This window comes from Ornithinibacillus caprae (assembly GCF_009728145.1).
GTDB lineage: Bacteria > Bacillota > Bacilli > Bacillales > Amphibacillaceae > Ornithinibacillus > Ornithinibacillus caprae.
Window position 1 is genome coordinate 57672 of sequence record NZ_WOCA01000016.1, and the last position, 40931, is coordinate 98602.

The 40931-nt window shown below is 35.9% G+C and carries 39 protein-coding genes, 1 pseudogene and 1 riboswitch (1 of these 41 only partly in view); of the genes and pseudogenes, 24 read left to right on the forward strand and 16 right to left on the reverse strand.

The genetic code is table 11. The features are described from left to right. From GMD78_RS16825 to GMD78_RS16835, 3 genes are all read left to right on the forward strand, one after another. A protein-coding gene (locus tag GMD78_RS16825; protein WP_155670402.1) for a YuzD family protein crosses the window boundary here: on the forward strand, positions 1-138 show its final stretch. 195 nt of this gene lie to the left of the window's left edge; only the last 138 of its 333 coding nucleotides appear in the window; the start codon falls outside the window, past its left edge; it ends in the stop codon at positions 136-138. A 16-nt stretch (positions 139-154) separates the two neighbouring features. Beyond that, on the forward strand, positions 155-1009 hold the full coding sequence (gene dapF / locus GMD78_RS16830; RefSeq protein WP_155670404.1) for a diaminopimelate epimerase: 855 nt from the start codon (positions 155-157) through the stop codon (positions 1007-1009). A gap of 80 nt (positions 1010-1089) precedes the next feature. Then, a complete protein-coding gene (locus GMD78_RS16835; protein WP_155670406.1) occupies positions 1090-1446 on the forward strand; it encodes a HesB/IscA family protein in 357 nt (118 codons plus the stop codon). Positions 1447-1506: 60 nt separating this feature from the next. Here GMD78_RS16835 and GMD78_RS16840 read toward each other — a convergent pair whose 3' ends face one another. After that, positions 1507-2490: an NAD(P)/FAD-dependent oxidoreductase gene (locus GMD78_RS16840; protein ID WP_155670408.1), complete on the reverse strand. Its 984-nt coding sequence runs from the start codon at positions 2488-2490 to the stop codon at positions 1507-1509. 292 nt (positions 2491-2782) lie between these two features. On the opposite strand from GMD78_RS16840, the gene GMD78_RS16845 reads away from it, so the two are divergent. The 3 genes from GMD78_RS16845 to GMD78_RS16855 all read left to right on the forward strand — a co-directional run bounded on the left by GMD78_RS16845 (position 2783) and on the right by GMD78_RS16855 (position 5252). Then, positions 2783-4003 carry an NAD(P)/FAD-dependent oxidoreductase gene (locus GMD78_RS16845; RefSeq protein ID WP_343042413.1) on the forward strand — a complete coding sequence of 407 codons (1221 nt, stop codon included), beginning with the start codon at positions 2783-2785 and terminating at the stop codon, positions 4001-4003. A gap of 137 nt (positions 4004-4140) precedes the next feature. Beyond that, on the forward strand, positions 4141-4452 hold the full coding sequence (locus tag GMD78_RS16850) for a YuiB family protein (protein ID WP_155670410.1): 312 nt from the start codon (positions 4141-4143) through the stop codon (positions 4450-4452). Between the two features lie 98 nt (positions 4453-4550). Next, positions 4551-5252 carry a 3D domain-containing protein gene (locus tag GMD78_RS16855; protein ID WP_281349718.1) on the forward strand — a complete coding sequence of 234 codons (702 nt, stop codon included), beginning with the start codon at positions 4551-4553 and terminating at the stop codon, positions 5250-5252. 28 nt (positions 5253-5280) lie between these two features. Here GMD78_RS16855 and GMD78_RS16860 read toward each other — a convergent pair whose 3' ends face one another. The 3 genes from GMD78_RS16860 to deoD form a co-directional block, all read right to left on the reverse strand. Continuing rightward, positions 5281-5754 carry a divergent PAP2 family protein gene (locus tag GMD78_RS16860; protein WP_155670412.1) on the reverse strand — a complete coding sequence of 158 codons (474 nt, stop codon included), beginning with the start codon at positions 5752-5754 and terminating at the stop codon, positions 5281-5283. Positions 5755-6725: 971 nt separating this feature from the next. Continuing rightward, positions 6726-7313 (reverse strand): biotin transporter BioY, encoded by a 588-nt coding sequence (locus GMD78_RS16865; RefSeq protein WP_155670414.1) that lies wholly within the window; start codon positions 7311-7313, stop codon positions 6726-6728. Between the two features lie 129 nt (positions 7314-7442). Further along, positions 7443-8150 carry a purine-nucleoside phosphorylase gene (gene deoD / locus GMD78_RS16870; protein WP_155670416.1) on the reverse strand — a complete coding sequence of 236 codons (708 nt, stop codon included), beginning with the start codon at positions 8148-8150 and terminating at the stop codon, positions 7443-7445. A 223-nt stretch (positions 8151-8373) separates the two neighbouring features. Here deoD and GMD78_RS16875 point away from each other — a divergent pair, with 223 nt between their 5' ends. Beyond that, positions 8374-8637, forward strand: coding sequence for a phosphocarrier protein HPr (locus GMD78_RS16875; protein WP_155670418.1), 264 nt, complete (start codon positions 8374-8376; stop codon positions 8635-8637). Positions 8638-8677: 40 nt separating this feature from the next. On the opposite strand, the gene kapB is transcribed toward GMD78_RS16875, so the two are convergent. Further along, the gene (gene kapB, locus GMD78_RS16880) at positions 8678-9073 is read right to left on the reverse strand and encodes a kinase-associated lipoprotein KapB (protein ID WP_155670420.1); all 396 of its coding nucleotides are present in this window, start codon (positions 9071-9073) and stop codon (positions 8678-8680) included. A 123-nt stretch (positions 9074-9196) separates the two neighbouring features. Here kapB and GMD78_RS16885 point away from each other — a divergent pair, with 123 nt between their 5' ends. Then, positions 9197-9376 carry a hypothetical protein gene (locus GMD78_RS16885; RefSeq protein ID WP_155670422.1) on the forward strand — a complete coding sequence of 60 codons (180 nt, stop codon included), beginning with the start codon at positions 9197-9199 and terminating at the stop codon, positions 9374-9376. Between the two features lie 153 nt (positions 9377-9529). After that, on the forward strand, positions 9530-10102 hold the full coding sequence (locus tag GMD78_RS16890; RefSeq protein WP_155670424.1) for a superoxide dismutase family protein: 573 nt from the start codon (positions 9530-9532) through the stop codon (positions 10100-10102). A 152-nt stretch (positions 10103-10254) separates the two neighbouring features. Here GMD78_RS16890 and GMD78_RS16895 read toward each other — a convergent pair whose 3' ends face one another. Beyond that, the gene (locus tag GMD78_RS16895) at positions 10255-11418 is read right to left on the reverse strand and encodes a MalY/PatB family protein (protein ID WP_155670426.1); all 1164 of its coding nucleotides are present in this window, start codon (positions 11416-11418) and stop codon (positions 10255-10257) included. A gap of 267 nt (positions 11419-11685) precedes the next feature. Between GMD78_RS16895 and GMD78_RS16900 the strand changes: the two genes are divergently transcribed. Further along, positions 11686-12237, forward strand: a complete 552-nt coding sequence (locus GMD78_RS16900; protein ID WP_196493851.1) for an RNA polymerase sigma factor — start codon at positions 11686-11688, stop codon at positions 12235-12237. After that, positions 12230-13912 (forward strand): hypothetical protein, encoded by a 1683-nt coding sequence (locus GMD78_RS16905; protein ID WP_155670430.1) that lies wholly within the window; start codon positions 12230-12232, stop codon positions 13910-13912. Before GMD78_RS16900 ends, GMD78_RS16905 begins: the two co-directional genes overlap by 8 nt. A gap of 50 nt (positions 13913-13962) precedes the next feature. Here GMD78_RS16905 and GMD78_RS16910 read toward each other — a convergent pair whose 3' ends face one another. The 4 genes from GMD78_RS16910 to GMD78_RS16925 all read right to left on the reverse strand — a co-directional run bounded on the left by GMD78_RS16910 (position 13963) and on the right by GMD78_RS16925 (position 17755). Continuing rightward, on the reverse strand, positions 13963-15312 hold the full coding sequence (locus tag GMD78_RS16910) for a glucose-6-phosphate isomerase (protein ID WP_155670432.1): 1350 nt from the start codon (positions 15310-15312) through the stop codon (positions 13963-13965). 322 nt (positions 15313-15634) lie between these two features. Beyond that, on the reverse strand, positions 15635-16024 hold the full coding sequence (yugI, locus tag GMD78_RS16915) for a S1 domain-containing post-transcriptional regulator GSP13 (RefSeq protein ID WP_155670434.1): 390 nt from the start codon (positions 16022-16024) through the stop codon (positions 15635-15637). Between the two features lie 87 nt (positions 16025-16111). Beyond that, on the reverse strand, positions 16112-17107 hold the full coding sequence (locus GMD78_RS16920; protein ID WP_155670436.1) for a potassium channel family protein: 996 nt from the start codon (positions 17105-17107) through the stop codon (positions 16112-16114). Positions 17108-17203: 96 nt separating this feature from the next. Then, positions 17204-17755, reverse strand: a complete 552-nt coding sequence (locus GMD78_RS16925; protein WP_343042414.1) for a thioredoxin family protein — start codon at positions 17753-17755, stop codon at positions 17204-17206. Between the two features lie 148 nt (positions 17756-17903). Between GMD78_RS16925 and GMD78_RS16930 the strand changes: the two genes are divergently transcribed. From GMD78_RS16930 to GMD78_RS16940, 3 genes are all read left to right on the forward strand, one after another. Continuing rightward, positions 17904-18962, forward strand: coding sequence for a M20/M25/M40 family metallo-hydrolase (locus GMD78_RS16930; protein ID WP_155670438.1), 1059 nt, complete (start codon positions 17904-17906; stop codon positions 18960-18962). 588 nt (positions 18963-19550) lie between these two features. Further along, the gene (locus tag GMD78_RS16935) at positions 19551-23927 is read left to right on the forward strand and encodes a S8 family serine peptidase (RefSeq protein WP_155670440.1); all 4377 of its coding nucleotides are present in this window, start codon (positions 19551-19553) and stop codon (positions 23925-23927) included. A 122-nt stretch (positions 23928-24049) separates the two neighbouring features. Beyond that, a riboswitch (FMN riboswitch) is annotated at positions 24050-24195 on the forward strand. Positions 24196-24354: 159 nt separating this feature from the next. Then, positions 24355-24939, forward strand: a complete 585-nt coding sequence (locus GMD78_RS16940) for an ECF transporter S component (protein WP_196493852.1) — start codon at positions 24355-24357, stop codon at positions 24937-24939. 38 nt (positions 24940-24977) lie between these two features. On the opposite strand, the gene GMD78_RS16945 is transcribed toward GMD78_RS16940, so the two are convergent. Then, positions 24978-25364, reverse strand: coding sequence for a hotdog fold thioesterase (locus tag GMD78_RS16945; RefSeq protein WP_155670442.1), 387 nt, complete (start codon positions 25362-25364; stop codon positions 24978-24980). 18 nt (positions 25365-25382) lie between these two features. Further along, a complete protein-coding gene (locus GMD78_RS16950) occupies positions 25383-26318 on the reverse strand; it encodes a 1,4-dihydroxy-2-naphthoate polyprenyltransferase (RefSeq protein WP_155670444.1) in 936 nt (311 codons plus the stop codon). A 211-nt stretch (positions 26319-26529) separates the two neighbouring features. Between GMD78_RS16950 and GMD78_RS16955 the strand changes: the two genes are divergently transcribed. The 5 genes from GMD78_RS16955 (at position 26530) to GMD78_RS16975 (ending at position 32928) form a co-directional block, all read left to right on the forward strand. After that, positions 26530-27915 (forward strand): isochorismate synthase, encoded by a 1386-nt coding sequence (locus GMD78_RS16955; protein WP_155670446.1) that lies wholly within the window; start codon positions 26530-26532, stop codon positions 27913-27915. Next, positions 27915-29657: a 2-succinyl-5-enolpyruvyl-6-hydroxy-3-cyclohexene-1-carboxylic-acid synthase gene (gene menD, locus GMD78_RS16960; RefSeq protein ID WP_155670448.1), complete on the forward strand. Its 1743-nt coding sequence runs from the start codon at positions 27915-27917 to the stop codon at positions 29655-29657. Before GMD78_RS16955 ends, menD begins: the two co-directional genes overlap by 1 nt. Continuing rightward, a complete protein-coding gene (gene menH / locus GMD78_RS16965) occupies positions 29654-30460 on the forward strand; it encodes a 2-succinyl-6-hydroxy-2,4-cyclohexadiene-1-carboxylate synthase (RefSeq protein ID WP_155670450.1) in 807 nt (268 codons plus the stop codon). Before menD ends, menH begins: the two co-directional genes overlap by 4 nt. 39 nt (positions 30461-30499) lie before the next feature. Next, positions 30500-31318: a 1,4-dihydroxy-2-naphthoyl-CoA synthase gene (gene menB / locus GMD78_RS16970; RefSeq protein WP_155670452.1), complete on the forward strand. Its 819-nt coding sequence runs from the start codon at positions 30500-30502 to the stop codon at positions 31316-31318. A gap of 155 nt (positions 31319-31473) precedes the next feature. After that, positions 31474-32928, forward strand: coding sequence for an o-succinylbenzoate--CoA ligase (locus GMD78_RS16975; protein ID WP_155670454.1), 1455 nt, complete (start codon positions 31474-31476; stop codon positions 32926-32928). Between the two features lie 601 nt (positions 32929-33529). Here the strand turns inward: GMD78_RS16975 and GMD78_RS16980 are convergent. The 3 genes from GMD78_RS16980 to GMD78_RS16990 are packed head-to-tail and all read right to left on the reverse strand — an operon-like array spanning position 33530 to position 36589. Continuing rightward, complete coding sequence (locus GMD78_RS16980) at positions 33530-34543, reverse strand: NAD(P)/FAD-dependent oxidoreductase (RefSeq protein WP_155670456.1); 1014 nt, start codon at positions 34541-34543, stop codon at positions 33530-33532. 19 nt (positions 34544-34562) lie between these two features. Then, positions 34563-35585, reverse strand: coding sequence for a FecCD family ABC transporter permease (locus GMD78_RS16985; RefSeq protein ID WP_155670458.1), 1023 nt, complete (start codon positions 35583-35585; stop codon positions 34563-34565). Continuing rightward, complete coding sequence (locus GMD78_RS16990; RefSeq protein ID WP_155670460.1) at positions 35585-36589, reverse strand: FecCD family ABC transporter permease; 1005 nt, start codon at positions 36587-36589, stop codon at positions 35585-35587. Before GMD78_RS16990 ends, GMD78_RS16985 begins: the two co-directional genes overlap by 1 nt. A gap of 99 nt (positions 36590-36688) precedes the next feature. Here GMD78_RS16990 and GMD78_RS16995 point away from each other — a divergent pair, with 99 nt between their 5' ends. The 5 genes from GMD78_RS16995 to ytkD all read left to right on the forward strand — a co-directional run bounded on the left by GMD78_RS16995 (position 36689) and on the right by ytkD (position 40493). Continuing rightward, the gene (locus GMD78_RS16995) at positions 36689-37648 is read left to right on the forward strand and encodes an ABC transporter substrate-binding protein (protein WP_155670462.1); all 960 of its coding nucleotides are present in this window, start codon (positions 36689-36691) and stop codon (positions 37646-37648) included. A gap of 145 nt (positions 37649-37793) precedes the next feature. Further along, a complete protein-coding gene (locus GMD78_RS17000; protein ID WP_155670464.1) occupies positions 37794-38600 on the forward strand; it encodes an ABC transporter ATP-binding protein in 807 nt (268 codons plus the stop codon). 248 nt (positions 38601-38848) lie between these two features. Then, the gene (locus GMD78_RS17005) at positions 38849-39169 is read left to right on the forward strand and encodes a hydrolase (RefSeq protein WP_155670466.1); all 321 of its coding nucleotides are present in this window, start codon (positions 38849-38851) and stop codon (positions 39167-39169) included. Between the two features lie 217 nt (positions 39170-39386). Then, complete coding sequence (locus GMD78_RS17010; protein ID WP_155670468.1) at positions 39387-39965, forward strand: hypothetical protein; 579 nt, start codon at positions 39387-39389, stop codon at positions 39963-39965. 33 nt (positions 39966-39998) lie between these two features. Next, on the forward strand, positions 39999-40493 hold the full coding sequence (gene ytkD, locus GMD78_RS17015) for an RNA deprotection pyrophosphohydrolase (RefSeq protein ID WP_155670470.1): 495 nt from the start codon (positions 39999-40001) through the stop codon (positions 40491-40493). Between the two features lie 263 nt (positions 40494-40756). Here the strand turns inward: ytkD and GMD78_RS17020 are convergent. Continuing rightward, a pseudogene (locus GMD78_RS17020) lies at positions 40757-40931 on the reverse strand (IS256 family transposase); the annotation flags it as partial.

Here is a 40931-nt window from a genome sequence, read left to right on the forward strand (position 1 = left end):
GTAGAACAGATTTTCGAAGAGGATTTATTTTATCCCATTGTTTTTGTAAATGATGAAATCGTTGCTGAAGGAATACCTCGCTTAAAAGACATATATCAAGTACTAGATAAACATGATATAGTGTTAAGAGCAGAATAGATGTGGGGGTTTTTATATGGAGATACCGTTTATTAAGATGCATGGTCTAGGTAATAATTATATTTATCTAGATTTATTTCAATTTGATATACAAGAGGAGCTACTTCCGAAATTGGCCCAACAGGTATCGAATGTAAATACAGGTATTGGTTCTGATGGGTTAATATTAATTCATCCTAGTAAAATTGCTGATGTGGGTATGCGCATATTTAATAAGGATGGATCAGAGGGTATGAGTTGTGGGAATGGCTTGCGTTGTACAGCAAAATATGCCTATGAATATGGAATTGTTGACCATAAGAACTTCCGAATTGAAGCAAAAGCTGGTGTAGTAGAAGCAGAGGTCTCCGTAAATGAAACAAATAAAGTTGGAGATATCACTATTAATATGGGAGCTCCTATTTTAAATCGTACAGCTATCCCAATGGTCGGAGAAAATGATGAAATAGTTATTAATGAACCTTTTAAGGTTCAAGATGTAGAATTAAATGTAACTGCTGTATCCATGGGAAATCCACATGCTGTTTTCTTTGTTGAGCGTATTGAGGATGCTCCATTATATGAACAAGGTCCTGTGATCGAAAAAGATAAGAGATTTCCAGAAGGCGTAAATGTTGAGTTTGTTGAGGTTGTTTCACCAAATGAACTAAACTTTCGTGTATGGGAGCGTGGATCTGGTGTAACACAGGCTTGTGGTACAGGCGCTTGTGCAGCAGTTGTTGCAGCAACATTAAATGAGCATGTAAGAAAAAATGAAACAATTACCGTGCATTTACAAGGCGGTGACTTAAAGATAAGGTGGGATCAGGATGGTCAGGTTTGGATGACTGGTGGAGCTGAAATTGTAGCGACTGGAAGTTATCACTTTTAGTGAATAATCCAGATAGTTGAATCGTCCAATTTCACTTAGTATACTAGAAATAAGGTATTTATAAAGGGAGGTAATGAGATATGTCAATCACAATTACCGATAATGCTCGTCATCAAATAAAGGACATGATGAAGGAAGAATCCGAAAATGTTCGCCTTCGATTTGGAATAAAAGGTGGCGGTTGTAGTGGATTATCTTATTCATTAGGGTTTGAATATGATATCAATGAAGAATTGGATTTTGTTGATGAGATAAATGGAATTCCTATCGTTATTTTTAAACAGGATATTCCGATCATTGAAGGTACAACGATTGATTTCAAACAAAATATGATGGGTGGCGGATTTAGTATTGATAATCCGAATGCCATTGTATCTTGTGGATGTGGATCTTCTTTCAAAGCGAAGGATTATGAAGGTACACCAGAGAAATGCTAAAAAAAGCTAGAACACGTGAATGTGTTCTAGCTTTTTTTGCTAGGTAAGAAAGCATAAAACTTAAAACTTACTAGTTGAATGCTTTGGTTGTACGCGTGCTTTAGGGTCAATGTATGCCTTCGCATTATTAATTGCGGTTGGACCTTCACCAAAGCCAGTTGCAATTAGTTTGACTTTACCAGGATATGTACATATATCTCCGGCTGCATAGATACCAGGTATATTTGTTTCCATTTTGGAGTTAACAACTATACTATTTTTTTCAATTTCCAAGCCCCAGTCTTTTATTGGACCTAAGGTAGAAACGAAACCATAATTACAAATTAGAGAGTCAATCTCAAGCTCCAATTTTTGTTCGCCTTTCACTTCTTCTAATAGGATCTTTTCTATTTTATCCTGTGCAACGATGTCAGATGGGGCATATGGTGTTAATACTTCAACGGTTGAATTCATTAACTGCTCCACACTATGTTCGTGGGCGCGGAATTTATCACGTCGGTGTACTAATGTTACTTTTTCAGCAATCGGCTCTAGCATTAATGCCCAGTCAACAGCAGAGTCCCCACCACCTAATAGTACTACTTTTTGATCTTTAAATTGATTCATATCTTTTACATAATAGTGTAAGTTAATTCCTTCATAGTCTTCTGAAGCACCAACATTTAATCGGCGCGGTTGAAAAGCACCGTTTCCAGCCGTTATAATAATGGTTCTTGTGTAATGTACCTCTTCATTAGAAGTAAGCTTAAAGGTTTGGTCCTCTAAACGTTCTACTTTTTCAATAGATTGACCCAGTACAATCGTTGGATCAAATAAATTAGCTTGTTCCTCCAAATTATCTACAAGCTCCTGAGCACGAACCTTTGGAAAACCAGCAATATCATATATATATTTCTCTGGATATAAAGCAGATAACTGCCCACCAGTATGTGGTAAACTTTCAATGATTTTCACACTTGCTTGACGCATCCCACCATAAAAAGCGGTAAATAAGCCAGCTGGACCTGCGCCAATAATTGTAACATCATATATTTTTTCGGACATTAAAATACCCCCATTTTGTGAACTACTAGGCAATTAACATAGTATCATAAATAGAATTATATTGTATAATTAAAAACATAGTTATTTAATCTGAATAGTAAAAAAACACTATTATGGGTTGAAAATTACAGATAAAAGAGCTAATATTATCAGTGGACAATATATTACGATTTTGTGACAAGTACTTAATAATATAATTATTTATCGTTTTATACGTGAAAAATGTCACATATACAAAATCTGTAATATGCAATAATAGATTTATAAATACTATAAATGGAAGTGATCGAGAGTGAAGAATCCGAACGTAGTAATTCTAGGTGCAGGTTATGGGGGCTTAATGACTACAGTAAAACTTCAGAAGTCATTAGGGGTAAATGAAGCAAATATTACTTTAGTTAACAAAAATGACTACCATTATCAATCCACTTGGTTACATGAAACTGCAGCAGGAACAATACATCATGATCAAACACGTATTCCAATTAAAGATGTTGTGAACATGAGTAAGGTAAACTTTGTGCAAGACACAGTAGTTGAAATTAAACCAGAAGAGAAAAAGGTAAAACTTGAAAATAGTGAGCTAGACTATGATATCTTAGTTATTGGTCTTGGTTTTGAACCAGCTACATTTGGCATTCCTGGATTAGAAGAAAATGCCTTTATGATTAATGATATCAATAGTTCTCGCCTAATTAGAGAGCATTTAGAACATAACTTTGCAATGTACCACAATGAAGAAGAGAAAAATCCAGCACGCTTAAACATCGTTGTTGGTGGTGGTGGATTCACTGGTATTGAATTTGTTGGTGAATTAGCAAATCGTATCCCAGAATTATGTGAGGAATATGATATTGATAAAGCACAAGTACGTATTATCAATGTTGAGGGAGCGCCGACTGTATTACCAGGATTTGATCCAGAATTAGTGGAATATGCTATGAATTCTTTAGAGTCACGTGGTGTTGAATTCATTACTGGTGCATTGTTAAAAGAAGCGAAGCCAGATAGTATTGTCTATGAAAAAGACGGAAAGCAAGTAGAAATTCCTACCATGACAACAGTATGGGCAGCTGGTGTACGAGCTAACTCAATTGTTGAAAAATCTGGTTTTAAACATAATCGTGGAAAAATTGAAGTACGTAAGGATATGCGTGCTCCAGAGTATGATGATGTATTTGTAGTAGGAGATTGTGCATTAATTTGGAATCCTGAAGGAGATCGTCCATATCCTCCAACTGCGCAAATTGCTATTCAACAATCAGATACCGTTGCACATAATGTAAAAGCATTAGTTCAAGGTCATTCAGAATTAGAGCACTTTGAGTTTAATTCACTTGGTACATTAGCTTCACTTGGCCATAATGACGCTGTAGGTATTATTATGAATAACCGTAAAATATTTGGCTGGAAAGCTACCTTTATGAAGAAAATGAGTGATAATCGTTACCTACTTAAGTTAGGTGGAATTGGATTAATGCTGAAAAAAGGTAAATTTAATTTCTTTTATTAATTGACAAATTTTTGAACAGAATATTAGTTTTTTAGAGTACAAAAAGCAAAGGCAGCTAATTGTCTTTGCTTTTTTTATCATTTATTTATAGAATGTAACTTGTATGATTAACTTCGATTGATAAAGGGGAATATGCGTTGATACAGCTTATCGTTTCTATTTTATTATTTTTTGTTATCTTTTTTGGGATAGCCTTTATCTTAAATATGTTATTAAGAAGAACTTGGTTAATGGCTTTTATATATCCAATTATTATCATTATTATTGTGGATAATATTGCAACTACGGATTACTTCACGCAACCAGGTGAAGCATTTCGGGCAGCTTTTACGAAAATAGCTAGTTTGACACCAGTTGATTATACGATCTTACTTGCAGGATTTGCAGGTACAATCGTTTCTGGTTTTGTCATTAAATACTTACGTAAAAATGGTTACCAAATGTTTTAAGGATCATTGCTATTTGAATCTGGAATTTAAAGTTATGAATTTAACATGAATAAAATCTTACTAGATTGGAAATGATGACATCCAGAGAGGTGTTATTATTGAAAATCAGTAAAATAGTAAAAAGAGCAGGGATGACAATCTTGTTTTTGGCTGCATTTTTAACTACATTATCAAGTATTTCCAATGTAAGCTTTGCAGATGTTCATGTCATGCTTGAAGCAGATACAGTTAGTAACTCTAGATCTACTTTAGAAATAAAAAAAGCTGCCAATAGAAAAGTAGCCTTAGAGGAAAAATCCTTAAATTATCTTCAAGAGAAAAAAACATATATATCCAGTGAGGAAATTGAAGGACCAAAAACACTGGAAGAAGCGGTAAACTACGAACAATACCCTAGTGCAACTGTGGTTGCAACAGGATATACGGCAGGAATAGAATCTACTGGAAAAACACCTGATCATCCGCAATATGGAATTACGTATTCAGGTGTAAAGGTTAAACGTGATCTTTATTCTACCATTGCTGCTGATCTTTCCATCTATCCAATAGGTACAATCCTATTTATACCTGGATATGGTTATGGAGTTGTCGCGGATAAAGGTGGAGCAATTAATGGTAATAAAATTGACCTTTACTATGATACTGTCGAGGATGTATATTCTGAATGGGGTAAAAAAGAAGTAGATGTTTATATTATTGAAATGGGTGACGGAAACCTATCAGAAGAGACGCTAGTCGAATTAAATGAAAATGAAGCATTACAGGTATTTAGAGAACAATTCAATAAGAGCAAAAATTAAGGACTTCCCAGAGGGGAGTCCTTAATTTTTAGAAAAGCGGATGGACTAAAAAGGCGATTAATACTCCGAATAGGCCACCAAAAAAAACCTCAATTGGTTGATGTCCTAATAATTCTTTTAGTTCCTTACGCTTTTCATATTCTTCTTTTCTGTTCCAGTCCTTAGCTTCTTCTACAAAATAATGAAAGTCTTTAATAAGCTTATTAAGGACCACCGCTTGCTCTCCCGCTTGTCTACGAACTCCGGTTGCATCAAACATAATAATTACACTAAAAATACATGCGATAGCAAACATAGACGAAGTGACTCCTTCTACAATTCCAATACTAGTTGATAGAGCAGTAACAGCAGCAGAATGACTACTAGGCATACCACCGGTACTAAATGCTAGGCTTGGTTTAAATTCCTTTGTTGCTAAGAGGGTAATAGGAATTTTAATTACTTGAGCTAATATAATTGCTGTAAACGCTGCCCATAAAGGGAAATTTAAAAAAATATCCATGATGTGATTAGCTTCCTCTCTTTCTATGACAGTATTGGCCCTGAGTAAGATTAATTCATGATAAATAATAATGTAATTTTATCATAACCAATGCACAAAATCATATTAGGAAACTAGATAATCAGTTAAAAAGAGACTGTGACAAAACTTACTCCCCCATTATAAAGACGAATGATCAAGGAAAAGGGACGTTATTATCTAGAAAACACTCTGGGGGAAGGCCAATTATTAATAACGTAATTTCCGCTGCGGAAAGTCGCTTTCACAGTGTCTACTTTGCCGCGGGCACGGCTTCAACCAGAGGGAACATCTTGAATATGCTTCTTTGCTCTTGCGCCGTAGAACTATGCTTTGAAGCAATGCTAGAAGACGCAGGCGCATCAGTGTGGGGGCTTCAGACACGTGCTGGTGCTGTTCCCGCAGGAGTCAACTGCCCATAACGGAAATCACTAGACTAAAAAAGAGCGTACTATGTTATCAAAAAGTAAAGATATAATCTGAATTGGAGAGCTCAATACCAACGGAGCGGGGAAAATACTCATTGTCGTTATGAGAGCCCAAAAGCTGATCGGAAAATGTAAAACGGTAACTCATAGGAGTTATGAGAGCCCAAAAGCTGATCGGAAAATGTAAAACGGTAACTCATAGGAGTTATGAGAGCCCAAAAGCTGATTGGAAAATGCAAAACGGTAACTCATTGTCGTTATGAGTGCTCAAAAGCTGATCGGAAAATCCAAAATGTCCTCTTACTAAAGGCTTGTTCAAAGCCGAAAGGAACTGTGAACGTAAAAGTACTTTAGAATCCCATTGCTTCAGCTTTTGAAATATTAAGTCTCATTATTTACACCTAATTAGCAACAATGTTTACAAAATAAACTCAAAAGAAAAATTCTTCAATTAGAAATCTAACTGAAGAATTTTGAATATTAGTTTGGATTTTTCTGAAATTAATTAAACCTTGTCCCAGCTTCCTAGGCAGCTGCTTTCCATTTAAAGGATACTCTTTTTGCAAGATTAACCATAAATAATGCCGCTAAACAAGCAAAGGCACCATCCTTGATAATAAAGGGAATCATTCCTTTCCAAGCTAAAGAATAGGAGATATTTAATTCTAACCACGTATTCATAGCTATGTACATGTATGTAACTCCAATTACATAATTAACAAGAAGCCCAATAAGTGCGGCAAACGTGTAAAGCGGTATAGTATTTTTTTTGTTTCTTTCAGCGATCAATCCAACAAAAAAAGCAATAAAAATAAATGAAATAATAAATCCGCCTGTAGGACTAACAATTGCGGCAGGTCCGGCTGACATTTGTGCAAATACTGGTACACCAGCAACACCTACAAATAGATAAGTCAGCATAGAAATACTGCCTAGTTTTTTACCAAGCATTAAACCAGCTAAGATCGCAAAAAATGTTTGTAATGATAGTGGGACAGATGCTCCCCCAATAGGAACGGCAAGCATCGGAAACCATACTGTAATATTAGCTCCAATTGCCATTAAACATACGAACATCGCTCCAACAGTTAAATCAATCGGTCGTAGTTTCATTTCATTTCTCTCCTCTCATAATTGATCATAGCTTTGTATATCTTTATTGTCAACCTCTGTTTTTTAGGGTTAACAATAATGTGATAAAAAAACAGTTTTTCGTATTTATTGAAAAACTGTTTTTTAGTTTTATTTAATTGCTGCGTCTAAGGCAATCTCCATCATTTCATTGAATGTTGTTTGACGTTCCTTAGCGGATGTTTCTTCTCCAGTTAAAATATGATCAGAAACGGTTAAAATAGATAATGCTTGGCGATCAAATTTGGCTGCTAATGTATATAAAGCAGTTGTTTCCATTTCAATTGCTAATACCTTATATTTCGCAAGTAATTCATTCACTTCTTTTGCATTATCTCGGTAGAATGTATCACTTGTAAATACGTTTCCTACACGGAGATTCATACCTTTTTCAATCCCAACATCGTAAGCATTTTTCAATAATTCAAAATCAGCTAATGGAGCATAATCGATTCCGTTAAAAATCATTCGATTCATTTGCGAGTCAGTTGTTGCTCCCTGTGCTAATATCACATCACGAACGTTAACATCTTTTTGAATCGCTCCGCAAGTTCCTACACGAATAAGCTTTTTCACATCATAGCTTTGAATTAGTTCATTTACATAAATCGAAATGGACGGTACGCCCATCCCTGTACCTTGTACAGATACTCGCTCTCCTTTATATGTACCTGTGAAACCATACATACCGCGAACTTGATTATATTGGGAAACATCCTCTAAAAAGGTATCAGCTATAAATTTAGCGCGAAGAGGATCGCCGGGTAATAAGATTTTATCAGCAATTTCACCTTGTTTTGCTCCTATATGTACACTCATGATTAATTCCTCCTAAAGTATGTTTTTCAGAAATAACATTAGCATAATGTAAAATTAAAAACAAACGATTTCAAATTCATTCAAATTAGTTTTCATGAAGCTCAAAATTGTATATAATAAACTTAGTTCAGTTATTCACGAATTATTTTTGTGAAGGAATTGCTACAAGGTACATAATAAAAATTGTACAGGCAAACAATATGATTGGAAGGATGAAGTTATTATGAAAGAAAAAACATTTACTATTACAGCAGATACTGGAGTACATGCGCGTCCAGCTACATTGTTAGTTAATAAAGCAGGTCAATATCAATCAGAAGTAGAACTTTCTTATAACGATAAAACTGTAAACCTTAAGTCTATTATGGGTGTTATGTCGTTAGGTATTCCTAAAGGTGCTGAAATTAAAGTTACTGCTAATGGTAGTGATGAAGAAGAAGCTATCGCTGGAGTAGAAGAAGTTATTAAAGAAAACCTAGGTGAGTAAGAAAACGAAGTCTAGAGAGCAGTTGCCTCTCTAGACTTTTTTACTGATAATAACTCTTTCCATAATATCGTTCGACAATACCTTCTAACGTTTCAAGAGCTTTTTGGTTATATGCTGTATCTTTCATAGTTAAATTTTCCTTGAGTTTTTCTACAGCTTGTGAAAGTGATTCCCTATAATTTGGAATGTCTCCGTCATATGGGAATACAGCCTCTTTTAGAACGTTCATTTTTTCGTTTTTAGCTAGAGCTTTACGTTCATGAAAGAATACCCCTTCAACCTGTTTGGGGTGATGTAGGTCACCTTGCATGGGATGTTTTTCTACTGCTAATACTTTCACTAAGAAGTTTTTGTCTCGATCTTCGATAATTTCTCCTATGTAAACTCCAGATTTATAACTGGCACGTATATATTCTCTAACGTTAAACTTTGTCATTTCTATTCACACTCCTTCTAGTATTCATTGTGCCAAATTAATAACAATTTAGCGAACAATTGCTTTTGCAATTTAGTAGAATGCTTTTTTATGATAGTATAATGTTTGAAGGAAGTGATTAACATGATGGAATTTCTATATTTTCCAGAAGATAAATCAGAATACATCCCAGCAATTATTACATTGGTTATCTTTATGATTGGTGCAGTGTTTGCTATGTACTTTTTATACAAGAAGTCAAAAAATGAAGAGAAGAAAATTGACGAGGAATACAAACAAATGAACAATGAAAATAAAGAATAGTAAAAGAATAGGGGACACTAATTATCGTGGTGAACTCCTATTTTTTTTTGTTTACATCTTTTACTTGGACTGCGCAGTTTTGCACTTTACGTGTTTACTCTTTTGTTTTTTAGGAATACTAAGTGGAGAAGTTATTGTAAAGGGGTAATAAACATGCGGTATGTATTAGTCATCCTTTTGTTTCTACTAGTTTCTTGTCAAAGTAATGAAGTTACTTCTAAAACAATTGATATGTATAATGCTGATGGTGATATGGTTGGCACTGCTGAATTGTTAGAGCAACCGGATGGCGTTCAAGTAAAAATAAAATTGGAAGGACTAGAGCCCGGTTTTCACGGAGCACATGTGCATGAATTTCCAAAATGTGATGCACCTGACTTTGAATCAGCAGGAAATCATTTTGATCCAGAGGGAAATGAGCATGGTTTAATGCATCCTGAAGGTGCACATCTAGGGGACTTACCTAATGTAGAAGCGGATGATGGTGGTCTGGTAGATGCGGAATTAATGCTTGCGGGGGCAACCTTAACAGATGGTAAAAATTCAATTTTAACTGGTGAAGGGACATCGTTAATTATAACAGATGGACAAGACGATGGAGTAAGTCAGCCTGGCGGTGATTCTGGCGCTCGCATTATTTGTGGAGAGATAAAATCTGGTGATCAAGGGGAGTCAACGGAATCACCTACAGATCCAACAGAACTAAATGAAGAGCAAGAGGAATAATAACGGCAGGTTTCTTTAAATGACGGGTAGCGGATTAACTAGAGAATCGATCCAAGCATAGATAAAGAGACAACTTGTTTGAATAGTGAAAAGAGGATCCAGTAAATCAGTAGACTGGATCCTCTTTCGTTAACCCCACATCAATAGCAGGATTATCTATTTACTGCCTCAATAATCCTTTTAACACCTTCTTTTAATAAAGGTTTCGGACAAGCAATATTCATACGCATAAATCCTGAACCTTCCTCACCATATTCAATCCCTGTATTTAAACCTACTTTAGCTTTTTCAATCATGAATTTTTTTAATTCTTTATCATTTAAACCTAGTGCACTACAATCAATCCAAAGTAGATAGGTTCCGTCAGAATCAACTACGTTAAGATTGGTATACTTCTGAAGTTGTTCTGAAACATAATTGCGATTTTCTAAAAGAACATGTTTTAACTCTTCTAGCCATTCTTCACCATGTTCATAGGCTGCTTCCATGGCAGTAGTTGCCATTGTATTTAGCATGTGATGACCTTGTTTGCCAAGGTGGTCATTTAAGTTATTACGTTTGGATTTATTTGATGTTATGACATAAGAAGCTTGGAGTCCAGCAAGATTAAATGTTTTTGAAGGTGCCATACAAGTAATTGTTTTATCTGCAATTTCCTCTGATAAAGATGCAATAGGAATATGGTGCTGATTTGGATAAGTTAGATCCGCATGTATTTCATCAGAAAAAATCATAACGTCGTATTGTAAGCAGAGCCGAGCCATTTCTAATAATTCTTCTTTTGTCCAAACTCTTCCAACCGGGTTATGAGGAGAGCATAATATAAATGCTTTTACACCTTGTTTAAGTTTTTCTTCAAAGTCTTCGAAATCAATATGATAGTAATTATCTTTTCGAACTAATGGGTTTTTGATAACCTGTCGATCATGCTTCTCAATCACACTGTAAAAAGGCGTATACACTGGTGTCTGAATTAATATTTTATCATTTGTTGCTGTAAAAGCTTGTACGGCCATATGTAAACTGGTAACCACTCCTGGACTAAATGAAAGCCATTCTTTGTTGATACTCCAATCATGATGGTTATAAATCCAATTTGCAATCGCATCCTTAACTAGGTCATCAATAACGGTATATCCATAAATGCCATGCTTTGCTCGATTAATTATCGCATCATTAACAGCCTCGGGTGCTTTAAAATCCATATCGGCTACCCACATTGGTAATACATCTTTTGATTGAAACACAGCATCAAGCATATCCCATTTAACAGACCGGGTATTTTCTCGTTTATAAACTGTATCAAATATTCCCATTTTAGAAACCTCCCATCACTCGTTATCGTAATTATAACGAACCAGCCACAAAATTCCCATAATTTAACTTGGCTAATTTTGGCCAAAAAAAAAGCAAAGCGTTTAACGCCTTGCTTACAGGGGGAATACGAGAAAGTCTTACGGTAATAGTTATTCCCTGTTACAATATATTTAAACATGTTTTTTAAAATTTTTTTCTGCCAATGAAACTTTTCCTCTAGTGTATTACGTTATATAGGTAGAAAGGCTGGACAAGGGGGCATTATGTTGAATGAAGAACAACTAATAAAGATGGTTGAAGAAAGAGATGAATCAGCTTTTAAAATTCTTCTAGATCAATACAAACGAGTAGTAGAACGATTTGCATTTCAATTAGGTGTACGTCCTGAATATATTCCTAATATCGTTCAAGAAACATTTATTACACTATACAGAAAAATAAATTTATACCGATCTGGGAAATTATCTATGTGGATTTATCGAATTACCTTAAAGGTTACAAAGGAACATGTTAGAAAACTCAAGAAAGAACAAAAAATAGAAGGTAAAGCAATACATATAAGACATAGTGAACAAGGGTATGGTTACTATTTCGAAAAAGAGGAGCATGCACTAATTCATGATTGTTTACAGAAGATGGACCAAAAGTACAGTTTACCCTTAATCCTATCTTATTTTCATGATCAATCCTATGAGGATATAGGGACGGTTCTGAAACTAAAAACATCTATTGTGGAAACAAGGTTACACCGCGCGAAGAAGCTTTTAATGAAAGAATATGAGAATAAAGATGTGCGGGAGGTGTTTTTACATGGATGAGCAAAAGTTTGATGAGCTACTACATGAGATGCAAGAAAGCTATGAACGATTTCCAGAGTTTGCTGAAAATCAATCCATTATGGAACAAATGAAGAACGAAAAAAGACAACCAAACTGGAAAAAATCATTCCCAACATTGGTAGCGGTTGCGGGATTAATCGTATTTGTCATTATGGCATTGAATTTTATGGATACAGATGCTACTATAGCTGGTAATTCTAACTCAGATAATGAAAAGGAAGTAATTGAGGAAGAAAAAGGCAAACAATCGGAGTTAGATAATAGAGCAGAAGACTTAGAAACAATTAAATTTAAAGCTGAAGTGGAGGAATACCTAGAGGAGGCTAAAGAAGAGTTTCGAAAAAACCTTGGAGTTGAAAATGTAGACAATTTTCAGCTGGTTAAGCATGCAGAAGGAATCGTGCAAGATATCTTTCAAAATAATAATGAGCTGAACCATCGTTGGTCTGATGTCAAAAATATGATTGATCACTACTTTATAACGCCTCAAATGCAAGTGGAAAAATTGGATAATAGGAATGGTAACTATGTAAATTATGAATTATTAGAGATTTATTATTCATTAACATCTTTTCTTTATTCATTACAGACTACTTTTGTAGAACTACTTAATGAATATCAACTAGATGAATCGATGCAAGAAGATATAGTGAGATTACAAGAACAACCAGAAAATTTTAATGGACCACAAGAAATAGCTGAAATTATGCATGTAGTCAAGGAGCAAGGATATTTACTTGAGAAAGATGAAAACCAAGAACTTATAATAGTTATAGACTTTAATAGACTACAAAACTATTTGAAAGAATGGGATGTAAGTGAAGCATATATTAGTTATTTTGAGGTCATAAAAACTGTAGAAAAGCATGTAACTGGAATGCGCGATCCTTTACATGATAATTGGAGAGAATTAGATTCTGTTCTTTTAGAGTTAGAAGAACTATATTTTACTTATATAGATGAGATAGATCAACCTTTAAAAGAAGAAATAATTAACAATTCAGAGTACTATTTACAAGTCTATTTAAATGGCGGGTTTGGAGGTGGAGACCCTATCGATGAAGCAGAGCAAGAATATAGATCGTTTCTAGAAAACCATACAGATTCAATCTATTGGAGTTTTGTAAATAAGGCGGTTGAGGAGTATGAAGAAAACGATTGGAGATTGAGTGGAAATTCAATGGACCCTTATGGTTCATTACGTATCCTACTTAGTGATAGGTTTAAAAACAGTGAGTTGGACGATATTATCTCGTTAAACCGTTGGCCACTTCATAATAATACAAATTCAACCTATAGTCAGTATAAAAAAGAAAAAGACGGAGAATTGCTAAAGGACTTATCTGCATTCGAAGTCATGTCACTCTTTATTTATGCATACTCTAGAGGTGATTCAGAGACGTATTATTCATTATTTGCAAAGGATAGTGAATGGTCTGAGATGGATCAGGAAACGGTTAGTGATGAGCTATATAACCAGAATTATTGGTTTGATGTGACTCAACAGGCTAGTCATGTTGTTACCGAGCAAATAGACGATAATACTGTCTATATACACTTTATTGAATCATGGAATATGGAACATATTATAGATACGCTTCAAATGACCAAAGAAGATGGATTATGGAAAGTAAATGATATTTCTATAGATTAATAAACAAAACAACACCACATGTTGAGAGAGTCAACATGTGGTGTTTTGTTCTACTTCAATCTTTTTTCTAAGTTTGCTTTTTCTTCTTCGAAACCAGGTTTACCAAGCAAGGCAAACATATTTTTTTTATATGCTTCAACCCCTGGTTGGTCGAATGGGTTTACCCCTAATAAATATCCACTAAGTGCACATGCTTTTTCAAAGAAGTAAACCATATAGCCGAATGTATAGGCATCAAGAACAGGTAATTCAATAACTAGATTTGGTACATTTCCATCTGTATGAGCTAATAAAGTACCTTGGTATGCTTTATCATTAATCTCATGAATGGTTTTACCAGCAAGGTAGTTAAGACCATCAGAATTTCCTTCATCAGCTTCTAACGTCATTTCCTGCTTTGGTTTATTAACATGTAATACCGTCTCAAATAAATCGCGACGACCATCTTGAATGTATTGACCTAACGAATGAAGGTCAGTTGTAAAGTTTGCTGAAGCGGGGAAAATTCCTTTTTGATCTTTTCCTTCACTTTCGCCAAATAGTTGTTTCCACCATTCAGCAAAATACTGTAAATGTGGCTCGTAGTTTACGAGCATTTCAATTGTTTTACCTTTATTATAAAGAACGTTGCGGACTGCTGCATATTGATAAGCAGGGTTATTGGCTAATGAAGGATCACTAAAGTCGTTCATAGCTTGTTTTGCACCTTGCATCATATTGTCGACATCAATTCCACTTACAGCTATTGGTAACAATCCTACTGCCGTCAATACGGAAAAGCGTCCACCAACATCATCAGGAATAACAAACGTTTCATAGCCTTCTTCATCAGCTACAGTTTTAAGAGCGCCTCTAGCTTTGTCTGTAGTAGCATAAATACGTTTTTTAGCTTCTTCTTTTCCGTATTTTTCTTCAAGGAATTGTTTGAAAATACGAAAGGCTATTGCAGGTTCTGTTGTTGTACCACTTTTTGAAATAATATTGACTGAAACGTCTTTGCCTTCTAGTACATCAAATAATTCACTCATATAGGTAGAACTCATATGATGGCCCACAAAAATAACCTGTGGAGATTTGCGCTCTTTTTTTGATAATAAGTTTTGAAACGAATGGTTTAACATTTCAAGAGCAGCTTTAGCACCTAGATAAGATCCGCCAATACCAATTACAAGTAGAATATCTGAATCATTTTTTATTTTTTCTGCGGATGCTTTGATGCGAGTATATTCCTCTTTATCAAAGTTTTCGGGTAGATCAATCCAGCCCAAAAAGTCGTTTCCAGGACCAGTTTTATTATGTAAAGCATCATGTGCAACCTTTACATAGTCATTTAAATTGTCAATTTCCTGTTGGTTAAAAAATGATAACGCATTATCATATGAAAATTGAATATGTGTCATATATGTCCTCCTCTATGAGAAAAAACTTCTCAATTGCTTATATAATTTTTCAATTTAACTTTATCGAAGTAGTGAAATGAAATCAAGAATGAAACCATTCATATTTTGACAAATTATGAACAAATATTTATTGGAACGGACCCTTATACGCTTTGTTCACAGATAGGAAAGCATTCCTATTCTGCATAAGTACAATGAAGGTATTCACCATAAAGGTATGGCAAAATGCCAAGTTTTCTAATATTCATGAAAAAAGGCTTTCACCAATAAAACTGTCTTCATAGACAATTTTTAGTAGTAAAAAGCCTTTTGCTACATTCTATTATTTTTTAAAGCTTCCTTCACGATCTTCAGATTGTTCGATCCATTCTTCTAATTTCTCTTTTAATGTATTGAATCCAGAATTAGTTTCTTCAACCTGTTGTTTTACCTGTTTCTTAGGTTGTGCCTTTGGACGTTTTTTAGGTGGTTCTTCCGTAGCGCGAATGGAAAGGGAAACTTTATTATTCTTTTCATCTACACTTAAGATTTTTACGTTAACTTCATCACCGATTGATAAATGCTCATTAATATCTTTTACATATCCATGTGTTACCTCTGAAATATGGACTAACCCTTGAACTTCATCATTTAACGCAACAAATGCACCGTATGGTTGGATTCCAGTTACTTTTCCTTGTAAAACTTGACCAGTTTCAAACTTGTCTGTCATGCTGAACAACTCCTATACCTTATTCGATTCTTTTCACACAATATATAATTTTATCATACATTTCATATTGTGGCAAAAGTAATCCAATTACCATGATTCGAGTGTTACAAGTATATCATTCTTTATTAATTTTAATTCTGCCTTTGGATTAAGTTTCCACTCATTATCACGAATAATACCAATTAATAAGCAATCATCTTTTTTAAACTCTTGTAATACATAAAGGAAGGGTTTGTCTTCTAATTCTTTTGGAAGTTCATAATGATGTAATTGATTATTGGCTAAGAGTTGTATAATAGTCTCAAAGGGCTTTGACTTCGTTTTATAAAGTTCATGGTATAACAAGGAGCTAATAAAGTCATTTGGGCGTAAAACGGTGTTTGCACCAGCTCTAATTGCATTTTCAACCTGGTTTGTTGTTAAAATTTCAACAATAATTGGTACTTCCCGGTTATTTCCTCTTATTGCAACGGTTGCAAGAATTGTGAAATGGTCTGCTTGCCTTTCATTATTCGTGGCATCTGCGGTAATAACTACTCGACTCGCATGTTTAATATTAGCCTTTTCCAATACTATATCATCTGTAGCATCACCCTTTATAAAATGAATCGGATATTGTTGATACGGAACATTGGTTAGTGTTTGATCAATCAATATAATTTCCGTTTTCTGCTTATGTTTCTTAGTAATCTCTATTAGCTTTTTCGTACGTTCATTCCAACCAACAAATACGATATGATTCATTCCTTGATAGGCAACTTTACCATCTGATAAATCTTTTTCATGTTTGACTGTAAAAGCAGAAAACAATGCAATATAAAAGGTGATTACTCCGCCACCAGTAAGAATTAATAGGATTCCAATTAATCTACCAGCAGTTGACAATGGAACATAATCTCCATAACCAACTGTTGAACCAGTAACGATTGCCCACCAAATGCCATCAAATATAGTAGGAAATTGTTCTGGTTCAACAAGGTGAATAACGGAGCCGAATACTAGCATTACAATTACTATCGTTAAAAGTAGTCTGGCTATAACCGGCAGTCGAAAGTATATATGTTTAAATTGTTCTATATTCATTATCTCACCTTTTGTATTATCGTCTTTTATTAGTATAGACAATAAAATCAAAGGTTTATTCAATAATAAAAACTCATCCTAAAAAGGATGAGTTTGTTATAATAGTGTCTGCTTTATACTGTCATATACATAATTCCAGAAGTCTCGATTTTCACGAAATGACTTTGTTATAAAAAGGAGCATTTCTCGAAACTTCTCCTCATAGTCATCTGCCTCTTGAGAAGGAAGATTATTCTTTGCATGATCAAAAAACTGTTGAATTTTCTCTGCACGTGGTCCCCATTTAGTAACTTCATTTCCATCGGAATCGATAAAAATAAAGATGGGGATTGAGCGAGATTTACCATTAGTTAAATATTGATCCATTAATTCTAAGTTTTGATCTCGTAAAAGCATACGAACATTCATATTTGTTTTTTCTGAAATTCGAAGTAATATTGGAATGTTGAGCATTGCATCTCCACACCAGTCTTCTGTTAAGACGATGACTCGAAGGTTTTTTTGTTGTACCTTATGAAAAAAATCTGTGTCTTCTGGTGGTGTAAAATGATCATAGATATGCAATAAATTTTCTTTATGCTTTTCCATAGATTCAATATATGTGTCAGTTGATATAGCCTTGTCATACCAAGAATTTAAAGATGTCACATAACCAGCTCCTTTACCAGTGTTAAGGGTTCGACTAAATAAATAATAAACATTTACTAGTTGTCCGTAAACAAATGTGCTCTACAATAGAAAATTTGCTATGATAAATAAAGAGCGTTATATACATATTTCATAGGAGGATTTATGAATGGAAAAATCAAATAGAGACTTTTTGTTAGAACTTCTAAGAACTCCTTCTCCGTCTAGTCAGGAAGTTGAAATCCAAAAAAAGTGGATATCATATGTGAAAGACTTTGCTGATGATATTATAACTGATCATGCCGGAAATGCAATTGGAGTATTAAACCCAGACGCAGAATTCAAAGTACTATTAGCTGGTCACTGTGACGAAATTGCGCTTGTAGTTAATCGAATTGATGAAGAAGGATATTTACATTTTGATAAAATGGGTGGTATTAATCCAAAAGCAGCAGTAGGAATGAAAACCACAGTTCTTGGCTATAACAAGGAGATCTCGGGAGTTATTGGTGTCAATGCTCAACATCATGGTGGCCTAAAGGATAAGTTTGATTTAGAGGATCTTTTTATTGATTGTGGGTTTAAATCAAAGGAAGAGGCAGAGCAATACGTTCAAATAGGTGATCTTGTTGTTTATAAAGTAGAGCCAGAAATACTAATGGATCGATATTTATCTGGTCGGGGTTTGGACAACCGTACTGGATCTTTTATTGTTGCTGAAGTACTAAGAAGATTAAAGGATAGAGGCTGCTCAGTTGGTATTTATGCAGCAAGTACGGTTAACGAAGAAACGAATATGGGTGGAGCTTACTTTGCTGCTGCAGGAATTAATCCTACCATGGCGATTGCATGTGATGTCACTTTTGCCACAGATTACCCAGGAGTAAATAAAAATAAGCATGGAGATATTCGATTAGAAAATGGACCTGTATTAGCTAAAGGAGCACCTATTAATCGTAAAATCAATATCATGCTAGAAAAAGCAGCCAAGAAACTAAACATGAATGTACAATTTGAATTGACACCGCGTATGACAGGTACGGATGCAGATAAAATGCGGTTAACTGGAAAAGGAGTTCCGGTTTCCCTTGTTTCCTTGCCATTAAGATACATGCACTCACCAGTAGAGACAGTAAGCTTTCACGATATTGATGAGGAGATTGAATTATTAGTATCAATGCTAGCAGATCTAACGGGTAAAGAGAGTCTAAATCCGTTAGAGGAGTAAAAGTGTAAATATACAATAAAAAGATCTTAGTCAAATGATTTTGGCTAAGATCTTTTTTTACATGCGAAAAATAGTAAATTGTCTTGATAATCCATTTAAGATATATTGGTAGTTTATTCCTTGGGTAGTACCACCTTAAACATTACTAAAGATCTATTCAATGACCGTTTTCCTTTATTTAGATAGGTGAAAAGTAACGGTTAGTGTTGGGTTCTATAAATTTATTCGCAGAGAATGAAAAAACATAGTAACTTTGTATCATTTTTTCTTTCCTTTATAGGAAAGTACCTTAATAGTTTAAAAGTTTTGTTACCAATCATTCTATGTATACATCGAATTAATAGGCTTTTTCATAGATTAAAGTCAAATGCTTGACCTACTTTATTCCTATCTAGTCAATGTGGAGATGTGGTACTTATTATTTAATTTAGAATATTCTATATAATTTCGACAAATTGTGACATTTTATTTTCTTTTCTTCTACTATAGTTATAGTAACAGCTAAGACCAACTTAGTATGTTGTTAGGAAGAAAAAATGACATGAAAGGAGGGGAGGATGTTTTCGATAGTGAAAGACTTTTTCCTACATGGTAGATAAAAAGTTTTTCAAGGTTTTATATTCGAGGGGAGGAACAATTTTGAGTAAAAAACAAAAACAGGTTAGAGCATTTAGTATTGTAGCAACTTTACTAATGATCTTCTCACTTATTACACCTGGATTTGTAGGAGCTGAATCGAGCGGTAAGGTGAGTCATTCATTAAACGATTCAAATGCATCCATACAAGCCAAGGTAGCTAATAGTTTACAAGATCAATTAGAAAAAGAGGATAAAGTAACATTCTTAATAAAATTTACTGAAAAAGCAGATCCAATGGGAGCGGCATTAAAAGCAAAGAATAATGCTAACAAAGCAAACCTTTCTGCTTTAAACCAAGAGCATGCGCAGCGCTCAGCAGTAATTTCTGAATTAAAAGCGACTGCAATGGAATCTCAACAAAATGTTAAGCGATTCCTTGAACAGGAAGTGGAAAAAGGAAACGCTGAAGATATAAAAGCTTATCATATCGTTAATGGTATGGCAGTGACAGCAACAAAAGAGGTTGCGGAAAAATTAGCTGCTTTTTCAGAAGTTGAAAAACTTTTACCAAACGAGCAGCGTCAATTAATTTCTGCAGCTGATACAGCGGCTGATGTTCCTGAAAATAACATTCAAAATGTCGAATGGAACGTTGAACGAATTGGTGCACCTGCTGTATGGGATATGGGTATCGATGGTCAAGGTGCTGTAGTTGCAAGCATTGATACAGGTGTTGATTGGGAACATCCTGCATTAATGGAAAAATATCGTGGTTATGATCCGGCAACTGGAGAAGTAGATCATACGTATAGTTTCTATGATCCAGTAAATGGTGAAACAGAGCCGCATGATATTGATGGGCATGGTTCACATGTTACCGGAACTATGGTTGGTAGTGAAGCTGATGGATCTAACCAAGTTGGAGTTGCACCAGGTGCGAAGTGGATCTCTGTTCAGGCGTTTACTCCTGCTGGAGCATATGATACAGATCTACTTGCAGCAGCAGAGTGGATTTTAGCTCCAGGTGGCGATTTAACAAAGGCTCCAGATGTAGTAAATAACTCTTGGGGTGGCGGGCCAGGTCTTGATGAATGGTATCGCGACGCTGTAATTGCTTGGCGTGCAGCTGACATCTTCCCTAGTTTTGCTGCTGGAAATACTACATTAACTAACCCAGGTGGACCAGGGTCAGTAGCTGTACCAGCGAACTATCCAGAGTCATTTGCTGTAGGTGCAACTAATAGCAATGATAATAAGGCTAGCTTTTCATTAGAAGGGCCATCACCTTATGATGAAATAAAACCAGATGTTTCTGCTCCAGGTGAAGGAATTCGTTCTTCTGTTCCTGGAGGGGGTTATGCTGGATATAGTGGGACATCCATGGCTTCACCTGCCAATGCTGGAGTAGTAGCGCTATTAAGGTCAGCTAATGCAAATTTAGATGTGGATACCATTGAAGAAGTATTGATGAATACAGCTGATTCAGAAGCTGGAACCGATAGTTCTTTCCCGGAATCTCCTAATAATGGGTATGGATATGGAATTATCGATGCATTTGCAGCTGTTTCATCGGTTGTTTCTGGTCTTGGTACGATTGAAGGTCAGGTAACAATGGATGGTGAGGATACAGAGGCTCCTGCATTTACACATGAGGCGCCAGTGGAGACATATGAAGGAATGGATTTAGATCTAACACTTGAAGTTAGTGATAATGTAAGTGTTACTTCTGTTGAGTTACACACTGGTGATCAAGTATTTGAAGCGACACGTATATCTGGTGACTACCGTTCAGGTGAATATGCTGTAACAGTTCCAGGTGATGTAATTGATGGAGACTCTTTCTCTTATCAATTTGTCATTAATGACTTTGGTAACAATACCGTAACGAGTGAAGAATATGAAGTAGCGGTTAATCCAGGAATTACTGTTGGATATGAGCAGGATTTTGAATCATCTCCAGTAGGTTGGACTTCTTTTGGAACCAACGATAGCTGGGAGTGGGGAGAGCCAACATCTGGTCCTGGAGAGGCAGCTTCTGGTGATAAGGTCTATGCAACAAATTTATCTGGTCAATATGATAATAATGCAGATGCGACACTTATGATGCCTCCAATTGATTTACCAGAGGGTGAATCATTCCTACAGTTTAACAATTGGTATAACATTGAAAATAACTGGGATTACGGATATATAGTAATCTCTACTGATCAAGAAAATTGGGTGGATTTAGAAACATTTACAAATGTTTCTAATGGTTGGGAAGCAACGGAAGTTGACTTATCTGACTATAGTGGTGAACGGGTTTACATTGGTTTCAATTTAGATACGGATGGTAGTGTATTACGTGATGGATGGTATATCGATGATGTAGCATTATCAGACACTTCATTAGGATTAGAATCAAATGAAACTCAATCATTTAACGATACCCTTGTTGTCGATAAAGAAAAGGTAAACTCGGCTAAGGTAGAGCCAAGCTTACCAAAAGAAGATGATTCTCAGGCAAAAGAGAACCAATATAATCCTAACGCACTTCCGTTAGGTGCGCAAGTTAGTGTTCTTGAAAGTGGTCGTTCCGTAGCAACGAATCCACAAGATGGTTCATACTCACTTATGCATGCTGCTGGAACATTTACAGTTGTAGCAGAAGCGTATGGTTTCTATTCGGATGAACAAACAGTTACATTAGAAGCAGATGGAACTGTTGAAGCTAATTTCACATTAGATGAGCTGCCGCAAGCAACAGTTAGTGGTACGGTTACTAGTGAGAAATCAGGTAATCCAATTGAAGGAGCAACATTACTTCTAGTGGAGGATGCTAACATTGCTCCTGTTGAGACAGATGCTGATGGTAATTTTGCCCTTACTGCATATGAGGGTACGTATACGCTAAAAGTTCTAGCTAATGATTATCATAGTGCAGAAGTTGAAGTGAATCTAACCGAGGACTTAGAAGTAAATATAGAATTAGAACCATATTTTACAGTTCCAGGTGGAGAAATTGCATACGATGATGGTACAGCAGAGAATGCTCGAGCGTTCTATGATCCAGGTAATAAATGGGCTGTTAAAATGTCCTTACCTGAAGGAAGAGAGTCTGCCGTTGTAACAGATGGTGTATTCCAGTTCCATGGAACAGATTGGCCAACACCAGGCGACACACCATTTGCTGTAGAAGTTTGGTCTGCAGGTGAAGACGGTTTGCCTGATGAAAAACTTGCTGGTCCAATTGATGCTGAGGCGATAAGAAGCTTGGATGAATGGACTGTAGTAGATCTACGCGAACATAATATCCAAGTAGAAGGTGACTTCTTTATGGTTTATCATCAAACAGGGGCTAATCCTAATGTTCCTGGATTAGCAACAGATGAAAATGGACCAAATGCAGAAAGAAGTTATCAACAAGTAGGCGGAGTTTGGTCTCCATCTCCAGCTGCTGAAGGAAACTACATGATTCGTGCCCGTGTAGCATATGAAGTAGACGAGCCAGTTATTACTTCTCCTGCTGATGGGTTCATAACAAATGATGCTGCTGTAACGGTAGAAGGTTCTGCATCTCCTACTACAACTCTTAACTTACTAAATAATGGCGAAGAAGTTGGTTCTGCTGAAATCGGTGATGATGGAAGCTTTGCGATTGATGTAGAGCTAACAGAAGGTGAGAATGAATTTACAGCTGTATCTATTGTTAACGGAGAAGAAGCAAAAGAATCAGAAGCGGTAACTATGACGTTGGATACGCAAGCACCTGAACTAACGATAGATAACCCAGTCGATGGGGATAAAACAAATCGTGAAACAGTTACAGTTGAAGGTTCCATCTCTGATGAGCATCTTGATTCCGTAACAGTAAACGGACAAGAAGCAACTGTTTCTGACGGAGCGTATTCAAAACGCATTATCCTTGACGAAGGAGAAAATGTTATCGAAGTGGTTGCTACAGATTTAGCTGGTAATGTAACAACAGAAACAGTTACAATTTCAGCTGATTATACAGCACCAGAAATCGAAAATCTAACTCCGACAGAGGATCAAACACTTCAAACTGGTGAAACAGTTATGATTGAGTTTGATAGTGAGCCAGGATTAAGAGCAACATTCTCAATCCATATGCCACTAACTAACTTAGGTGCCCAAACGTACAATGCAACAGAATTACCGATGATGGAAACATCAGAAGGTCATTATGTTGGTTATTGGACAGTACCAAGTAACCTTGTTGCTGATGGCGCAGTTATCGAAGTTAAGGTGGTTGATGACTACGGAAATGAAACTCGTCAGCAAGCCGAAGGTAAATTATTTATCAACGGAGAAGAGGATAATGGCAACAATGGTAATGGAAAAGGTAAGGGTAAAAATAATGGGAATGGTAACGGTAAAAAATAATACCCACCATCATTTCTAAATAAAAAGGTGCAGAATTTCTGCACCTTTTTATTATTTCTGAGCAAACCCCTTTTCAAGTTATATGATAATTTGTATAATAATTAATGACAATATAATATCGATTCCATCTTCGGGGCAGGGTGCAATTCCCGACCGACGGTAAATGAACATAGTTCTAAGTCCGTGACCCGTAAAGTTTCTTTCCTTTGCGGTTGACCTGGTGTAAATCCAGGACCGACAGTTATAGTCTGGATGGGAGAAGATGACGAGCTGAAAAAATAGGTGCATACTGTACCTTAATTTCCTGTGGTTAACTATACCCTAAAGCCCCGATTAGGTGCTTTAGGGTTTTTATATGTAAGCAGGAATAGGCTGATCCTTCACAACGAGATGTGAATCGATACAAAGGTGAAGGAGGAGATCGATGATGCAACCAGGGAATCTGCAATCATCAAAACTAGTAAAACTTATTATATTATCTTTATTGGGTGCAATTTCACTCGTACTTTTCTTTGTGAACTTTCCATTGCCTATGTTGCCACCTTACTTAAAAATTGATTTTAGTGATGTACCGGCAATAATGGCTTCCTTAATATTTTCTCCATTAGCAGGTGTTATTGTAGTAGCAATTAAAAACATCTTATATTTAGCTATAGGTGGAGGAGAAATTGTAGGGGTATTAGCAAACTTCTTAGCAGGACTAATGTTCGTAGTTCCAGTTGGTATTTTGTATCATAAATACAAAAATGTAAAAAGCATTGTATCTGGGCTAGTAACTGGAACAATCATTATGGCATTAGGTATGGGAGTTCTTAATTATTTCTTTATCTTACCAGCATACGCGTTGCTTATGGATTGGGGAGATATGACTCATCAGGCAAAATGGTGGTCCGTAGTTGCTGGTATTCTTCCGTTTAACGTGATTAAAGGAATTGTTGTTGGTCTACTATTTGTTCCATTATTTATAAAAATGCGTAGATGGATTGAACAACAGCAAGCAAAATTTGTATAGTAAAAAAAGCTAATTCGCTACTTAGCGAATTAGCTTTTTTATTTTTTCTTTGGAACAACACCAACGGTACATCGGGAAATACAGATGAGGTTATCTTGTTCATCTACTATTTTTATTTCCCATACCATCGTTGTCTTACCGATATGAAAAGGTGTTGCTTTGGCAGTAACTTTTCCATCGCGCTTACTTTTTACATGGTTTGCATTAATCTCTATACCAAAAACATGATAGTGCTCCAAATCAACATGCAAGCATGCTCCGATACTAGCTGCTGATTCAGCTAATGCTACATTTGCCCCTCCATGCAAAAAGCCAGCAGGTTGATGTGTTCTACCATCAACAGGCATGTCCATTACAACCAGATTTTTATCTAGAGATACGACTTCAATCCCTAGTGATTCCAATAGTGTGTTAGATAACTCCATCCTTATTCCCCCTATATATTAAAATAAATGATGAATGAATAGTGATAACCCCAGTAGAAATCCATAAATTGAGTTTGTTTTTCCAGTAGCAATCATAGCTGGCATCATTTCTAAAGGTTGGGTTTTACCCCAGAAGTTTTTTATTACCTTTATAGCTAGAATGATTCCCAAATAGGTGATAACGGACCAAATAGGTAAAATGCCAAGAATCATATAGAGCGTTGTAAGAATATATGCAAATACAAATAATAGTGCTAGTAAGCGAACGGCATTTGGTCTACCTAGTAATATCGCAATGGTTTTTCTTCCGTTTTTCTTGTCACCATCAAGGTCCCTTATATTATTAGCAAGCATGATACAACCAATAAAAATAGCAACTGGAATCGATATGAATAGCGCTTCGGATGTCACTGTTCCAGTTTGTATGAAATAACTAATTCCTATAATAACGGTTCCCATGAAAAATCCGGAAAAAAGTTCACCTAATGGAGTATATGCAATTGGGATTGGACCACCAGTATAAAAATAACCCAAAGCCATGCTAACGAGTCCGATTACAGCAATCCACCAGTTGGATTCCATACAAATGTATATTCCAAGTAATAAGGAGATAACATAAAAGGCTAGTGCTAGATTTAAAACGGTCTTTGGTTTAATCCCATCTCGGACAATGGTTCCTCCAATACCAACAGATTCTTCTGTATCAAGTCCACGAACATAATCGTAATATTCATTAAACATATTGGTTGCCGATTGAATTAACATAGAGGCAACTAGCATCGCAAGAAACAACCAAACATGTAAAGCAGTATCATTAATTGCAATCATTGTTCCAACAAAAACAGGAACAAAGGATGCTGTTAATGTATGTGGTCTTAGAAGGCGCCACCAAACTTGAAAACCTCCTCTTTCATTTAAAGTTTGTTTTATATGATCTTTATTTGTCTTATTCATTCTGTCTTTTCCCCCTGAGATTACTATATCATATTAAGTTTATGGAAATTGAGATAAGGTGTCAATTAGATAATGTGGTATGATAGGATATGGAAATTAATGTAGATATCGTAAGGTTGAAATATAGTTCCATTTCTTGAGAAAGAATAAAAAAGAGAATAAAATAGATAAGAAAGTTTGTCGTAGTTTTTAACATGGAGGTTTAACCTAGATGCTTAAGATAAAAGAAGACCTTTTAGAATCTATGCTTGATAAAGCAATTCATTCGATACAATCAAGTAATATAAAACTTGTGAGTTATACCAAACAATTAGATGACATAAATCCATTATCTTTTTTTGAAGCAGCCAAGTCTATTCGTGGTAACCGATCATTTTGGAAAAGCTCAGTTGATGATTTTTATATGGTTGGAGTTGGTGCTGCATTTGAAATAGAAACAGAACAGCCAGACATTTTATATATAGAAAATAAATGGCAGACTATTCTTGAAGATGCCATGATCCATAACCCATATCAAGTACCTGGTACTGGAATAGTGGCTCTTGGTGGTATGGCATTTGATCCATATAAAAAATCAACCGACTTATGGAAAAATTATAACGCAAGCCAATTTACAATACCGGAATTTACTCTTACGAAGCACAATGGGAATTTCTATTTTACATCTATTGTTCGAGTAAATAAGAATGACCATGCGAAACAATTACTTCATCAGTTAAAAGGAAAGGAAAAAGAATTGTTATCACCACTAGAAGATTGGCCAGAGAAGGTAAGTGTGGTTTCTAAAGAAGAAATTAAGCCAGAACAATGGAAGCAAACTGTACAGAAAGCAACAGAAGAAATTAAAAAATGTAATGCAGAAAAGATCGTTCTTGCTCGGGAGATTCGACTACAGCTTTCGAATCAGGCTGAAGTAAGTAATGTACTTGAACAATTAATCGATACACAGCCTACCAGTTATATCTTTGCCTTTGAGCATGGAGAGGATTGTTTTATAGGTGCAACTCCTGAACGCCTAGTGAAATTAGAGGGAAGAGAATTACTTTCAACTTGTTTGGCAGGAACAGCACCTAGAGGAATGACAGAGGAAGAAGATCAAAAATATAAATTTTCATTGTTACAGGACCAGAAAAACCGTGAGGAGCATGATTTTGTTGTTCAGATGATTAAGCATGCAATGGAAGAATATTGTGAAAACATTGATATACCAAATGAACCAGTTATTCTAGCGTTAACTAATTTGCAGCACTTATATACACCTGTACGAGCAACATTAAAAGAGGGATATAGTATTTTAAATATCATTGATAATCTACATCCAACACCTGCTTTAGGAGGAACACCAAGAAAAGAATCATTAGAATTTATCCGTCATTATGAACAACTGGATCGCGGTTGGTATGGTGCTCCAATAGGTTGGTTAGATAGCAATGAAAATGGTGAGTTTGCTGTTGCAATACGTTCTGGACTTATTCAAGGGAACCGGGCAACACTGTTTGCTGGGTGTGGTATTGTTGAAGATTCCAATCCAGAAGCGGAGTATGAGGAAACCAACATAAAATTCTTACCAATGTTGTCCGTTTTAGGAGGATTATGATGGAATATAAAGAGCATTTAACAAGATATATGGCAAATTTTGTAGATGAATTAGCAAAAACTGGTTTAACAGATGTTGTCATCTCCCCAGGTTCACGATCAACACCACTTGCTATGACCATGGCAGAACATCCAACTATAAAAGAATGGATAATTTTAGATGAACGATCTGCTGCCTTTTTTGGACTAGGTTTGGCAAAACAAACGAAACGAGCTGTTGCATTGGTTTGTTCGTCCGGTACTGCTGCTGCCAATTATTTTCCTGCAATTGTGGAGGCGTATCAAAGTAGAGTACCACTTGTGGTATTGACAGCGGATCGTCCACACGAATTACGTGATGTCGGAGCACCACAGGCTATTGATCAAATTAAATTATATGGTGACTATGTTAAATGGTTTCAGGAGATGTCTATGCCAGAAGCAACTCCTGCTATGTTAGCTTATGTTAGAAAAAATGCAGCACGAGCTGTTCAGACTGCCCAAGGAGATAATGCTGGTCCAGTCCATTTAAATTTTCCATTTCGTGAACCATTAATTCCAGATTTTACAGTAGAAAACTTATGGGGAGAAACAACGGAAGAATCTTATGCACCGGTTATCGAGGGGCAAAGAGTAATACCAGAAAATATGATTTGTTCAATTATCGGCAACCTTCAATTAGTAAAACGAGGCGTTATCGTATGTGGACCACAGGTAGATGAAGAATTGGGACAAGCTATTACCAAGCTTGCTGCTCTATGGAAGTTACCAATATTAGCAGATCCTCTATCACAAGTAAGAGCTGGTAATCATCCAAAGAATCATATTATTGAAGGTTATGATGCATTTTTAAGGAATAAACATTACCGAAAAAAATTAAAACCAGATTTTATAATTCGATTTGGAGCGATGCCAGTTTCTAAACCATATCTGTTCTACGTACAGGAAAATCAGGATGCTAAGCAATATGTTGTAGAAAACCATGGTGGTCATCGAGAACCAGTAGGAAACCGAACGGAATTTATTTATTCCGACCCAGTTTCTTTCTGTACACAGTTGATAGAGCAAGGTGGAGACTTGAAGTTTTCATCTAATTGGCTCCAAACATGGAAGAACATGAATCATATCACCAAAAAACATCTCACAGATGTTTCTGGTGAAGCTTTAACGGAAGGTTCAGCTGTTAGGAAACTCATCTCCACATTACCTAATGAAAGCAGTTTATATGTTGGAAATAGTATGGCAGTTAGGGATGTAGATACTTTCTTTTTAACTACTTCTAAAAATATTTATGTTTTAGCTAATCGTGGTGCAAATGGAATCGATGGCATCATATCCAGTGCCTTAGGAGCAGCAGCTACTGGGACACCGGTTACCTTGGTTTTAGGAGATTTATCTTTCTTTCACGATTTGAATGGATTATTAGCTTCCAAACATTATCAATTAAATATAACGATTTTATTGATTAACAATAATGGTGGGGGGATATTCTCATTCCTACCACAGGCATCGGAACGTAAACATTTTGAAGCTTTATTTGGAACCCCGGTGAACCTTGACTTTAAACAGGCAGTAGATCTATATGGAGGATATTATCATAAAGCCTCAAATGAAATGGAACTAGAAAAAGCTTTACGTGAATCTTATCAAGAGTCGGGACTTTCCGTTGTGGAAGTAATTACAAACAGGGAAGAAAACGTTACATGGCATCGTAATTTATGGGCAGATATAAATAATGACATTTCTAAGTCGGTGGTCGAATGAAATTTAATATAGGGGATGCTACCTACTGGTATGAAATTCATGGTATAGGTGAACCTGTTGTTTTCCTCCATGGATTTACAGGTAGCTCTCAGACATGGTCACCGCTTGTACATAATTTGAAATCTAAATTTCAAATCGTCACCATTGACTTACCTGGACATGGAAAAACTAAAATAAATTCACCAAGAACGATGGAAGCATGTTGTCATGATTTAAACCAACTATTTCAACACCTGTCACTTGAGTCAGTCCACCTAGTTGGTTATTCTATGGGGGGAAGAACGGCTCTTTCGTTTGCAATGCTTTATCCTGGATTAATTAAGTCACTGATACTAGAAAGTGCTTCACCAGGGTTAGCTTTACAACAAGAACGACATAATCGAAGGGCTAACGATGAAAAGCTTGCGGAAAGAATTGAAAAAGAGGGCTTAGAGTCTTTTGTTGATTTTTGGGAAAACATCCCATTATTTAACACGCAGAAACAGTTACCCAGTAATAAACAGAAAATCATTCGAGACGAAAGAATGTCCCATACCGAAAAAGGTTTAGCGTGCTCCTTAAGACACATGGGAACCGGTAGTCAACCTAGTTGGTGGAATGAATTATCAAACTTTCATAAACCTGTTTTGTTAATGGCTGGTGAATATGATCATAAGTTTGTTAAAATAAATGAAAGAATGAAGGAAAGCCTATCAAATAGTGATTTAAGGATCATAAAAAATGCTGGGCATGCAATTCATGTGGAACAAGCTGAGATTTTTGGTAAAATAGTAACGGAGTTTATTTTACAGAACTCATTGTAGTATTTTTACATAATAAAGGAACAATTAAGGAGGAATTACATGACTGTAGCATGGGAAAAAGTAAGAGATTACGAAGAGATTATTTATGAGAAATACAATGGAATTGCTAAAGTGACGATTAACCGTGCGGAAAAGCGTAATGCATTTACACCACTAACAGTGAATGAAATGATTGATGCATTTGCGGATGCACGTGATGATTCATCCGTTGGTGTAATTGTATTAGCTGGTGCTGGAGACAAAGCATTTTGCTCTGGTGGAGACCAATCCGTAAGAGGGCATGGTGGTTATGTTGGAAGTGATCAAGTACCACGTTTAAACGTATTAGACCTTCAGCGGTTAATTCGTACGATTCCAAAACCAGTAATAGCCATGGTATCTGGTTATGCAATTGGTGGCGGACATGTATTACATGTTGTTTGTGATTTAACCATTGCTGCTGATAATGCTATTTTTGGACAAACTGGACCTAAAGTTGGAAGCTTTGATGCCGGTTATGGTGCTGGGTTATTGGCCCGTATGGTTGGTCATAAACGTGCTCGTGAGATTTGGTTCTTATGCCGTCAATACAATGCGGAAGAAGCATATGAAATGGGCTTAGTAAATACGGTTGTTCCTCTTGAGAAATTAGAAGAGGAGACGATTCAGTGGTGTGAAGAAATTTTAGAAAAGTCACCAACTGCACTACGATTCTTAAAAGCATCCTTTAATGCGGATACAGATGGATTAGCTGGACTTCAACAAATGGGCGGAGACGCAACATTGCTGTATTACACTACAGATGAAGCAAAAGAGGGTAGAGATGCATTTAAGGAAAAAAGAAAGCCAGATTTTGATCAATTCCCACGCTTCCCGTGATCTATATGGGACGACGTATTGAGAGACCTTTGCTATGAAGCAAAGGTTTTTCCATTATTAGCAGTCAAGAAGGTTTTATAAGCATAAAAACAAATACGATATCCACTATTAATACGATATGAAAGTCAAGTTTTCTAAATAAGGGGGGATTTCTGATGACGGAAACGATTCCTCATTGGTTAACAAAACAAGCGTATTTAGCTCCTAATCAACCTGCAATAGAATTAGAGAATGGTACAACACTAACTTTTCTTGAATTAAAACAAAAGAGCCAGATATTTGCTAGAAAATTAGCAAGCTTGGGAGTCAAAAATGGGGATCATATAGGTGTTTTGTCAACGAATGACGTAAGAATGATCATTGCTATCCACGCATTAAGCTATCTTGGATCAGTGGGGGTTTTATTAAATACCAGACTTACGACACAAGAATTAAACTATCAACTCCGTGATGCAAAGGTTTCAATTGTTCTTACCTTGGATGACCTTTATCCCAAGGCAGAACAATTGGATGTTGAGATCGTTCGATCGTTTTCCATGATTGATGATTGTATGGAAAAGAAAATACCATTAGTTACGGAACTAAACTTAGAAGATGATTTTACAATTATCTATACTTCTGGAACAACTGGTTTTCCAAAAGGAGTTGTACATACGTATGGGAACCATTGGTGGAGTGCTATTAGCTCTGCCTTAAATCTTGGTTTGTCTAAAGAAGATAAGTGGTTGGCTACTTTACCGATGTTCCATGTGGGAGGATTATCTATCTATTTAAAAAGCGTTATTTATGGTATGCCGGTAATGTTGTTTGAAAAGTTTCATGTGGGAAGTGTCCATCATGCTATTATGCATCGAGGTGTTACCATGATATCAGTTGTTACTATAATGGTACAACGGTTGATGGAAAAGCTAGGCGAAGAATTTTACCCTGAACATTTCCGCTGCATGCTTTTAGGCGGAGGACCTGCACCTAAAGCATTATTAGAAAAAGCAAAGGAAAAGCTGGTACCGGTCTTTCAATCATATGGTATGACAGAAACATCATCTCAAATTGCAACATTAAGCCCCCACGATGCCTTGAATAAGGTAGGTTCCTCCGGAAAACCTTTAGTACCTGCGCAATTAGATATTATTAATCCAGATCATGAAAATATCGGTGAAATTCTTGTGAAAGGTCCGATGGTAACGAAAGGGTATTTTCAAAATCAAGCTGCTAATGAAGGCTCCTTCAAAGATGGTTGGCTTGCAACGGGAGATCTAGGCTACCTTGACGAAGAAGGGTTTTTATATGTAGTGGATAGAAGGAAGGACCTAATTATTTCAGGAGGAGAAAATATATATCCCTCCGAGGTAGAAAGTGTAATAGCCGGTTTGGAGCAAGTAAAAGAAGTTGGTGTAGTAGGTGTGGAGAATGAGAAGTGGGGACAAGTGCCGTATGCTTTTATTGTTCCGAATGATCCAAAATTAGATAAGGAAGATGTTTATCACTTCCTTCAAACACGGCTGGCAGCATATAAGATTCCAAATGAGATCTATTTTGTAGAAGAATTACCTAGAAATGCTTCGAACAAATTAGTTAGAAGTAAGCTATTAAACTTAATGAATAAATAGAAGCGAAAGCAACAATAATGAAACGCCCGGTTTAAAAACGAATGTTTATTAAGAAGGGCTAGGATGGATTTTCTACGGTTCGAGACTAATTCATAGTTGATGTAGAATGCGCAGTAACTTCTCTCCGGCATGGTTATTAACTTTCTTCCGCTCCTTCAAAACGATTGCTATAACACCGCTGCGGCAGAATACTTCGCTGTCACTTCCAGCACAAGGCCGACATCTGTTCAAGCTACTTGCAGCCACTTTCACAGTGTCTAATTTGCCGTGGGCACGGCATCAGCCAGGGAGCATCTTGGGTATGCTTCTTTGCCCTTGCGCTGAGGAATATGCTTCGAAGCGATGCTAGAAGACGCAGGCGCATCACTCTGTGGTCTTCGGACGCATGCTGTTCGCACAGGACAAGGAATACATAGACAGCATTACGCCTCACGAAGAAAATTGACTTTTATTTTTGAGGAGTATTCTGCCACACTAGTGGTGGTGTTGTGATTTTTGGAGAGTAAATACCCACTATAATAGTAGTGGCATTACGTATAAAAATTGTTTCATACCTTAAGTTGTGCAATCTATACAAAATTTTGGCCAAGCTTATTTCTATTTAATTGTTCTTCATTAGTGGTTCATAATTAGTTGAATAGATCGGTTTAAGTTCTTCTTTAGGTGCTATATGTAATTTCGCGTGATTCACAGCTATTGGCCCTTCATTAAACCCTCCAGCTATTAGGTTTAATTTACCCTCATAGTTGGCTATATCGCCTACTGCAAATATTCCTGGAATCGATGTAGCCATTGTATGATTTACCTGTATAGTTCCATTATTCATTACCATTCCCCATTCAGTGATGGAGCCAAGATCAATAATAAATCCATGATTTACAATGACGCTGTCTATTGTAATTTCCTCTAATTTATTACTGCCTACTTCCTTGATAACTACACTTGAGATTTGTCCGTTACTTCCTTTTAGCTCGATCATTTCAAAAGGACTAAATACTCGAACCGAAGAATTTTTCATTTTAGTTATATTACTTTCAATACCAGAGAAATCTGGTTTTCGATATACTACTGAAACTGTTTCTGCTATCGGTTCAAGTTCATTTGCCCAATCTATAGCGGAATTACCTCCGCCAGAAATTAGAACATGTTTTCCAGCATAGCTATTTAGTTTATTAATGTGATAATGAAGGCTAGTACCTTCAAAGTGATTAGCTTCTGGAAGGTCCAGTTTAACTGACTGTAATGTTCCATAGCCCGTAGCTAATATAACCGTTTTCGTAAGATGGTTCGTACCATTATGACTAGTTAATAGAAACGTACCATCATCTAATCTCTTCATTTTTGTAATTTGTTGTTCTAATACAACCGTAGGATCAAATGTCATTGCTTGTTCAATTAAATTCTCTGTGAATTCTTCCCCTGAAATATGTGGAATTCCTCCAACATCACGAATGATTTTTTCTGGATAAAAATAAGGTACCTTTCCCCCTAAAAAAGGGAGGAATTCTATTATTTTGGTTTTCATTTCTCGCATTCCACTATAAAATGCTGTGAATAATCCTACTGGACCACCACCAATAATTGTCACATCATATAATTCTAGTTCTCTTGACATATGTTTTCCTCCTAGTCGGTTACTTTGATTTCATTAATAAATAGACAAAATATGGTGCACTTAGAATAGCTACGACAATACCAACGGGAATTTGTGTTGGTGCAAGTATATTTTTTCCAATCATATCGGCAACCATTAGCAACAATGCACCAATTAATGCAGATATAGGAATTATAAATTGATGTAATGGACCAATTAACTTTCTTGCAATATGTGGAACTACTAACCCTAAAAATGCAATTGCCCCACCAGCGGCTACCGCAGCTCCTGCAAGTGAGACGGCAATTATTAATAGTTTTAGCCGTTCTTTTTCAACACTTGTTCCAAGACCAGATGCTACTTCATCTCCGAAATGTAATACATTTAAAGCATGAGCTTTTTGTAAAGCTAACGGTATCAATATAACGATCCAAGGTAAAAGTGCTAGGACAAAATTCCAATTCGCACTCCAAATATCACCAGATAGCCAAACCGTTGCCTGTCTAAAATCTTGGGGATCCATTTTTAATTGAAAAATTATTAATAACGCACTAAACCCAGCGTTTATCCCAATTCCGACTAGAATTAATCGAATTGGATTAACCCCTTTTTTCCAAGCTATTGCGTAAATTAACAATGCAGCAAATATTGCACCACCAAGGGCAGAAATTGGCATCATAAATATCGACAGAAAACCATCTATATCCAATCGATTTTGGAAAAAGAAGATATAAAGTACAACAGCAAGTCCTGCACCCGTATTAATTCCTAGAATACCTGGATCAGCTAATTCATTTTGTGTTATCCCTTGTAATATTGCTCCTGATACGGCTAATCCAGTACCAATTAAGAGGGCTAACAGGATACCAGGCAAACGAAAATCAAATAAAATCAATTCTTGTCTTTGTGTTCCATTGTTAAATACTGTCCTTATAACATCGATAGGAGAGATTTGGATGATACCCGTACTCAAACTAGTAAAGAACATCAAAATGATTAATAGTACAAGTAAGCTGATTATAATTAGAAATTTCTTTTGTTTTTTTTCTTCATAAGTATTCATTATTTTCCACCTCCACTACCACGTGCCAAATATAAGAAGAACGGAACGCCGATTAAGGAGGTAATTGCGCCAACCGGTGTTTCAAAGGGTGCATTTATAAGCCTTGAACCAATATCAGCTAATACGAGAAGTAATGCACCAAATATTGCAGAAGATGGAATAATCCATCGGTAGTCTGTCCCCATGATAAATCGGGTAATATGTGGAACAATAAGTCCAACAAATCCGACAGCACCTGCAATAGATACTGCAGCACCTGTAAGAATTAGTACGGATAGTATTCCGAGAAGTTTGGTTACCATGTTTTTTTGTCCTAAGCTAGTGGACACATCTTCACCTAAACTTAAAACGGTGATGGACTTTGAAATTCCAAGCGCAAGAATTAAACCGACTAAACCAGATATCATTAATATTTGAATTGAAGTCCAATTTGTACCTGCTAGTCCTCCAGCTAACCAAAACCCCATTTGTTTTTCAAGTTGAAAATGTAGGGAGATAATGGATGATATGGAACTTAGCATTGTTCCTATCGCTACCCCTGCTAAGGCGAGCTTAACGGGAGTTAGCCCACCAGCTGACAAGGAACCAATTACAAAGACAATAACGACTGCTATACCAGCACCCATAAATGATGCAAATGTTGTACCGAACATGGTTAGCGTAGGAAAGAATGCAAGTGTTATGACTAAAGCAAAGGCTGCTCCGTCAGTAACCCCCATGATCGATGGTGATGCTAGAGGGTTGCGAGTCATACCTTGCATAACTGCACCTGATACAGCTAGGAATGCACCTACCAAAGCAGCAGCTAAAGCCCTTGGTAAACGCAATTCTTGTACTACCTGATGATTTGTTAGTTCAGGATTAAAATGAAGTATTGCATCCCAAACGGAAGTAAGCTCTATATGTACTGCGCCAAATGAGATAGAAAGTCCAATGGACAATATTACAGCTATAAATGCAATAAAATTAATAAGGATTTTTAAACTTTTTGAATTTGCTAACATGATTTACTCCTAAGATTTCTTTAATAAAAATATATATTGACTTCATAATTGAAAATGATTATCATTTACATAAGATTATAACATATTGGAGGAATACATATGCATATAAATTTTAAAAAATACTTGACAGTTTTTATAGGATTAGTTGGACTAATTGTACTTGTTTCTGGATGTGGAACGGATGATTCCAATGACGAATCAGTACAATCTAATACAGAAGAAAACACGGAGGTCACTCTTGATTCAGAAATGGGTGATGTAACGATTTCTCTACCTGTTGAGCGAGTGATTGCACCGTATCACGAAGATGCATTATTAGCACTCGGTATTACTCCTGTGGCCAAATGGGCTATTGGTACCAGTATTCAAGACTATCTGGAAACAGAATTGGGTGACTTGCCAAGTATTGAATGGAATTTACCTTTAGAGCAAGTGTTGAGCCACGAACCTGATCTCATTATTTTAGAAAATAACTTAGAAAGCTATGAAGGAACATATGAGGATTATAACAAAATTGCTTCAACTTATGTAATGACTGAAGAGACGACAACTAGTTGGCGCAATCAAATTGAGACATTTGGAACACTTTTTGGAAAGGAAAACGAGGCAGAACAGGTTTTGAATGATTATGATGCAAAGGTTGCTGAAGCAAGCGAGAAAATAAATGAAGCACTTGGTGAAGAAACGGTAGCAGCTATCTGGGTAGCAGGGGAACAATTCTTTTTATTTGAACATAACCGTCACAGCGCAATAGTTCTTTACTCGGAGTTAGGAATAAATCAACCAGATCTTGTTACAGAGTTAGGTGACGCAGAGTTACAATGGAATCCATTATCGATTGAAAAGTTATCTGAATTAGATGCTGATCATGTATTTTTGCTGGCAACAGAAGGAGAACCCGGAATTGAAATTCTAGAAAATAGTGCTGTTTGGCAAAGTACACCGGCTGCTGAAAGTGGTAACATTTACCGAATAAATGATCCAAGTAATTGGACGAATAGAGGTTTGATTGCATCTGAGCAAACAATTGATGACCTTTTGGGTGAATTAATTGATTAACATTTATGATTAAATTTAATAATTGATAACGATTATCATTGACTAAATGATGAAAAGGAAATAAACTAGAAGTAGTAATGAAGTAGGTAAATGCACATATTAATATGATATATGTATTTATAGTACGGTGTAGGGAGAGATTCCAATGCAAACGTTGACGGCAAAAGATTTAACACTTGGATATGGTGATACAATTATCATCGACGATTTAAACCTTGAAATTCCTAAAGGGGAAATTACAGTTTTAATCGGCGGTAATGGTTGTGGAAAATCAACATTGCTTCGATCTTTGGCTCGTCTTATGAAGCCAAGGGGTGGAGATGTTGTTTTAAATGGGGAAGACATAGCTAAAATGCCTACAAAAGATGTGGCAAAAAAATTAGCTATATTACCACAAAGTCCAATTACTCCTGAAGGATTGACTGTTAAAGAATTGGTTAAACAAGGAAGACATCCATATCGAGGCTTTTTAAAGCAATGGTCAAAAGATGATGAAGATGCTGTTAATTATGCATTAGATGTAACCAATATTCGTGATCTACAAGATCGTTCCGTTGATTCCTTATCTGGTGGACAACGTCAACGTGCTTGGATTGCGATGACCCTTGCACAGGATACGGATTTAATACTATTAGATGAACCAACAACCTATTTAGATATGACACATCAAATTGATGTATTGGATTTATTATTTGAACTTAATGAAAAAGATAATCGGACCATAGTTATGGTATTGCATGATATCAATCTTGCTAGCCGATATGCACATCATATTGTTGCAATTAAAGACAAACAGGTTTTTGCACAAGGTAAGCCAGAAGAAATTATTACATGTAACCTCGTGCATGAAGTTTTTGATATGAAGTGTGATGTTATGTATGATCCAATGTTTGGTACACCAATGTGTATACCACATGGACGTGGTCGCTGTATATACAATCCGAATATATAATAATATTGAACTGAAACTCATCAATCATTTGATGAGTTTTTTTGCAAGTAAGAATGCTCTCTTATGCAGCATAAACAACTAAGGAAGTTACCATAAAGGATGATATTCAATAGATAAGTGCTTCTAAAAAACATAGAACATTTTTTCCAAGAATTCCACTAGCAATAGCCAAGTTTTCTATGCTTATTTATGTAGGAATTACATACTTCCTATTTTTTGTGCCACATTAAGTATAGGAGGTATGCAGAATGGAAAAGAAAAAATATTATGTCAGTCTACAAGCTGGAGAAATATCGCAAATTAAGTATGATAATAATGATGAGTTCTTGATTTATGCTACAGACGAGGAAATAGATGAGCTTCGTTCTAAAATAAACCAAATGGATGATGCTGCCTTTGGGACGTTTTTGCGGGCACATATTCCAATTAAACCGTACCATGAAGACCCTCAAAATGATGACTATGATGCAGGAATAACAGAGGCTTTTCAAATGTTATATCAATTAGGAGATGAAAATACTAAATCTCATATAGAAAGTATAGGAATTCTATCAAATAGACATATGTAAGTAGAGTTAGGAATAGGATAATTATATATCTTATTCCTTTTTTGACAGATAGGAAGTATAAAATTTCCTATCCTGCATAAGTGCAACAGAGGCTTGACATAAACTAAGTTTTCAAAAAAATGTAGGGATTCTGTCAATTTCGAGGTAAATGCTAATTCTTCTAATGTTTATAACTTATCTCTAAAAGGAATAATATAATTAGCAATGAATTAGGAGGATGATTGATCAAATGATACGTAAATCTATTCATGCACTCATTATCGCCTTCGTATTATTTCTAGTATTTCAACTAAATGAATTGCATTTTACTTCAGCCAATGACTCGATTGGTGAAGAGGGTAGCCAGCAAACACATGTAGAAGATTTAAATGATAAAACTAGTAACCAAGAATCTGATTCTAATCAATACAACATTACACATATGGAGATTGTTAAACTTACGGATGAGTTTATGAATATTCTTGTGCAAGATATTGATGAAGAATATCGAGTTGTCCATTTTGACACAAAAGAAGAATTGGTGCGGAAATTTGAAGAAGTTACTACTCAAGAGGTTGCATTCCCATATGTTGACTATTATTATAATGAAGAAGCGGGCAGCTTATATATCGTTCCAACCGAGACTCCACCATGGTTTATGGAAGAAAATGATTATGATATAGTACAATTAGATGAGAATCAGATTAAAATTATTCAGGAAAATCAATCAGTACTTTATGGAAACTATATCATTGAAATAGTGTTCACACACCATAACGATAAATGGAAAATAACCGAGATATTGTATCCAGCATAATAGATTTTCACGAAGAAAAAGGCAGCTGAAATAATGTATACGTTTAGAGATTATTATAATAATGAAGTAAAGTTTTCCTTTGAAGATCACCCTTTTTCACCTGAGCCAAAGCATGTATGGGTAATTTGTTTATATCAAAACAAATGGCTTTTGACTGATCATAAAAAGCGTGGATTAGAATTTCCAGGTGGAAATGTTGAAGAAGGAGAAACAGCAGAACAAGCCGCAATTAGAGAAGTAAAAGAAGAAACAGGTGGTATAGTAACAGATTTAACGTATATTGGTCAATATTATGTATATGGGAAAGGTAGACATATAGTCAAAAATGTTTACTTTGCTCGTATCGACACACTGCGTAAAGAAGAAACGTATTATGAGACAAATGGTCCAGTGTTGATAAATAAGATACCATCAAATATTAAACGAAATCATACGTATAGTTTTATTATGAAAGATCATATTTTAACGTACTGTATAGATTATATTAAGCGTGAATTTGTTAAAAGTAAAAAGGATGTAGATGTGTAATAGAGGCTATTTTGAAGTGAAAGCCTAAATTCGTCTTGGGAAAAAGTTTGGAGGTATCCAGGCTTTTTTAATGCGATGAGAAAGAGGAGGGAGTTATGATCACGGCCAAAATTCTTTGTTGGGAGAATGAAAATGTCTATGAGAGGGGGTGTCACGGTACAATTCTTTTCTGGGAGGATGGATTTGTCCATGAGAGGAGTTATCATGGCTGAAACTTCATTCAGAAAAGCATAGAACGGGGCTTGTCAAGAAAAGTGTGTAAGTTATTCTAAATACTTTAACACACGTTCATTAAGGTGATCATGAATTAACAGCTGATTCATGACCATTGCCCATTGTTGAATATGGCCGCCTTCCCACTTATTTTCAAGTTCTTTAGTTCGTAAATACAAAACTTTTAGAAGGGCGTTCTCGTTTGGGAATGCTCCTTTTTTAGTC

Coding starts and splice junctions, on each gene's coding strand:
- GMD78_RS16835 (WP_155670406.1), top strand. CDS start 1,090: ATGTCAATCACAATTACCGATAATGCTCGTCATCAAATAAAGGACATG.
- GMD78_RS16840 (WP_155670408.1), bottom strand. CDS start 2,490: ATGTCCGAAAAAATATATGATGTTACAATTATTGGCGCAGGTCCAGCT.
- GMD78_RS16950 (WP_155670444.1), bottom strand. CDS start 26,318: ATGAATAAGACAAATAAAGATCATATAAAACAAACTTTAAATGAAAGA.
- GMD78_RS16935 (WP_155670440.1), top strand. CDS start 19,551: ATGGTAGATAAAAAGTTTTTCAAGGTTTTATATTCGAGGGGAGGAACA.
- GMD78_RS16990 (WP_155670460.1), bottom strand. CDS start 36,589: ATGTTAGCAAATTCAAAAAGTTTAAAAATCCTTATTAATTTTATTGCA.
- GMD78_RS16940 (WP_196493852.1), top strand. CDS start 24,355: ATGCAACCAGGGAATCTGCAATCATCAAAACTAGTAAAACTTATTATA.
- GMD78_RS16890 (WP_155670424.1), top strand. CDS start 9,530: ATGCGGTATGTATTAGTCATCCTTTTGTTTCTACTAGTTTCTTGTCAA.
- GMD78_RS16885 (WP_155670422.1), top strand. CDS start 9,197: ATGATGGAATTTCTATATTTTCCAGAAGATAAATCAGAATACATCCCA.
- GMD78_RS17005 (WP_155670466.1), top strand. CDS start 38,849: ATGGAAAAGAAAAAATATTATGTCAGTCTACAAGCTGGAGAAATATCG.
- GMD78_RS16865 (WP_155670414.1), bottom strand. CDS start 7,313: ATGAAACTACGACCGATTGATTTAACTGTTGGAGCGATGTTCGTATGT.
- yugI (WP_155670434.1), bottom strand. CDS start 16,024: ATGACAGACAAGTTTGAAACTGGTCAAGTTTTACAAGGAAAAGTAACT.
- menD (WP_155670448.1), top strand. CDS start 27,915: ATGGAATATAAAGAGCATTTAACAAGATATATGGCAAATTTTGTAGAT.
- GMD78_RS16945 (WP_155670442.1), bottom strand. CDS start 25,364: ATGGAGTTATCTAACACACTATTGGAATCACTAGGGATTGAAGTCGTA.
- GMD78_RS16920 (WP_155670436.1), bottom strand. CDS start 17,107: ATGAATATAGAACAATTTAAACATATATACTTTCGACTGCCGGTTATA.
- kapB (WP_155670420.1), bottom strand. CDS start 9,073: ATGACAAAGTTTAACGTTAGAGAATATATACGTGCCAGTTATAAATCT.
- dapF (WP_155670404.1), top strand. CDS start 155: ATGGAGATACCGTTTATTAAGATGCATGGTCTAGGTAATAATTATATT.
- GMD78_RS16910 (WP_155670432.1), bottom strand. CDS start 15,312: ATGACACATATTCAATTTTCATATGATAATGCGTTATCATTTTTTAAC.
- GMD78_RS16905 (WP_155670430.1), top strand. CDS start 12,230: ATGGATGAGCAAAAGTTTGATGAGCTACTACATGAGATGCAAGAAAGC.
- GMD78_RS16975 (WP_155670454.1), top strand. CDS start 31,474: ATGACGGAAACGATTCCTCATTGGTTAACAAAACAAGCGTATTTAGCT.
- GMD78_RS17010 (WP_155670468.1), top strand. CDS start 39,387: ATGATTGATCAAATGATACGTAAATCTATTCATGCACTCATTATCGCC.
- deoD (WP_155670416.1), bottom strand. CDS start 8,150: ATGAGTGTACATATAGGAGCAAAACAAGGTGAAATTGCTGATAAAATC.
- GMD78_RS16875 (WP_155670418.1), top strand. CDS start 8,374: ATGAAAGAAAAAACATTTACTATTACAGCAGATACTGGAGTACATGCG.
- GMD78_RS16895 (WP_155670426.1), bottom strand. CDS start 11,418: ATGGGAATATTTGATACAGTTTATAAACGAGAAAATACCCGGTCTGTT.
- GMD78_RS16980 (WP_155670456.1), bottom strand. CDS start 34,543: ATGTCAAGAGAACTAGAATTATATGATGTGACAATTATTGGTGGTGGT.
- menH (WP_155670450.1), top strand. CDS start 29,654: ATGAAATTTAATATAGGGGATGCTACCTACTGGTATGAAATTCATGGT.
- GMD78_RS16985 (WP_155670458.1), bottom strand. CDS start 35,585: ATGAATACTTATGAAGAAAAAAAACAAAAGAAATTTCTAATTATAATC.
- menB (WP_155670452.1), top strand. CDS start 30,500: ATGACTGTAGCATGGGAAAAAGTAAGAGATTACGAAGAGATTATTTAT.
- ytkD (WP_155670470.1), top strand. CDS start 39,999: ATGTATACGTTTAGAGATTATTATAATAATGAAGTAAAGTTTTCCTTT.
- GMD78_RS17000 (WP_155670464.1), top strand. CDS start 37,794: ATGCAAACGTTGACGGCAAAAGATTTAACACTTGGATATGGTGATACA.
- GMD78_RS16930 (WP_155670438.1), top strand. CDS start 17,904: ATGGAAAAATCAAATAGAGACTTTTTGTTAGAACTTCTAAGAACTCCT.
- GMD78_RS16955 (WP_155670446.1), top strand. CDS start 26,530: ATGCTTAAGATAAAAGAAGACCTTTTAGAATCTATGCTTGATAAAGCA.
- GMD78_RS16860 (WP_155670412.1), bottom strand. CDS start 5,754: ATGGATATTTTTTTAAATTTCCCTTTATGGGCAGCGTTTACAGCAATT.
- GMD78_RS16995 (WP_155670462.1), top strand. CDS start 36,689: ATGCATATAAATTTTAAAAAATACTTGACAGTTTTTATAGGATTAGTT.